Below are 56,275 nucleotides of genomic sequence, written 5' to 3' on the forward strand. Positions count from 1 at the left end.
GGCCGGCAGGTGCGCGGGCCCGTGGCCCGCTCGACACGACGTTGGAAGCCGCCGGCCTGCAACGACACCTCGGCGCCGTCGTCCCGTTCTTCGCCGCGGCCGCCGGCTCGTGGCGTCGAGCGACCACGTCGGGCCGGCCCAGCGGTGGCTGCGCGAGACGATCCAGGCCTGCGTCTAGGAGAAGTAGCGGTTCAGCACCCAGGCCGCGCCGTCCTCCAGCACGGTCGGCCCCACCTCGTCCGCCGCCGCGCGCACGTTCGCCGGCGCCTGCCCCATCGCCACTCCGCGACCGGCCCACCGCAGCATCTCGACGTCGTTGGTCCCGTCGCCGATCGCGAGCGCGTCCTCCGCGCGAATGCCGTGCGAAGCACTGATCTCCGCCAGCGCCGAACCCTTGGTCACGTCGAGCGGTACGGCGGTCAGCCACGCCTCGGTGTGGTCGACGGACCACTCGATGCCCGGCAGTTCCAGCTCCCGGACGGCGAACGACAGCTCGGCCGGCGTGTGGTCGAGCCAGCGCATGCCCAGCCGTGAGGTCGGCACGGACATCTCCTCGAACGTCGCCTGCGTCGTCACGCCCCACAGGTCACCCGGCAGGAACTCGCCCAGCGACAGGTTGCCGACGCCGGTCTGCTCCACCGCGAACACCGACCCCGGCAGCAGCACCTGGAGCGTCTTGATGGTGGGGCCGGGGTCGAACGTCACGCGCTTGGTGACCTCGCCGAGAGACGGGTCCCACCACACAGCGCCGTTGGAGCACACGCAGAACGTCACGGGCAGCTGTGCGGCGACCGCGGAGATGCCGATCAGGCTGCGACCAGTGCACAGCACGACCAACGCGCCGTGATCGGTAGCGCGTGTGATGGCTGCCTTCACGGCGGGCGAGATGTCGTTCGAGCCGACAGAGGTCAGGGTTCCGTCGATGTCCAGCGCGATCAGACGCGGTCTCCATGTCACGTGACACCATCCTAATGCGAAGGTTAGTGAACTGTGGTTCACTAACCGTGTGGCACGACCTCGCACGATCACCGACGAACGGATCCTGAACGCCGTCGCGGCCGTCATCGACCGGCGCGGACCGGAGTTCACCGTCGCGGACGTGGCGGCGGAGGCCGGGGTGTCGGTCGGGGCGGTGGCGAAGCGGTTCGGTTCGAAGAGCGGGCTGCTGCAGGCACTGACCAGGGCGGGCACCGAGGAGGTCGTGCGCAGGATGCGCGAGGCCGGCACGGTCCGCGACGCGCTGCTGACCTGGTTCGACCGGCTCAACGATCCGGTTGTCGCGACGAACAACCTGGCGCAGCTCGGGGTCGACCTGATCGACCCGGAACTGCGCGCGCTGCTGGCGCAGCACTACGCGGTGATGGAGGAAGAACTGGAGATCATGTGCGCGGCCGAGGAGCTGCCGCCGAACGCGGCCCGTGTCCTCGCCGCGCTCGTGTACGGGATCTCGATGGACTGGTCGGTGCGCCCGCGCGGCGACCTGCTGGCACGCATGACAGAGGACATCGATCTGGTGCTGAAAGGGATGCGCTGATGGCTACCTGGGCGGAGTTCGCGGCCGAACAGCCCGACATGGCCGCGTTCGTGCAGAGCAGGTTCGCCGCGGACCGGCACGCGTTGATCGCGACGCTGCGCAAGGACGGCTCACCGCGCATCAGCGGTGTGGAACCGGACTTCAGCCGCGGCGAGCTGTGGGCGGGCATGATGCTCGACTCGTTGAAGTCGAAGGACCTCCGCCGCGATCCGAGGTTCGCACTGCACTGCATGAGCACGACGGCGTCGATGACGGAGGCGGGCGACGCGAAGATCAGCGGCACCGCCGAGTTCTGGGCCGACAAGACGGACTACCTGAAGGACTTGTACGACCGCACCGGGTGGATGCCGGACGGCGGCGAGCTGGACCTGTTCCGGTTCGACGTCACCGAGGTCGTGCAGCTCACCGTCGAGGGCGACGGGATGGTCGTCCTCTCCTGGCACGAGGGAAGGGGAACTCGCCGTGTCGTCAAGAAGTGATCCCGATCTGAGCGGGAAGGTCGCGGCCGTCACCGGCGCCACGCGCGGTGCGGGACGGGCGATCGCCGTGGAGCTCGGGGCGGCAGGGGCGACGGTGTTCGTCGGCGGCCGGACCACGCGGACGCGGCAGTCGGAGGTCGGGCGATCGGAGACGATCGAGGACACCGCCGACCTCGTCACCAAGGCGGGTGGCAAGGGAATCGCCGTCCGGTGCGACTTCACCGATCCGTCCGATGTGGACGCTTTCGCGGTGCGCATCGACAAGCTCGACATCTTCGTGAACAACGCCTGGGGCGGCGAGAACCTCGTCGAGTGGGGCAAGTTCTGGGAGCACGACCTCGGCAAGCAGCTGCACATGTGGCGCAACGGCATCGAGACGCACCTCGTGGCGCTGCACCGGCTGATGCCGCTCGTGATCAGGTCCGACGCCGGCCTGGTGGTCGAGGTGACCGACGGCGAGGACGGCGAGCCGTACTTCGTGAACCTCACCTACGACGCGGTGAAGAACTCGGTGCGCCGGTTCGGCGAGGTGCTGGCCAAGGACCTCAAGGACTTCCCGAACGTGACCGCGGTGGCGGCCACGCCGGGGTTCCTGCGTTCCGAGCAGATGCTGGAGACGTTCGGCGTCACCGAGGCGAACTGGCGCGACGCGATCGAGAAGGTGCCGGACTACGCGTTGTCCGAGACGCCGCACTACCTCGGCCGCGGCATCGCCCACCTCGCGGCGGACCAGGACCGCAAGAGGTTCGCCGGGCAGTGCCTCTCGTCGTGGAGGCTCAAGCGCGAGTACGGGTTCACCGACCTCGACGGCTCGCAGCCCGACTGGGGCCGCTGGTGGGACGACGTCGTGAAGCCGCGGATGGCGGGTCAGACGGTGGACGCCGACCCCGAGAACTACCGCTAGGCATCGCCGGGGCGGACGAGACCGGTCTCGTAGGCCAGCACCACGGCCTGCACCCGGTCTCGCAGCTCCAGCTTCGCGAGGATCCGGCCGACGTGCGTCTTCACCGTCGCCTCGGACAGGAACAGCTTGCGGGCGAGCTCGGTGTTCGACAGCCCCTTCGCGATCAGCACGAGCACCTCGCGCTCGCGTTCGGTCAGCACGTCGAGCACCGAGGCGTCCCGGAGCTCACCGCCGCCGTCGCCGAGGAACCGGCCCAGCAGCCGCTTGGTCACCGAAGGCGAGACCACCGCGTCGCCGGAGGCCACCGCGCGCAGGGCCGACACCAGGTCGGACGGCGGGGTGTCCTTCAGCAGGAACCCGCTGGCGCCGTTGCGCAACGCCGACAGGGCGTACTCGTCCATGTCGAAGGTGGTCATGACCAGCACCTTCGCGGAGTCGGCCTCGGTGATGCGCTTGGTCGCCTCCACACCGTCCATCACGGGCATGCGGACGTCCATCAGGACGACGTCGGGCCGGAGCTTGTCGGCCATCTGCACGGCGTCGAGGCCGTCGGCCGCCTCGCCGATCACGTCGATGTCCTCCTGCGCGCCCAGCACCATGCGAAAGCCCATCCGCATGAGTTCCTGGTCGTCTACGAGCAGTACCCGAATCACTCGATCACCCTATGCGGCTAGCGGGAATGTTGCGCGGATGCGCCAGCCTCCGCCGGGGTTGGGGCCCGCCTCGAACTCGCCACCGAGCACCGCGGCCCTTTCCCTCATGCCGATCAGGCCGTTGCCGCCGGAGACCTTGACCACGTCGTGGGGGGTGCCGAAGCCGTTGTCGGTCACTTCCAGCCGCAGTTCCTCCGGCATCCGGGCCAGTCGCACCAAAGCGGTGGTCCCGGCGCCGGCGTGCTTGATGGTGTTCGTCAGAGCCTCCTGCACGATCCGGTAGACGCTCAGACCCACGCCCACGGGCAGGTCGTCCACGTCACCGGTGATCTCCAGGCGCACCGGCACCCCGGCGGCGCGGGTGTTCTCGGCCAGTTCGACCACGCCGCGCGCGTCCGGCTGGGGAGCCCACTGCGTCTCGGCGTCGTCGCTGCGGAGAACGCCCAGCAGGCGGCGCATCTCGGTCAACGCCTGGCGGCCGGTGTCGGCGATCGTGCGGACCGCGTTCTCGGCCACCTCCGGCTGGGACCTGATCGTGTAGGCGGCGCCGTCGGCGTGGACGATCATCACGCTCACCGAGTGGGCGACGACGTCGTGCAGTTCGCGGGCGATCCGGGAACGTTCCTCGCCCACCGCGATCTTGGCCTGCTGGTCGCGTTCGGTCTCGAGAAGTGCCAATCGTTGCTCCATCTCACGCTGGTAGGCGCGGCGGGCGCCGATGAACTCGCCCATCGCCCAGCTGAAGCCGAAGATCACGAAGACCAGGAACACGAGGAACACGGCCTGGATCTCGCCGACCTGGAAGATGCCCCAGAGCAGCGTGCCCGCGAGCAGCCAGCCCAGGTAGATCAACGCCGTCTTGCGGTTCGTGTTCGCGACGAGCGTGTACAGCGCGATGGCGAGCGCGAAGTCGGACATGCGGACCGGCAGGCCGTTGATGCCGCCGTGCGAGAAGAGCTGCAGGAACGCGCCCGCGAGGATCAGGTAGCTCGTGCCCAGTGGGTGGTAGCGCCGGAACGGAAGCGGCCCGAGCATCAGCAACGTCACCGCGAGGTAGGCCGAGAACGACACCCCGTTGTCGACCGCTGTGACCGCGAAGCCCATGTCGAAGAGCAGCAGAATTCCGGCGATCAGGGAGTCCCCGAACGCCGGATGAGCCTTCATCCACAGACTGAACCGCCGCACTGGACAAGGTTAGGTGCGGGCCGAACTTCCGCGCGTCGCGCCACGGGTTGACGCTGCGTACGACTTCAGTGTGAGTTATTGTGTCAAGGAGTTGGTACAAAGTTCGGGGGTCTGCCATGTTGTACGACGCTTTGTGGTCCGCCGGAGTGGGTTTGGCTCTGCTCGTCGCGCTGTGGCCGACGAAGTCGACCGGCAGGCGGCTGCTGAAGAGCTGGAAGGTGCAGGACCCGACGCCGACGCAGATCGACGACGCGATCCGGTACCTGAAGCGGCGGCGGTTGCTCTACCCGTGGCTCATCGTCGGGCTGACGCTCCTGCCGATCGACACCGGCCGCGGTGTCGGCTCGCTCGCGGCGATCGTGCTGGGTGGCACCCTGCTCGCCGAGTTGATCGCGACGCAACTGCATCGCCAAGGGTCGCAACGGGTGGCCTCGCTCGCGCCGCGTGGCCTGTTCGACATCGCCTCGCAGTACGTGTTGATCGCTTACGCGCTCATCGTGCTGATCGCGGTCGTCCTGCTCCTCGCCGACCTCCGGATTCCCCAACTGCCTCCGCTCGTGGTGTCCGTCGCCGCGGTGACGGCGGTCATCTGGGCGGCGGTCGTCCGGCCGGCGGACGGTGACGAGGTGGTCGACCGGGCACTGCGCACCCGCAGCGTGCACGTGTCGGCGGGGCTCGGCGCGGCACTGGCCGGTGCACTGGTCGGCCATGCGCTCGCCTTCATCGGCCTGCTCGCGTGGATAGCGATGGCCAACACGAACTACGTGTCGAAGAAAATCTTCTGGTGACAGGTCCCAGAATCGTCGTCGACGTCGAGAACGGTGTCTCGCCCTGGCGTCAGGTGCGCGACCAGTTGGTGAGGTTGATCAGCGGCGGGGTGCTGCCGGTCGGGTCGCGGTTGCCGACGATCCGCCAGCTCGCCGCCGACCTCGGGCTCGCCGCCGGCACCGTCGCGCGGGCGTACCGGGAGCTGGAGACCGAAGGCGTGCTCACGACAGGACGAAGGCAGGGCACCGTGGTGGCTGCCCTGCCTTCGCATGGACCGGACCCGCTCTCCGCCGCCGCGGCGGAGTTCGTCGCCATCGCTCGGTCACTCGGCGCCAGTGAGGGGGAGGCACTGAACGCCGTGCGAGCCCACTACGTGGGTGAGTAAGGCGACTCGATCTTGGGTGCGGGTCGCGGTTCGCCTACGTGTGCCTGACGTTCCTCATGCCGCTCTTCGTAGATGCGGTGTTCCTCGGCCATCTGGTCCGCGAGTTGCTGCTGCATCTGGCGATCCCGAATCCTGGACAGGATCGCCATCGTCGCGCCGTGAGCCAGTGCCAGCAGCAACAGCACCACGCCCAGCTTCACGACCACGTCCTTCACCGGATCGCCCGTGTTGACCTCGATGATCGACACCAGCGCCAGTAGCCCGAGCACGACGAGGTGGAACAGGACGGCCGTCAGCTTCATCATGCCGCCGACACGTTCTTCGTCGTACTCAGCGCGCTTCAGATATCCCTTGCCGCTGTGGTAGATCAGCTGGCCGTCGACCACGACCAGGACGATCCCCAGCACTAGGAACGTCACGTAGCTGTCACCCATGCGCTGTGGCTACCCGCGCACGCACGCGCACAAACCGTGGCACGATCAGTGCCTGTGACGGCGTTGCAGGGACAACAACTGGCCGGACCGCTGTGTGCGGCGGTGGCCAATTTGTGCGTTGCCCTGCAACCGCAGGTCTCCCCGCAGACCGCCGCCGGATTCCAGGAAGTGCTGCGCCGTCTGCACGCGCCGTTGCAGGTCGCGGTCGCCGGCCGGATCAAGTCGGGCAAGTCGACTCTGGTGAACGCTCTGATCGGGCGCCGGGTCGCACCTACTGACATCGGCGAGTGCACCAGGCTCGTCACGCGCTATCAGTACGGCACGGTCGACCGCATCGAAGTTGTGCTGAGAGACGGCAGACGGCAGGTGCTGCCGTTCGACGCGAACGGCATGATCCCCGCTTCTCTTGGTGTGGAAGGCATCTCGCACATCGAGGCGTACCTGACGAACGCCGTGCTGCGCGACTTCACCGTCATCGACACGCCAGGGCTCGGTTCGCTGGACGCGGCCTCGGTCGCGCGCACCGAGGAACTGCTGGATTCCGTGTCGCGCAACGCGGTCGCAGGCGCCGAGGCCGTTCTCTACGTCGTGACCCAGGGCGTGCGCGCGGATGACCATTCGACGTTGGCCGCCTTCACCGCCGCGACCGCGTCCCGCGAAGCCGGGCCGGTCAACGCCATTGCCGCGTTGAACAAGGTCGACGCCGTGGCACCGGAAACCGTCGAGGGCGCGGAGGGTGACGTCTGGCGGGCCGCGCAGATCCTCGCGTCCAAGCAGGCCGACCTGCTCAAGCCGCGGGTCGCGGACGTGCTGCCGGTGATCAGCCTGCTCGCCGAGTCCGCGGAGACCGGGGAGTTCACGTCGGCGGACGCGGAGGCGTTGCGGGCGCTGGCGGCCCTGGACGCGGACACCCGCACGATGATGCTGATGTCCGGCGACCTCTTCACGTCGTGGGAGTGCGACGTCGCGGCCGGTGTGCGGTCCCGGTTGCTGGAGAAGCTCGACCTCTACGGCATCGGCCGTGCGCTGGAGGCTCTTGACGCTGAACCCGCGCTGCCTGCCGGAGCACTCAGGCGCGTGCTGTTCGACGCGTCCGGGTTCGCCGCCGTCCGAGGCCGGTTGGACGCGGTCTTCCGGGCACGGGCCGACGGCATCAAGGCCGCCGCCGCACTGGCCTCGGTCACGTCGCTGGCCGCGGGCGATGCCGGCGAACGGCAGCGCGTGCACGACGCCATCGAGGTCCTGCTGGCCCGCCCCGAGGCGCATCAGCTGCGGCTGCTGGAGGCGTTGACGCTGGTCTCGTCCGGCGCGGTCACGCTGGCCCCGGACCTGACGGAGGAGGTGCTGCGCGTCGGCAGCACCCCGGACATCGCGGCCCAGCTGGGCCTGGCCGGTCGACCCGGCTCGGAGCTGGTCGCGTTCGCGCTGGAAAGGGCCGGGTGGTGGCGTTCGTTCGCGTCGTTCGGCGCGACTCCGGCGCAGGCTCGAGTGGCGCACGTCGTCCACAGGGCGTATTTCCTCATCTGGCAGCAACTACGTGCTGGGGGGCACCGATGAGCGTGAACGGAACCGAACCCGCCGATCTGGCGTCGGATCACGGTGTGGAGACCATTGCCGACGAGCTGCTCGACCAGGCGCTGGCCGAGCGCCGCGCGCTGGTCCAGCTGTGCATGTACGCGCTGGACCGCGCCAGTGCTGGCGTGGTCCAACGCATCGAGGAAGGCCTCTCGTCCATAGGGGTCGTGGCGGTGCGGGCGGACGGTGAGCGTTTCGACCCGTCGCAGCACGAGGCCGGCGGCACCATGCCGACGGACGACCTGTCGTTGCAGGGCCTGGTCGCCGAGACCGAGGTGCCCGGCTTCTGCGACCGCGGCCGTGTCCTGCGGGCACCCGTCGTGACGGTCTACACGGCCCGATGAGCAACCTCTCGCAGACCGTCCGGCAGACCCGCGAACGTCTCGTCTCCGTCGTGCGCGAGCTCGACCCGTCCATGGCCGACTGGGTGGCTCGTCGCGCGGTACCCGAGGTGTCGTCGGTCGTGATCGTCGGCGAGACGAACCGCGGCAAGTCGTCGCTGGTCAACGCCCTGCTGTCGGCCCCTGGCCTCTCGCCGGTCGACGCCGACGTGGCCACCTCGACCTACCTCGTCTTCCAGCACGGCCCGACCTGGGCGGCCCGCGCCTGCTACCCCGGCCTGCTCGCGCCGGTCAGCTTCCCGCTGCCCGCGCTGATCAACTGGGTCTCCGCCGCCCACGACCTGCCCGAGGGCGAGCTGCCCCCGCGCTACGTCGAGGTCGACGCCCCGATCCCGCTGCTCGAGCGGATGTCCGTTGTGGACACTCCCGGCGTCGGCGGCCTGGAGTCGGTGCACGGCGAACTGGCCCTGGAGGCCGTCACCTCGGCCACCGCCCTGGTCTTCGTCGTGGACGCCTCGTCGCCGTTCACCCGCGGCGAGCTCGACTTCCTGAAGCGCGTAGGCGACCGAGTCGAAACCGTCGTCTTCGCCCTGACCAAGACCGACCAGTACCGCGGCTGGCGCCAGGTCCTCGACGCCAATCAGTCCCTGCTGGCCGAGCACGCCCCCAGGTTCGCCGACGCCACCTTCTACCCGGTGTCGTCGCGCATGTTCGGCATGGCCGCCCAGGCCCCGAACCCCGACGCGGCGGCCATGCTCCGCGAACGCTCCGGCATCTCCGTCCTGCAAACCGCCCTCCAGGAACTGGTCACGGGCCGCGCCGGAATGCTGGCCGAGGCCAACGCCCTGCGCGCGCTGTCGACCGTGCTGGCCGAGCTGGAAATCCGCCTCGAACACGAGAAACGCGCCCTGTCCGTGGGCGAGGACGAGGCCGTCGTCCTGCGCGCCCGCCGCGAGGAACTCCAGACCGAACGCCGTTCCTCCACCCGAGGCTGGCAGGTCCGGCTGCGCGGCGAGGTCCAGCGCGCCCGCATCGAGAACTCCCACGAGATCTCGCGCCAGATGCGCGACCTCCAGACCTGGTACCGCCAGTCCATCGACGCGGCCGACCGCACCGCCCTGGCGTCCCTGCCGCAACAGGTCGACACGGCGTTGCAGGTCGTGTCCGGCCGCATCTCCACAGCGCTCTCGGTACGCCTCGCCCAGGTGACCGACGCAGTCCTGGCCACACTCTTCTCGCCAGAGGAACTGACCCTGATCCGGGGCCAGTTCGCTCGCGGCGAGCAGCCACCGGTCGTGTTGCGCCCCAAGGAGAAGCGCCCGCCGACAGCCGAGGACAAACTGCTGGTCTTCATGGGCGTCTCCGGCGGCCTGGGCGCCGGCAAACTGGCCGTCATGCCACTGGCGGGCCTAGGCATCGCCGTCCTGAACCCGATCGTCCTGCCGGTCACCATCGCCCTGGGCCTGGGCGCGGGCTGGTGGATGGCCAGAACCCGCACCCACACAGCGGAAAAGCAGCACGTCAAGCAGTGGCTCTCCGACGCCATCGCCGACGCCCGCTCCACAGTGGACCAACTGGCCGCCGAACAGCTGATCGAGGCCGAGCAGGCTCTGTCGCTGGCCCTGGACGAGGCACTCGCCAAGCGCATCGAGGCCATCGAGACGGAACTGCGCGAGGTCGACCGGGCGTTGCGGATGGAGGCCGGCGAACGCGGCCGCGAACTGCAGTCCGTGACCCGGCAGCTGGCCGAGGTGGAGCAGGGCCGGTCCAAGGCCGAGGAGCTACTGGGCCGGATCCGCTCGGTCCGCGACCGCGCCTAGACCACCAGGTGCACGAGCACCGCGACCACGACCGGCGCCGCGAGGCTCCCCAGCGAGAACAGGAACGCCTTGCCGCGCGACATGTACGGCAGCCCCGCCGTGTGGTCCGCCAGCACCCGTTTGACCTCCCGCGGCGCAGACTCGTCGTTGACGAAGAGCCGAACCCCGTCGGCGTCGACCAGCTCGACCCAGTGGAGGTCGACGCTGCGCGCCGGCACGCGGATGCGCCTGACCCGCACCAGTCGGTCCAGGTCGACCGTCCGCCGCCCGCTGATGGTCCGGCCGGTCAGGTACCGCTCGTCGTCGTCGAGTTCGAGGCCCGTTCCCTTGGGCAGGAACACCAGCAGGTGGAGGAGCATCGCGGCGAAGCCGACGAAGACGATCCCCACGCCACCCCCGTCCACCGACAGGCCCCCGTACACCGCCGCCCCCGCGCTCGCCACCAGCACGAACGCCGTCGCCACCCGCGCTCTCCCCATGACCGTTCCCCCGATCGCTCATCCCCCAGACGCACGCCACGCTGCCAGTGTTGAGCTTGGCGAGGGAACCGAACCGGCATAACGTGGGTCATACCGGTACATGAGCAAGTAGGAGGTGTGTCCCGGTGTACATCGACGAGAACGGTGCGGCCGACGCCGAGCTGAAGGTCACCGTCGAGGATGAGGAGTACACCGCCGACGTCACCTTCGACCTCGACCAGGACGGCGTGAACGACTCCGCCGTCGTCGAGACGGATGACGGTGGTCATCTCGCGTTCACCGACACGAACGGCGACGGCGACGCCGATCTGATGAGCACGTTCGACAAGGACGGCAATCTCCTGAGCCAGGCCCGGTTCGAGGAGAATTCCGGCGAGTGGGTTGCGGTAGGCCCGAACGACTCTCCTCAGGAAAAGACGAATTCATCGCCCAAACAGGCGATTGTCGTGGAGACGGACGACGGCGAACGAAACGTCGGGCAGGCCACCGAGGACACCGACGGAGACGGCAAGGCCGACACCGCGATCGTGCGGGACGACGACGGTGACACGTGGCTGTTCACCGACGCGAACGGCGACGGCAAGGCCGACGTGGCGACCGAGATCACACGATCCGGCGAGGTCACGATGTCCGAGCAGCGCGGTGACGACTGGGTCGAGGTCGAGCACGGGCACATCGAGGCCGACGGCCGGTACGTGACCGACTCGAAGAGCGGCATTTTGGACGACTCGGACGACTGGCTCGAGGAAGAACGGTTCGACGGCGTCGTCCGAATCGATTCCACAACGGGGCAGTGGATCAGCCCGAACTGACCCAGAACTGAAGCGCAGGTCACAGGCCCCGGTGTGGTGAGAACCGCACCGGGGCCTCTTGTGTTTTTCCCACCTCAAGCCGGCCTTAACGCCGTCCGAGTGCTGAATCGATTACAGAATCGGTTTTGTGAGGGAAGCGACAGGCTGGGGGTGCTTTACCTGCCATTCACCGGGCTAACCTCGGTCCATCCCCTTCCACGTACGCCCGGCCCCACCGGGCGTCGTGAGCTATTCCCGAGGACGACGAAGTCCTGCACCGGACCACCACGTGCTCGGGTTGCCGAGGCGTTCAGTCAGGAGACGAGACGAGATGACGGCAGTGACCATTCCCGGTCTCGAACACGCACCTACCAACCACGCGCGTCTGCTCGCATGGGTTCAGGAAGTCGCTGAGCTGACCTGCCCTGACGAGGTTGTTTGGGCTGACGGGTCTCAGGGCGAATGGGACCGTCTCACGACGAAGCTCGTCGACGCCGGCACGTTCGTGCCGCTCAAGAAGAAGACCAACTCGTTCTGGGCGGCCTCGGACCCGACGGACGTCGCGCGCGTGGAGGAGCGGACCTACATCTGCTCCGTGCGCGAGGAGGACTCGGGCCCGACGAACAACTGGATGGACCCTTCAGAGATGAAGGCCATCATGACCGAGCTCTACCGTGGCTGCATGCGTGGCCGCACGATGTACGTCATCCCGTTCTGCATGGGCCCGCTGGACGCGGAGAAGCCGATGCTCGGTGTCGAGATCACCGACTCGGAGTACGTCGTCGTCTCCATGCACATCATGACCCGCATGGGCACCAAGGCCCTCGCGCTGTTCGGTGAGGACGCTCCGTTCGTCCCCGCGCTGCACTCGCTCGGCGCTCCCCTGGAGCCCGGCCAGGAAGACGTGCAGTGGCCGTGCAACACGACCAAGTACATCTCGCACTTCCCGGAGACCCGCGAGATCTGGAGCTTCGGCTCGGGCTACGGCGGCAACGCCCTGCTCGGCAAGAAGTGCTACTCGCTGCGCATCGCCTCGGCCATGGCGCGCGACGAGGGCTGGCTCGCCGAGCACATGCTGATCCTCAAGCTCACCTCGCCGGAGAACAAGGCGTACTACATCGCCGCCGCGTTCCCGTCGGCCTGCGGCAAGACGAACCTCGCGATGCTCCAGCCGACCATCCCCGGCTGGAAGGTCGAGACGCTGGGCGACGACATCGCCTGGATGCGTTTCGGTGAGGATGGCCGCCTGTACGCGGTGAACCCGGAGAACGGCTTCTTCGGCGTCGCGCCCGGCACGGACTACCACACCAACCCGAACGCGATGCGCACCATCGCCAAGGGCAACTCGCTGTTCACGAACGTCGCGCTGACCGACGACGGCGACATCTGGTGGGAGGGCATCGGCGAGGCGCCGGCCCACCTGACCTCGTGGAAGCACCAGGACTGGACGCCGGACGGCGACGAGCTGGCCGCGCACCCGAACTCGCGCTACTGCACGCCGATCGAGCAGTGCGACATCAAGGCGCCGGAGTGGCAGGACCCGAACGGCGTCCCGATCTCGGCGATCTTCTTCGGTGGCCGCCGCGCCACGACGATCCCGCTGGTCACCGAGTCCCGCGACTGGCAGCACGGCACCTACATGGGCGCCACGCTGTCGTCGGAGACCACGGCCGCCGCGGTCGGCAAGACCGGCGTCGTCCGTCGTGACCCGATGGCGATGCTGCCGTTCATCGGCTACAACGCCGGCGACTACTTCCAGCACTGGGTCGACCTCGGCAAGCGCGCCGACGCCGACAAGCTCCCGAAGATCTTCTACGTCAACTGGTTCCGCCGGGGCGAGGACAAGCGCTTCCTGTGGCCCGGATTCGGCGAGAACTCGCGCGTGCTGAAGTGGGCCATCGAGCGCCTCGAAGGCAAGGCCGCCGCGCAGGAGACCCCCATCGGCTACGTGCCGACCGCGGAGGACCTCGACCTCGAGGGCCTGGACGCGTCGCGTGAGGACATCGAGGCCTCGCTCGCGTTCGACGCCGACGAGTGGCGTGCCGAGATCCCGCTGGTCGAGGAGTGGTTCGCGAAGATCGGCGAGAAGGTCCCGACCACGCTCCGCGACGAGCTGGCGGCCCTGAAGCAGCGCCTGGGCTAGTAAGCCCGAGGTGTTTTGATGACCCAGCGGTCAACGGCGACCGCTGGGTCATCTTTTTGAGGTACTACTGATCGTGTGACGCAAGACGACTTCCTCGGCGGCCTGAACTTCGACGGCTCCCAGCGCGATGTGGAGGTCGGTCCGACGACGGGCATCGTGCGCTACTACCCGGTGCCGCCCGCCCCGCCGGCCCGCACGCCGTGGTGGCGCTACACAGTCGTGTTCGTCGTCGGTTTAGCCATCGGCGTGGTCGCCGGTGTGGTCCTGTGCAGCAATTTTCTCTGAGTCAGCGCAGCTCATCGTCCACATGAGACGAAGTTGTCCACAGGTGTGGACGGGCTTGTGCACATGTTGTGGATAGCTGTGGGCAAGCCTGGGGACTTCTCCGCGCGCCTGAAAAAGTCTTGCTCCAGGAATGAACCTGGCCCCTACCGGGAACGTCCTAGGTATGTGATGGCGGTCACAAAGATCGTCACTGGACGGTAGGGAGGTGTGCCGTGGGGATCGCTGGAATCGCGATGCTGGTGCTGTCCCTGGCCGCCGTGCTGATGGTCCTGGTCGCCGGGTCAGCTCGGGAGCGGGTTGTCGCGGATGCCGAGGAGGGTGCCGCTGAAGACCTTGGTGGCCTCCGCGTAGCAGACGGCGTTGGTCCAGCCCTCTGACCAGGCCTGGGAACCGGGGTTCCGCCACGCCGGGAACACGTCGGTGCGCTTGGTCGAGCCCAGGTAGTCGTGCACGGCCTTGGTGCACTTGTCGTTCGCGAGCGTGTTCATCTGCTCCTTGGACGGAGCGGGGTCGGTCGACTTGCCGAGCGACACGACACCTGCGGGCACTGCCTCTGCCAGGTGCGCGGTGTTGCAGGCGACGACCTTGACCTCCTGGTCCTTCGACGGCGAACCCTGGGTGCAGGTCTGGAAGGTGCTGAAGCCGTTGCTCTTCAGCGTGTCCTTCACGGAACCCTTGCGCGCCAGCGGCTTCTCGTCGGGGCTGATCTCCACGACGGTGCACAGCCGCCAGCGCTGGCCGTCCTTCCAGCCCTGCTCGTTCGGCCAGAACGCCCAGACCCGCAGGCGCGTCGAGTCCGAGTCACCGCCGCCCAGGTACTCGCTGAGCGTCTGGCGGCACGGCGGGAGCGCGGCCTTGCGCAGCGCCTGCGTGTCCGGGTAGGTCGAGGGCAGACCGGTGAGCTCACCGACGCTCATGACCTCGGCCTCGTGCGAATCGGTGCACTGCAGCACCTTCAGCTCGTAGGCGTTCATGCACTGCCCCGCTTTGGGCAGGGTGGGCGCGGAGGCGGAGGCCGTGGAGGGCAACGGTCCCGGGACCGCCTGTCCTCCCACCTGAATCGCGCACGCGGACAGCGTCAACGCGCTCAGGACAATTGCCACCGCCAGCCGCACACGAGTCACACCACAGAGACTAGGGCCTTCACCTGATCGGCGATGTCCCGACGCTGCTTTTCGAAGGCCGGATCGGTCAACGCGGCCGGGTCGGCCGGCTGCCCGAGCACCGGCGTGTGCAGGTGTCCGCCGAGAACATTCGTTGCGCCGTAACCGATTCGCAGCCGGTTGGCCCGGTACATGCTCTCGTTGGAGAGGTAGTCGCCGCCGCCACCGGACGCCGCGACCCTGCCCGGCGTCGGCTCGTCCGTGCGGCACGACTGCTGCGAACCGACGACGACCCACTCGCAGAAGGCCCGGTTGAAGTTCACGGTGAACGGGCCGGTGCCCGCGTCGATCATCTTCTGGAACGGCAGCGACGTCTCGATGAACTCGTTGCCCGGCTGCGGCCAGCCCGCCGCGTTCGGGACGCTGCCGAACGAACCGACGTTGTTGTTGTCCGCGAAGCCACCGCGCCAGCGCGCCGCCCACCGCTCGACGTCGAAGCGGCCCGGCCTGCCCTGGCTGATCGTCACGAACGCGTCGGGCTTCTGCTGGAGAGCCGATCCGTAGAACTGCTCGACGACGCCCTCGTCGAAACCGCCCCACAGCACCGGAAGCACCGCGGCCTGGAGCACGACCTTGCCGCTGGGAGTGGAGATCTCACGGCCGTCGAGCTGCAACGCCGCCGCACCGGCGGGGTTGGCGCGCCGCACGTTCACGCCGCTGAGCTGGAACGGGTCGAAGCCGGTGACCGCGATCCTGCGCACGCCGGGCCTGGCGGGGAACGCCGAGTCGCTCAAACCCCGTGACGCCCAGTCGAACTGCTGGATGAGCTTCGCGCGGTCGTTGGGCGCCATGGTGAATCGTGGTGTCCACTGGCGCAGCGCGGAGCTGAGCTGAAGCCGTGCCCAGTAGAGCGGACGGTCGTCATAAGCGTCGTGTGTCACGGGTTTTGTGCTCTGCGCGCGGGCGACCGCGGCCTTCCACAGCGCGTTGCCCTCGCGTTGCACGAACTGCTGCGCCTGCTTCGGCGCGATCTGGCGGCAGAGCTTGGCGGTGAAGTCCGTGACGCGGCCGTCGAACCCGGCCAGCTTCACGAGCGAGGGTCCGACGGCAGGGCCGCCGGTGACGAGCGTGTCGTCGAGTCGTTGCTCCTCGACCGTCAGCGGAGCGGTGGTGTCGTAGCAGTTCGCGTCCTGCGCGTGGGCGACGGCAGGACTCAGGGTGAGGGCGAGTGCGGTCAGTCCGACCAGTCCGGCGATGGTTTTCACGGGGTCAATCTCAACGCAAAGGGCCACCCGCCGTAACCGACGGGTGGCCCATGGTGTTGACGTTGCGTCTCAGTGGGCAGCGATGGGCTTGACCCGAGGACTGTCCTCGTCGACGTGGTAGTCGGACGGGTCGGTCTGGTCGGTGCCGTTGAACCACTTGGCCCTCTTGGCGATCAGCGTGACGATCACCGCGACCAGGAGGTTGACCGCCAGCGCCACGATGCCGACGTAGATCGTCATCGCCGACTCGCCGAACGGGTGCCAGCCGAAGATCGACAGCTTGCCGAGCGGCAGCGCCGAACCGGCGAAGTGCGCCTTGCCGATCGCCGGGTTGCCGATGCCGTACAGCAGCCACATGCCGTAGCCCATGCCCGCGATCCAGCCCGCGACCAGGCCGTAGACGTGGAACCAGCGCGTGTACAACGCGATCGCGACCGCCGGCAGCGTCTGAAGGATCATGACGCCACCGATGAGCTGCAGGTCGATGGAGAACTGCGGGTCGACGAACACGATGAACGCGACGGCGCCGAACTTCACGACGAGGCTGGCGAGCTTGGCCTGCTTGGCCTCCTCCGCCGGGGTGGCGTTCTTCTTCAGGTACTCCTTGTAGACGTTGCGCGTCCACAGGTTCGCCGCCGCGATCGACATGATCGCCGCCGGCACCAGCGCGCCGATGCCGATGGCGGCGAACGCGATGCCCGCGAACCACGACGGGAAGTTCGCGCCGAAGAGCTCGGGCACGATCGTGTTGGTGTCGGGACGGCCGGTCGCCTGGTTGACGATCGGCTTGGTCCCGGCGCTGATCGCGACGTAGCCGAGCAGCGCCAGCAGGCCCAGCACCAGTGAGTACGCCGGCAGCGCGACCATGTTGCGCTTGATGACGTTGCGGCCGCGGCTGGCCAGGATGCCCGTCAGCGAGTGCGGGTAGATGAACAGCGCCAGCGCCGACCCGAGAGCCAGCGTCGCGTACTGCAGCTGGTTGTTCGAGTTCAGCAGGATGCCGTCGGTCTTGGCCGGCGTCGCGTCGAACTTGGCCTGCGCGTCGTTGAAGATCTCGCCCCAGCCGCCGAACTTCGACGGGAGGTAGACGATCGCCACGAGGATGACGATGTAGATCAGGATGTCCTTGACGAACGCGATCAGCGCCGGCGCCCGCAGACCCGACTGGTAGGTGTAGAGCGCGAGGATCACGAACGCGATGAACAGCGGCAGGTGACCGAGGATGCCGCTGCCGTTGAGGCCCATCGACCGCAGCACGGCCTCGAGACCGACGAGCTGGAGCGCGATGTACGGCATGGTCGCGACGATGCCGGTGATCGCGATCAGCAGCGCCAGCCAGTGCGAGCCGTAGCGGCCCTTCACGAAGTCGGCGGGCGTGACGTAGCCGTGCACGCGGCTGACCGACCACATCCGCACCAGCGGCAGGAAGACGAGCGGGTAGAGGATCACCGTGTACGGCAGCGCGAAGAACCCGGTCGCGCCCGCGCCGAACATCAGCGCCGGCACCGCGACGAACGTGTAGGCGGTGTAGAGGTCACCACCGACCAGGAACCACGTGATCCAGCTGCCGAACTTCCTGCCGCCGAGACCCCACTCGTCGAGGTGTTCGAGAGTGTCGCCCTTCTGCCACTTGGCCGCCACGAAGCCCATGACCGTGACGAGCAGGAAGAGAGCGCTGAAAACGATCAGCTCGGTCCACTGCATCAGTTCGCTCCCTCGTCCAGGTCGTCAACGCCGAGCTTGTCGGGCTTGCCGGTGACCACGGGCTCGTCCTTGGTCTTGACGTAGACGAGGCCGACGCACAGGACGCCGAGCGGGACGAACACGAACTGGTACCAGTAGAAGAACGGCAGCCCGAACAGGCGAGGCTCGTCCTGGTTGAACCACGGCGTGACGAGCATGAACAGCGGAAGTATCAGCAGCAGGTTCCAGTTGCTCCAGCGCAAGCCGGTCTTGTGATCCGACGGCATGGTGGCCCTCCGTGTACGCGGTGTTGCGCGGATGTTAGGCCTGATGAAGTGTGCCGTCAGCCTCGTGATCGGAATCGTTGCCTTCGCCTTAACGTTCTCTTTGGACTAATCCGCCGTCAGACGGCTGACGAGGTCCTGTTCGGCGGCATCGAAGTACTCGTCGAGTTGCTGGACCGCCTGCTCGACCGTGCCGTCGTTCAGCAGTTCCACGATCTTGCGGTTCCACGGCAGGTAGGTCTGGTGGAAGGCCTCCACCTCGTGCGCGACGCGGAAGGCGAGCATGAGCTCGGCGAAGAGCCGGTCGGACTCGTCGCTCAGCCGGACGCTGCCCGCGAGGCCGACGATGCCGCGGTGGAACTGGATGTTGGCGGCGCCGGTCCTGCTGAAGTCGTTCTTCTCCGCCCGCGCCACGGCCTGGCGGACCGGCGTCCGCACCGCTTCCCGCTGCTTCTCGCTCACGTCGTTCCACCGGCGGAGGGCGCCGCCCTCGATCACCCGGCGGGCGGCGTAGAGGTCACGCACGTCGTCGCCGTTCGGGCGGCGGACGAAGACACCGCGGCTGTGCTCGTGCACCAGGATCCGGTCGCGCGTGAGCAGCCGGAACGCCTCGCGGAGCGTGTTGCGGCTGACGCCCAGCGCCCCGCCGATCGCTTCCTCGCTCAGCCGCAGCCCTGGTTCCAGCTCACCGTCGAGCACCCGTTCGCGCAGCATGTCGGCGACCTTTTGCGCTGTGCTCGCGCGCTCCAGGTCGGCCTTGCCCTGAGCCAGCGTCGACACCCACGTCTCGGTCACCTCAGCAGTCTATTTGCAGGATCGTTCTATTGCACTATCGTAGAATCGTTCAACAATCCAACGATCCAACAAACGAGCGCGCCTGGGAGGACGTCCATGGACCTGAACGCGGATCTGGGCGAGGGCTTCGGCCAGTGGACCCTCGGCGACGACAAGGCCCTGCTGAACATCGTGACCAGCGCGAACATCGCCTGCGGCTACCACGCGGGCGACGCCGACACGATGCGCGAAACCTGCGCCCTCGCCGCCTCCGCAGGCGTCGCGGTAGGCGCCCACGTCGGCTACCGCGACCTGGCGGGCTTCGGCCGCCGGTTCATCGACGTAGCTCCGGACACGCTCACCAACGAGGTCCTGGCCCAGCTGGGCGCTCTGGCGACGTTCGCCCGCGCCGCCGGAACCCGCGTCTCGTACGTGAAGCCACACGGCGCGCTCTACAACACCCTGGTCCGGCACGAGGCCCAGGCCGACGCCGTGGTCGACGCCGTCCGGCTCTTCGACCCGACGCTCGCCGTGCTCGGCCCGCCGGGCGCAGTGTGGCTGAAGCGAGCATCAGTGGCCGGACTGCGCGTGTGGCACGAGGCGTTCGCCGACCGCGCCTACACGGCGGCCGGAACCCTGGTGCCGCGCGGCGAACCGGGGGCAGTCCTGCGCGATCCGGCCGAGATCGCGGCCCGATGCGTGCAGCTGGCAACCGAGGGATGGGTCCGCAGCGTCTCCGGCCGGCCGGTCCGGATCCAGGCCGATTCCCTCTGCGTGCACGGGGACACGCCAGGTGCGGTGGAGATCGCTCGGGTGGTTCGTGCGGCTCTGGAGGCTGCCGGTGTCGCGGTGGGCCGCGTGGAGTCGCCGCTGCGGCACACCCGTCAGGCGGTCTGACGGATCTGTGCGGCTGCCTGCTCTGCCGCGCAGCTCGCAGCCCTTCCAGCCTGGCCGGGTCGCCACACCTGCCGGTGGCCCGAGACCAGTCCCACCTCGCTGCGGAGCTCTGCCTGGCGCATCTCAACGCTGCACCGGTGAGGCGATCTCCGGGCCAAGATCGCGGCCCTGACCAGGCCTGGCGCGCCACAACCCGGCCAGGGCAACGCGCCTGTCGGGTGGTCTGACGAGCCGGCAACTCGTCCAGGCCTTGCCGTCCCGCCCGGCTCGGTGCCTTCAGGCCTGGCCGGGACGGCACACCCGTCAGGCGGTCTGACGGACCAGCGCGGCCGCACCCACCAGACCGGCCTCTCCGCCCAGCTCCGCCTGCCGCACCTCAAGCCCGGCCAGGTACGACAACCCGGCATGCGTCTTCAACGTCCGCCGCACCGGTTCGAACAGCAGCTCCCCGGCCTGCGCCACCCCGCCCCCGATGACCGCGAGCTCCAGATCGCAGACCGCGGCCGCACCGGCGATGGCCATCCCGACGGCCCGACCGGCGCGTTCGAACGCCTCCAGCGGGATCTCCTCGCCGGACAACGCGGCAGCGGCCAGCAGAGCGGCGTCGGCGTGGTCCGGTGCCCGCCAGCCGATTCGGCGTGCCCACTCCACCATGCGCGGGCCACCCGCGATGGTCTCCACGCAGCCACGGCCGCCGCAGGTACAGGGGTCGCCGTCGGGCTCCACGACGATGTGGCCGATGTGTCCCGCGTTGCCGGTGCGGCCGCCGAACGGCCGTCCGCCCAGCACCAGCCCGCCGCCGACGCCGGTGGACACGACCAGGCCGACCATGAACGTGCTGCCCTGGCCGGCGCCGCGCCAGTGTTCGCCCAGCGCCATGCACACGCCGTCGCCCGCGAGTTCTACCGGGACGCCGGGGAACAGCGACGCCACCGACGCGCGCAGCGGGAACTCCTGCCACGACGGCACGTTGATCGGCGAGACGGTGCCGGCGACGGCGTCCAAGGGGCCCGCCGAGGCGATGCCCACCCCGGCGACGGCCGAGTCCCGAACGACCGACGAGATCACCGAAACGACGGCGTCCCAAGGGTTCGCGGCCGGCGTCGGCACGCGCGAGGAGCGCACCACCGCGCCGTTGGGGTCCACCAGGGCGGCGGCGATCTTGGTGCCGCCGAAGTCCAGTGCCAGCACCAGATCAGTCACGGTGAGGCAGCTTAACCAGCCACTTCGAGACGGATGGGCGCAGTGGTCCGGACCAGCTCGCCGGCGGTCACGCGGACCACGGCCGACCAGGTGCCCGGCGTGGCCCACGGCGGCGCCTCGAGAGTGAAGTCGAGCGGCAGACGGCCCTGAGCGGGTAGCAGACCGCCCACGCAGAACGGACCGGCGAACTCCCACGAGTCACGCGGCGACAGCAGACGGGCCTGCACCGGCAGGTCGCCGTGCGCGCTGGAGGCCATGACCACCCGAAGCAACGACGTTTCCCCTGGTCCGACCGACACGACAGCCGGCGACGAGGCCACCCACAGGACCTCGACGGGGTCGTCGGCGTCCCACTCGGGAACGGTCAGCAGTGCGACGTCGTAGACCTCGAACGGCAGCCCCTCCAGCGTGGCGCGCACCGGGTAGCAACCGGGAGAGCGCGGCGGCACCAACGCCACCTCGGCCGACACGTAGCCGCCCGCCGGAAGGGACACCGGCAGCGAGTCCCACGACGCCGACCAGCCGTCGGGCAGCGAGAGCCGGACGACGCCCGAGAACGCCGGTCCGTCCGACACGGCCACCACCCGCAGCCGCGTCGGACTGAGCACTTCGAGCTGGACGTTCGCGGGCAGGCCGCCCAACGGCGCGGGCTCGTGCAGCCAGTAGCGCGCGAACACCGGGGTCACGGCAGGTGAGACGGGTCCCAGCGGCGGTCCGGCCAACGACAGCCGGGGCGCCACGGACGGCAAGGTGCCCTGGGCAGGAGACCGCGTGCCGAGCACCGCGAACAACGACGATGGGCCCAGGTGGCCGACCTCGTGCCACAGCGTGAAGGTCGTGGAACCGACCATCTTCTCGCCGACCTCGCTGTGCCAGACGCTGATCGGCCCGACCAGACGAGGAGACTCCAGCGCAGGACCGTCGACGGCGACGAGAGAAGCGATCGGGTCGTACGACAGGACGTAGTGAGTGGACGCGATCTCGGTGCCGTAGCCAGGCTGCCAGCCGTGATCGATGTCGTCCTCGACCAACGAGTAGGTGCGCCAGCCGCGTCCGGGCACACCGCGCGCCAAGAACGTCACGGTCACACCATCGACCAACGTCGGCAGCACCACACCGTCGAACTCCACGTGCACGTTGCGCGCCTCAGCCAAATGCACGGACACGATGTCGGTGCACGGCGAGGACAGCGGGTTCCACACGACCACCGACGAGTCCACAGTGGACGTCAGGGCCGCGAGTGAGCGCGCGACGACGTCGGACTGCAGGTCAAAGGCCTCGCGAGGATGTGCGAGAGCAGCACGACGAAGTGCGGCGGTGGGGAAGGCGGCGCCGGTCAGCCGTGCCGCGTGCGAAGCGAACACAGCGGCAGGCGAGTCGTCCACCGAACCAGGCGGTACGGGCACAGACCCGCGCACGTAGTAGTCATGCGGCAACGAGCAGACGATCCGTGGCCACGTGTAGCGCGCGCTCCAGTCGTGATGAACAGCGGTAACCCACGGGTTCGGCGCATCACGAGCGCCTCCCACCGGCAGCATCACGTGCGGAGCGGAAGCGCCGGACCGCGACTCCAAGAAGGACGAGTAGACCGACCGCTCGGCCTCGCCCAGTGAAGAGGCCACGAGCGCCGAACCGGAAGGCAGCGACGAGAGCAACGGCGCCACACCGACCACATTGGACTCGGACCCGACGACCTCGACCCGCCCCTCGGAGATCAGCCGCAGCAGCAGCGAGCGGTGCTGCGGAAACGTGTCCCAGTACGGCTGCAACAACTCGACCGACGTCACGGCGAACCGGTAGGCGGGATCGGTCAGCGCCAGGTCCAGATGGGCGCGCAGAGCAGCGAACGGCGCATCGGCCGCAACGTGCCCGACGAGGTGCACGGTCCACCCCGGCGAGCCCACGACCAGCGAGAACGTGCACGACTCCTCGCCTGCGGCGGACCGCACCACGGCCTGAGCGGGCACCACGGCACCCGGTGGATGCGAGGAGACGTCCACACCGAGCTCGTAGCCGAACGGCCCCAGCACCAGCGATCCGCCGTGCCGCGGCGAGTGCAGGCCGGGACCGGACACGTGGGCGTGCACCGGCCCCGCCAACGTGGGCGAGGTCAGCCGCACCACCTGAAGCAGCGCGGTCCGAGGCCCGACGAAGAGCTCGGTGGACTCGGCGGCGATCACCAAAAGATCGCACCACCCTTCACCACGAGGCGAAATACCCCGATGGTGGCTTAGTACAGCACTACCGCTTGAGCATCCGAGTCAGACCGGCCGCCACGGTCGTCGCCAGCACCCAGCCCGTCACGATCAGCCCCGACGCGATCCACTGCGACGCTCCCGGCGTCTGCCAGCGGTTCTTGTTGCCGAAGTCGACGATCGGCACCACCAGGTCGATCGTGTAGAGCCACGCGTTCCACGGCAGGTGGTCGTCGGCGTTGATCTCGACCAGCGGTCCCTTGAACTGGAACCACATGCTGCCGAGGGCCCACGCCGCGATCAGCCAGCCCAGGGCACGCGCCGGGCGGTAGCCGTAGCCGACCATCGACCGTTGCAGGAAGCTCCACACCAGCACCAACGGGCCGAAGAACCGCATGCCCTCGGCGACCGCCCGGTACCGCAGGCGTTGCTTCTCGATCAGCACGGTCGAGGCGTGCTCCTCGTTGCCGGCCGCGGTCAGCATCTCGGCGAACTGGTCGTACGGGCGCGGGTGGTAGCTGCGCCGCATCGCCTGCCGCAGCCAGCGCAACCGCTGCTGCACCTGGTCGTCGTCGCGCAGGTCGATCGGGTACGCGAGAGAGTCGTAGCGGAAGTCGTCGAGGTCGATGAAACCGGTGGCGTTCCAGAAGTTCTCGTTGTCGTCCAACGAGGTGCAACGCGCCTGCCGCAGCGTCACCAGGCCCTTGGGCGGCGACACGACGTTGAGCATCAGCTCCTGCACCTGCATGCCCATGGCGTTCAACGCGTGGCTGTCGAGCTTGTAGCCGAGCACCCCGCCGTTGAAGTTCGCCATGCGGCCGATCACCGCGCGACGGCAGCGCACGCCGCCATGCGCGACGAACTCCTTGTCGCCGCGCGCGCAGATGAGGTCGCGGCCGATCGTGGCGCCGCCGATGTCGAGCGACGGCTTCTCGCGCGGCTGGTGCCGGTACTTGCCCGGCTTGATCAACCGGCTGCCGCGCAGGTCGAGGTTCGCGCCGACGGTGATACCGCGTAACTCCAGGCCGCCGGAGATCTCCGACTCGCGCATCACGAAGTTGCTGCCGATCTGGGAACGGTTGGCCAGCACGGCGTCCGCGGCCGGATTGTCCACAACGGCCCGTTCGATCGTGATGCTGCCGCGCACGTGCGTGTCGACCATGCGCAGCTGGCCCTTGATCCGGACGCCGCGCCCGACGACGTCGCCGCCGATCTCCGCGCCGTCGATGTGCAACGCGCGGCCGGAGCCGGTCGGGTCGGTGCCGACGGCGGGAGGCGACACAGCGTCCAGAACAGCGTCTGCCAGCGACAACGTGCCGCCGATCTTCGCGTTCACCGCGCGGATGGTGCCCTGGCTGGTGAAGCCGCGGTCGAGCTCCAGGTCGCCGGAGACGTCGACGCGGTCGAGGACCAGCGTCGCCGACGGGTCGTCGTGCGGGTCGCTGCTGTCGGCGAAGTCGGAACCGCGCGAGAGCATCGCGCCACTCAACGACAGCGTGGAGCTGATCCGGGAGTTGGACAGGAACACCACGCCGTGCGAGGTGAACGCGCCGAGGAAGTTGCCGCCGACCTGCATGCCGTTGCCGTTCAACGTGAAGCCGTCGGCGTTCTCCAGCACCGCGCTGCCGAGGTTGACGTTGCCGCCGATGCGCGAGCCCGCCAGCCGGACCTCGCCCTCGGTGATGATGCCGAACCCGAGCAACGCGCCGGCGATCGTCAGCCGGTCACCGTGCAGGCACAGGCCGCCGGGAACGCTGAAGCTGGTGTCCCGCAGCAGAACCGAGCCCGCGATCTCGGCATCGGTGAGGTCGGTGAGCCCGGCCACGCGGCAGCCGAGCAACGAGACGTCGTTGCCGCTGTGGAGGTTGCGCGCCTCAAGACCGGGCAGGTCGCAGTCGGTGAACGAGATGCCGGCCAGGTTCGCCTGCCGCAGGTCCGGCGGCGCCTCGAACTGGCAGCGCTCGAACTCCAGCACGTAGGGCACCTCGACCGCGCGCAGGTCGAGCACGTCGGTGACCACCCGGTCCACCACGCGGATGACGGGTGGGGTGCTCGGCCTGCGCCGCGGCAACCTCCACCCGCCACCACCTGGATTGTCGTTCTCCCCCAACAGCCCCCGCAGCACGTCCGCCGCGGCGACCTTCCCCCTCGCCACGCGACTAGACCGGGTCGCTCGGGCCGTGGTGCGTCGGGTCGAGCACGCGGGCCAGGAACTCCTGGGTGCGCGTCTCCTGCGGGTTGCCGATCACCTCGGCCGCGGGGCCTTCCTCGACGATGTAGCCGCCGTCCATGAAGATCACCTTGTCGGCGACCTCGCGGGCGAACTGCATCTCGTGCGTCACGACCAGCATCGTCATGCCCTCGTCGGCGAGCTGGCGCATCACGCCGAGCACGTCACCGACGAGCTCGGGGTCGAGCGCGGAGGTCGGCTCGTCGAACAGCATCACGTCTGGGTCCATCGACAACGCGCGGGCGATCGCCACGCGTTGCTGCTGGCCGCCGGAGAGCTGCGCGGGCATCGAGTTGGCCTTTTCCTTCAGCCCCACCCGATCCAGGTTGCGCAGGGCGATCTCCTGCGCCTCCTTCTCACCGCGCTTGAGCACCTTGCGCTGCGCGACGGTGAGGTTCGCGAGGACGTTCAGGTGCGCGAACAGGTTGAACGACTGGAAGACCATGCCGATCTTCGTGCGCGCCAGGTCGATGTCGACGTCCTGGTCGGTCAGCTCGACGCCGTTGACGACGATCTTGCCGTCGTTCGGTTCCTCCAGCAGGTTCACGCAGCGCAGCAGCGTCGACTTGCCCGAACCGGACGGGCCGATGATGCAGACCACGTCACCGCGGTTGACCGTGACATCGATGCCCTTGAGGACGTCCAACGAGCCGAACGACTTCTTCAGCCCGGTGATCTCAACGGAAATCTCGCTCACAGGACGGACACCTTCTTTCCGCCGGAGCGGCGCTCCAGGTACCTCGACAGGTACCCGAGAGGCAACGTGATGATCAGGTAGCACAGACCGACGACGAGGATCGGGGTGAGCGACGGGCTGCGGCTCAGCGTCTCCCGCCCGAACTTCGTCAGCTCGTACTGGTCACGGGCGAGGCCGATGATGTAGATCAGCGAGGAGTCCTTGGTCAGCAGGATCAGCTCGTTGGTCAGCGGCGGCAGGATGATCCGGAACGCCTGCGGGATCACGATGGTGATCATCGCGCGGCCCTGGGACATGCCCAGCGAGCGCGCGGCCTCGACCTGCCCCTTCGGCACGGCCTGGATGCCGGCGCGGATGGTCTCGGCCATGTAGGCGGCACCGACGATGCCGAGCGCCAGCATGACCGTGGAGTAGATGTCGAACTGGATCTGGAACGCCAGCGGCACACCGAACGCGAGGCCGATGAACACCAGCAGAGCCGGGATGCCGCGGAAGAACTCGATGTAGACGGTCGCGATCCAGCGGTACGGCGCGATCGACGACAGCTTCATCAGCGCGAGCACGAGGCCCAGCGCGAGGCCGAACGCGAATCCGAGCGCGGTGTAGATGAGGGTGTTCTTCAACGCGATGGTGATGACGTTGGGGAACATGTCCCCCATCGTCTTGAAGTTGAAGAACGCCGTCCGGATCTGTTCCCAGTCGGCGAGGAACGCGATCACCAGGGCGATGACGACGAGCAGCGTGTATTGCGAGTACCGGAAGTATTCGGCCCGCTTGCGCTTGGACAGCGCCATGGTCTGACTCCTAGCGGATGTGGTTCGGACACGAACGGGGCGGCGTCACCGCCGCCCCGTCGTTGGTGGAGCTACTTCTTCTCCGGCTTCTTGCCGAACCACTTCTCGTAGATCTCGTCGTACTTGCCGCTTTCCTTGGCCTTCTTCAAGACCTCGTTGACCTTGGCGGTCAGCGCGGTGTTGCCCTTCTTGATGCCGATGCCGTACTGCTCGTTCGTGTTGAACTCGGCGGAGACCGTGGTGTCCGGGAACTCCTTGGCGTAGTCGAAGAGCACACCGTTGTCGTTGATCGCGGCGTCGACGGCGCCGGTGCGCACGGCGGTCTCCATCAGCGGGAGGTCCTCGAACTGGATGACCTCGTAGCCGTTGGCGGCCTTGTTCTCGTTGGCGTAGATCTCACCGGTGGTGTCCTGCTGGACACCGATCTTCTTGCCCTTGAGGTCCGCCAGCGCCTTGATCGGCGAGTCCTTCTTGACCAGCAGCGCCTGCGTGGCGTCGAAGTACGGGTCGGAGAAGTCGATCGCCTGCTTGCGCTCTTCCTTGATCGTCATGCCGGCCGCGGCGACGTCGCACTGGTTCGCGTTGAAGCTCGCGCCAGACGTGATCGTCTCGAACTGGGTGTCGAAGATCTCCTGCTTGACCTTCAGTTCGTCGGCGATCAGGTCGACCAGGTCGACGTCGAAACCGACCGTCTTGTCGCCGTCGGTGTACTGGAACGGCTTGTAGGACAGATGGGTGCAGGTGACGAGCTTGCCTTCCTTGACAAGCTTGATGCCACCGTCGGTGGTGCCACCACCGCTGTTGGTGCTCGTCGCGCAACCGGCGAGCGCGGTCAGCGCTAGGGCCGCTGCGGGCAGCAGGGCGAGCACGTGCCTGGATCGACGAGCCACTGCGTCACTCCTCGTAACTGTCGCGGACGAGTGAACGGGATCCTGCCACTCGGGTGACGCGGTGGACAGCACGTGGGTGTTACAGGCCACTCCAACGCAAGAATTCTGCGTGAATTTGCGCTTCCTGGCGCAAATCATTGTGCGAATTAGCCTAGATCACACAACGTATGCACGCTTTGCGCTCGAATAGTGACGACTTGCTACATTGCTTGATCAGGATTTGATCACGGAAGACCCCGTTCACCGCGAACGGTCGGTCAACAAGCCCGCGACCAGCGCCGTCCACCCCGTCTGGTGGGTCGCGCCGAGACCTTCGCCCGTGTCCCCGTCGAAGTACTCGCTGAAGGTCACGTGCCTGCGCCAAAGGGGTGACTCGGAGGCCTCGATGCGCTTGCCGTCCGACGGTCTGCGTCCGTCGTGGTCGGGCAGGAACAGCCCGACGAGCCGGTCGCTCAGCTCGTCCGCCACCTGGCCCGCGGTCACCCAACGTCCGGAGTGCGTCGGCATCTCGACCTGGAACATGCCGTCGTGGAACGCGCAGACCGTGCGGAGCGCCTCCACCAGCAGCGCGTTGGTGGGCAGCCAGACCGGGCCGCGCCAGTTCGAGTTGCCGCCGAACATCGGCGTGTGCGACTCGCCGGGCTCGTAGCCCATGCGGTGGTCCTGGCCCGCGACGTTGACCTCGAGCCCCTCGCGGTGCGCTGCCGACAGGCTCCGGATGCCGTGTGGCGACAGGAACTCCTGCTCGTCGAGCATCCGGTGCAGGACGCGCTTGAGCTTGCTCTCGTCCAGCAGCGACACGAACGCGCCGCGGTCGTAGTGGAACGTGATGAACTGCCGCAGCTCCGGCCGGCGCTTGAGCAGGTGCTCCAGCCGTCTGGTGAACCCGTGCAGGTCACTGAGCACCCACGGTTCGAGCACGGCACTTGCCAGCAACGGGATCAGACCGACCATCGACCGCACGCGCACCGGCTCGGACTCGACGTGACCGTCCGGGTGGCGCCGCGAGACGCGGTCGTAGCAGAAGCCGTCCTCGTCGTGCCAGATTCCGCGGCCGTTCGACCCGAAGTGCGTGAACGCCTCCGCGATCGACAGGAAGTGCTCGACGAACTTCGTCGCGACGTCCTCATAGGACTCGTCGTCGCGCGCCAGCTCCAGCGCGATCTGCATGAGGTGCAGGCTGTACGCGGCCATCCACGACGTGGCGTCGGACTGCTCCAGCCGCCACTCGCCCAGCATCGGCTCGGACCGGTTGACCGGCCCGATGTTGTCCATGCCGAGGAACCCGCCCTCGAACAGGTAGCTGCCGTCGGCGTCCTTGCGGTTGACCCACCAGGAGAAGTTGAGCAGCAGCTTGTGGAAGATCTTGGCGAGGAACCCGCGGTCCCTGCTGCCGTCCGCGCGGTAGACCTGCAACGCCGCCCACGCGTGCACCGGCGGGTTGACGTCGCCGAACTCCCACTCGTAGGCGGGAATCTGGCCGTTCGGGTGCATCATCCACTCACGGCAGAACAGCAGCAGCTGCTCCTTCGCGAACGCGGGGTCGACCAGCGTGAACGGGATCGTGTGGAACGCGAGGTCCCACGCCGCGAACCACGGGTACTCCCACTCGTCCGGCATCGAGATCACGTCGGCGACGTCGAGATGCCGCCAGTGCACGTTGCGCGCCTCGGGCGTACGTCTGCTCGACGGTGCTTCAGGCTTCGTCGGGTCGCCGTCCAGCCAGTCGCGCGTGCGGAACCGGTAGTGCTGCTTCGTCCACATGAGCCCGGCGAGCGCGCGCCGCAGCACGTGCTTCTCCTCGGGGCTGGTGTCCGGCGCGATGTCGTCGTGGAACTCGTCGGCCTCGAGCTTGCGGGCGCTCATGGTCTCGTCGAAGCTCGGCCCGAACGGGTCCAGGTGCCCGTCGCCGCCGACCAGCCTGACCCGGATCGTCACCGTCTCGCCCGGCTCCACCGGGTCGAACGAGTACCAGGCCGCGAACTTCGTGCCCGCCGCACCGGCGTCGTCCGGCCCCACGACCTGACATGTGGACGTGCTGCCGTGCACCACGTAGTTGCAGATGCCGTCCTTGGCCCACGGTGATGGGTTGCGCTCGGCCCCGAAGAGCGACATCTCGTTGCTCTCGTTGTCCGTCATGAGCATCGACGGCGAGTCGTCCAGGTGCAGCGTGTACCGGCCGAGGTTGCCGTGGTCAGCCGTGACCTTGCGTCCGGTCGTCGTGCTGGCAACGAGCTGGCACGGCCGTTGGTCCCGCCCCCACGCCCACGTGTTGCGGAACCACAACTGCGGCAGCAGGTGCAGCGGCGCGTCCTCCGGCCCGTGGTTCGTCGCGCTGATCTCGATGCAGATGTCGTCCGTCTCGGCCTTCGCGTAGGTGACCTGGACGTCGAAGAACCGGTTCTCGTCGAGCACCCCGGTGTCGCTCAGTTCAGGCTCGCGGTTCTCCCGGCCGGCGTTGCGCGCCATCTCCCGCAGCTGGCCGTACGGGAACTCGCGCTGCGGATACCGGTAGACCACCTGCATCCACGAGTGCGTGGGCGTCCCGTCGGTCACCCACCAGTGCTCCTTGACGTCCTCACCGTGGTTGCCCTCGTCGTTGGTGAGGCCGAAGTACCGCTCCTTGAGGATCGGGTCCTTGCCGTTCCACAGGGCGATCGCGAAGTTCATGAACCCGTGCACGTCGCAAATGCCGGCGATGCCGTCCTCGCCCCACCGGTAGGCGCGCGCACGGGCGTGGTCGAACGGGAACGACGCCCACGCGTCACCCTCGGGCGAGTAGTCCTCGCGGACCGTGCCCCACTGGCGACCCGAGAGGTACGGCCCCCACAGCCGCCACGGCGAAGTCGGTGTGTCCGACTCCGCGAGACGCGCCCGTTCCGCTTTTTCGCCCATCGCCCCAGTGTGGGACACCAGGTAGGACGGCTGGTGGGGCCCAGGTGTTGTCTGAGTCTTTCCTCACTAATTGCCGGGTCAGGACTGCCTGGAATGCGAGTCGAGAACCAGCGCGATCGCCTCGGTGACCCGAGCCGCGTGCGCCAGGTGCAGCCACTCGTCCGGCACGTGGCAGTTCGAGTCCGGACCGATCACGCCCGTCACCACGAACTGGGCCTCGGGGTACGCCTCGTGCAGCAGCCCCATGAACGGGATCGAGCCGCCCAGCGACACGGTCCGCCACGGTGCGCCGAAGATCTCCTTGCCCGCCTCGTCCAGGACGGCGGACAGCCAGGGCGCCAGCTCCGGCGCGTTCCAGCCGTCGGCCGACTCGACCCGGGAGAGCTCCACGGTCGCGTTGTAGGGCACGTCGGTGGTGAGCTTCTCGCGCACCGCCTCCAGCGCCGCGGCGGCCGAAGCCGTCGGGGGCAGGCGGAACGACAGCACCAGCGAGGTGAACGGCCGCAGCACGTTGCCGGCGTCATCAGGCAAAGGCAGACCCTCGGCACCGGTGACGGACAGGGTCGGCCGCCAGCCGGAGTTCAGCGCCAGCTCCACCTCGTCCTCGGAAACCGGCTGCAGGTCGCCGACGCGCGGCACCGCACCCCACAGCGCGCCCGGCGCGGCCTCGACGGCCTCGCGGACCTCGGCCAGTCGCCCGGCGGGGATCTCGACGTGCATCTCCGGCACGAGGATCTCGCCGGTCTCCGCGTTCTCGATCCGATCCAGCAACACGCGGGCGATCCGGAACGACGACGGCACGATGCCCGACGCCATGCCGGAGTGCAGTCCGCCGTCCAGCACCCGGACGGTGGCCGTGACCTGCACCAACCCGCGCAGCGACGTGGTCAGCCACATGCGGTCGTAGTCGGAGCCGCCGGAGTCCAGGCACACGACCAGGGAAACCCGGCCCAGGCGATCGGACAGGTGCTCCAGGTAAGCGGGCAGATCGGGCGAACCCGACTCCTCGCCGGTCTCCAGCAGCACGACGCAACGGGCGTGCGAACCGCCTGCCGCGCGCACGGCCTCGATCGCGGCGATCGCGGCATATCCGGAATAGCCGTCATCGGCCGCGCCACGGCCGTAGAGACGTCCGTCACGCAGAACCGGGGTCCACGGACCGAGTCCTTCACCCCAGCCGCCCACCGGCGGCTGCTTGTCGAGATGTCCGTAGAGCAACACCGTGTCGTCGCCCGAGTTACCGGACGCGGGCACGTCGACCACGAGAAGCGGCGTGCGTCCCGCCAGTTGGACGACTTCCAGCACCGCTCCAGGCAGTGCGCGAGACTCGATCCAGAGGCGCACGTGCTCGATCGCGGCGGCCAGTTCGCCGTGTTCTTCCCAGGCGGGATCGAACGCGGGCGAGATCGCCGGCACGGCGACGAGCTGAGACAGGCTCGGGATGATGTCGTCGTCCCAAAGCGTCCTGACGGTGCTGGTCACAACAGAGCGGTCCACCTCTCGATCCTGTCACGACTCCGCCTCTGCTCGCGTGCCTAGGCTCTTCCCTGGAGGCCCGCAGCTAAGTTAACGATCGGTAACCGGGACGGCAGCGTCCGGTAATCGGACGGCCTAGTCGGAGGACAAAAGGTCGAACCTCCGACTGTTGTCGCTGATCAGAACGTTGACTCGTGTGTTACGAAGTGGGACGGGTCTCACCAACTCGGGTGAGGCCGTGTCAGGATGTGGTCGTAAGCCACCGTCACCGTCGACGGCTGCCTCCGGCCCCACAGGGTTGGCGGCGACCGCCGACGTCGCCGCACGAGGTCGTCACGAGCGATCAGGCGGTCGGAGTAGACAGAGGAGAAGGCGCATGTCGTCCCCTGAGCAATGGACGCACCCTGAGCCGGATGCAGCGCCGGCCGCCACTGCCGCAAAACCGACAGCGGAACAGGTGATCGCAGGCTTGCGAGCGACAGACGAGGGCGGTGCCGACCTGGTGCAGCTCCTCACCCCGGAGGGTGAGCGGGTCCAGCACCCCGACTTCGACATCGACATCACGCCGGAGGAACTGCGCGGTCTGTACCGCGACATGGTTCTGATCCGCCGGGTCGACCGCGAGGCGAACGCCCTGCAGCGCAAGGGCCAGCTCGGCATCTGGGTGCCGCTGCTCGGCCAGGAGGCCGCGCAGATCGGCGCCGGCCGCGCGATGCGTCAGACGGACATGGCGTTCCCGAGCTACCGCGAGCACGGCATCGCGTGGACGCGCGGGATCAACCCGACGGAGCTGCTCGGCATCTTCCGCGGCACGGACCAGGGCACCTGGGACCCCGTCGAGAAGCGCTTCCACCCGTACACGATCGTCATCGGCAACCAGGTCCTCAACGCGGCCGGGTACGCGATGGGCCAGAAGTTCGACGGCAAGGTCGGCGACGACGAGGGAGAAGCCACCATGTGCTTCTTCGGCGACGGCGCGACCAGCCAGGGTGACGTGCACGAGGGCTTCGTGTGGGCCGCGGTCTACGACGCGCCGCTCGTCTTCTTCTGCCAGAACAACCAGTGGGCCATCTCCGAGCCCACCGAGCGCCAGTCGCGCCTGCCGCTGTACCAGCGCGCCCGCGGCTACGGCTTCCCCGGCATCCGCGTCGACGGCAACGACGTCCTCGCGACGCTCGCCGTGACGAAGTGGGCGCTGGACGAGTGCCGCCACGGCAACGGCCCGATCCTGATCGAGGCGTTCACCTACCGGATGGACGCGCACACCACCTCCGACGACCCGACGCGCTACCGGCTGTCGGACGAGCTGGAGATGTGGAAGCTCAAGGACCCGATCGAGCGCGTGAAGGTCTACCTGGTCCGCCAGCAGTGGGCCGACCACGAGTTCTTCGAGGGCGTCGAGGCCGACGCCGACAAGCTGGGCGAGGAACTGCGGGAGTTCTGCACGAACATGCCCGATCCGCCCGCTGAACGGATCTTCAGCAACGTGTACGCGGAGGGCAGCCCCGCCCTCGACGCGCAGCGCGACGAATTCCTCGACTACGTCTCGGGTTTTGCTGGAGGTGAGCACTGATGGCTGCTCCGACCATGGACCGTTCCACGGCCGCTGCCCCGGCTTCCCCGGTGCAGACGCTCACCATCTCCAAGGCTCTGAACATGGGCTTGCGGGCGGCCATGGAGGCCGACCCCAAGGTCATCATGATGGGCGAGGACATCGGCAAGCTCGGCGGCGTCTTCCGAATTACCGACGGCCTGCAGAAGGACTTCGGTGAGCAGCGCGTGCTCGACACGCCGCTCGCGGAGTCCGGCATCATCGGCACCGCCGTGGGTCTCGCGATCCGCGGCTACCGCCCGGTGTGCGAGATCCAGTTCGACGGCTTCATCTTCCCGGGCTTCGACCAGATCGTGTCGCAGGTCGCGAAGCTGCACTACCGCACCCAGGGCAAGATCAAGCTGCCCATCGTGATCCGCGTGCCGTTCGGCGGCGGCATCGGTGCGGTCGAGCACCACTCGGAGTCGCCGGAGTCGTACTTCGCGCACACCGCCGGCCTCAAGGTCGTCTCGTGCTCGAACCCGGCCGACGCGTACTGGATGATCCAGCAGGCGATCGACAGCGACGACCCGGTGCTGTTCTTCGAGCCCAAGCGTCGTTACTACGAGAAGGGCGAGGTCGACACCACGGCCCAGCCCGGCAAGCTGTTCGAGTCGCGGGTGCTGCGCCAGGGCACGGACGCGACGCTGGTCGCGTACGGCCCGATGGTCAGGACGTCGTTGGACGCGGCCAACGCGGCCGCCGAGGACGGCACCTCGCTGGAGGTCATCGACCTGCGCACGCTGTCGCCGCTGGACCTCGCGCCGGTCTACGACTCGGTGCGCCGCACCGGCCGTCTGATCGTCGTGTCCGAGGCACCGTCCGAGTCCTCGATCAGCAGCGAGATTGCAGCCAAGGTCCAGCAGGAGTGCTTCTACTCCTTGCAGGCACCGGTGCTGCGGGTGACCGGTTTCGACACCCCGTACCCGCCCTCGAAGCTCGAGGAGGAGTTCCTCCCCGACCTCGACCGGGTGCTGCACGCCGTCGACCGCTCTCTCGCCTGGTAAGGGGACAACCGGAAATGCCGCAGTTCAAGCAGTTCCCCTTGCCCGACACGGCAGAGGGGCTGACCGAGGCCGACATCCTCACCTGGCACGTGAAGCCGGGTGACACCGTCACGGTCAACCAGATCATCGTCGAGATCGAGACGGCCAAGGCGGCCGTCGAGCTGCCCTGCCCGTGGGCGGGCGTCGTGACCGAGCTCCTCGCGGAGCCCGGTCAGACCGTCGAGGTCGGCGTCCCGATCATCACGATCGACACCGACCCCGGTGGCGCGGCCGCACCTGCCCCCGCACCCGTTGCGGCGGAGGCGAACGGCACCTCGTCCGGCAAGATCGGCGAGGAGATGCCGGGCGGGCGCATCGCGACGCTCGTCGGCTACGGCCCGAAGTCCGGTACCGCGAAGCGCCGTGCCCGCAAGGATGCGCCCGCCGCAGCTCCGGCCGCGGCAGTCGTGGCCCCGCCTGCTCCCGCTCCGGCTCCGGTCGTGGCGCCCCCGGCTCCGGTCGTGGTCGCTGCTCCGGCGCAGACGCCGGGTGGGTACGTGCCGCTGGCCAAGCCGCCGGTGCGCAAGCTGGCCAAGGACCTCGGCGTCGACCTGCACGCGCTCACGGGCTCCGGCCCGAACGGCGTGATCACGCGGGAGGACGTCGAAACCGCGGTGGCAGCCCCGGTCGCCGCTCCGGCAGCGTCCTTTGTGGACAACGGCTCGCGCGAGCGCAGGGTGCCGATCAAGGGCGTCCGCAAGGCGACCGCGCAGGCGATGGTGGACAGCGCGTTCACCGCGCCGCACGTCACCGAGTTCCTGACGGTCGACGTGACGCCGATGATGGAACTGCGCGCGCGCCTGAAGAACGCGCCGGAGTTCCGCGGCGTGAAGCTGACGCCGCTCGCGTTCTGCGCCAAGGCGATCATCCTCGCGGCCCGTCGCACGCCGGACGTCAACGCGACGTGGGACGCGGCGGCGAACGAGATCGTCTACAAGGACTACGTCCACCTGGGCATCGCGGCCGCCACGCCGCGCGGCCTGGTGGTGCCGAAGGTCCGCGACGCCGACCGCATGTCCCTCAAGGAACTCGCGGTGGCGCTCGACGAGCTCGCCACGGTCGCCCGTGACGGCAAGACGTCGCCGGCCGACATGATGAACGGCACGATCACGATCACCAACGTCGGCGTCTTCGGCGTCGACACCGGCACGCCGATCCTCAACCCCGGAGAGTCCGCGATCCTCGCCCTCGGCGCGATCCGCGACATGCCGTGGGTGGTCGACGGCGAGATCAAGATCCGCAAGATCTGCCAGCTCGCGCTCTCCTTCGACCACCGCGTGGTCGACGGTCAGCAGGGCTCGCAGTTCCTGGCCGACGTCGGCGCGCTGCTGGCCGAGCCGGGCATCGCGATCACTTACTGAAATCCGGTCGTGGGTGCTTTCCGTCATTCTGAGGACGGAAAGCACCCACGACCTTTTTGATTTCTACAGGATGCTGGCGATCAAGGCTTCCATTTGCAGGCCCTGGCCGGTGGTGCCGACGTAGGCGTAGACATTGGCTGGCTCGCAGACCGGATCCTGCCAGCCTTGGTTCTGCACGTGTGCCCGTGCGCACGTGGTCCTGCCGGTGTTGCCCAACCCGATCGCCTCGATGCGCCGGCCCTGACCCGTCGTGCCGATCTGTCCGACCTGGCCGTCGTTCCGGCAGTCCCGGCCCTGCCAGCCGACGTCCTGGACGTGTGCCAGCGCGCAGGTCACGCCGCCCGAGTCGTAGGTGACGAACTGGATTGCCTCGAGCCGGCGGCCCTGACCTGCCGTACCTGCGGCGGCCCCGTTGCCGGCGTCGCAGGTCCAGCCCTGCCAGCCGACGTCCTGGACGTGGCCGCGGAGGCAGAGCATCGGTGCCGCGTTCCGGCTCACGTCAGGCATGACGTCCACCGTGATCTCGGTCGACGACACGACACCGTTGACGGTGGTCTCCGGTCCCGACACCTCGGCGTTCGCCGGCGCGGCCACCGCACCGAGCATCGCGGCGACCAGCCCGACGCCGCCGATGGTGATTTTCAACGCACGCGAAAAACTAGCCATCAATTCCCCCAGAAAAATGTTGGGAGGCGCGCCGAAACAGACCTTCTGTGAAGGTCGCGAATCGGTGTATGCCCCCCAGGCAATCCCAACGCCTCCCAAACTTCCACAGGTCGAGGCTCGTCGTCACTAGTTCATTCGGGGCAACTCGTGCGGCCTCTCCGAGCCACCTGAAATCAATCGGATCATCCGATGGGTGATTCGAGTTGACTCTCCACCTACTGGAGACTGCACAGTTGCTCCCGTGACGCGCTACCAGATCGGTGAGCTGGCCAGGATGACCGGACTCACCGTCCGCACCATCAGGTTCTACTCCGACTCGGGCCTCATCCCGCCCACGGACAGAACCACCGGCGGCTACCGCACCTACGACACGGACGCGCTGGCGAGGTTGAAGCTCGTCCGCACGCTCAGGGATCTGGGCGTGGACCTGCCGACCGCCGGCCGCGTGCTGGCGCGTGAGGTGTCGGTGACCGACGTGGCGCGTGCACACGCGGATGCGATCGACGCGCAGATGAGGACGTTGCGGCTGCGCCGTGCCGTCTTGCGCGCCGTCGCCAAGGGAGGGGAGATGGAACTGATGAACGAGTTGGCACGCATGTCGGACGAGGAGCGCCAGCGGATCCTCGACGACTTCTTCGAGGAGGTGTTCGGGCCCTACGAGCTGGACCCGCAGTTCGAGCAGCACATGCGTTCCGTGCGGATCGAGCTGCCGGACGACCCGTCGACCGAGCAGTTGGAGGCCTGGGTCGAGCTCGCGAAGCTGGTGCAGGACCCGGACTTCCGCGCGTCGGTCAAGCGGATGTCCCAGCAGCACGAGGAACAGCGCCGGGCAGGGGCGGACATGGGCCCGCCGGCCGAAGGTCAGATGGAGGCGTTCACCTTCGCGATCGCCCAGGCCCGCGAGGCTCTCGACGCGGGCATCGCGCCGGAGTCCGCCGAGGCGCGCGCGGTCGTCGATCGCGTGAACGCCAACTGGGCGGAGGCGCTGAACCTGCCGAACGACGGAAGTCTCGTCGAGCGGCTGCGCGAGCTCTCCGACTTCGCGGACCCGCGTGCCGAGCGGTACTGGGTCCTGATCGCGAGGATCAACGGCTGGCCCGCCATGCCGGACCACTCGCGTGAGCGTGCCTGGCTGCGCGAAGCCGGCCAGCCGTTCGGCTAGACCTCTTGAATCCCGCGGGAACCAGCTGGGCGCCCAGCTCGTTTCCGTGGCAACGAAGGGGGATCGTGATGTCTGTTCTGTTCGAGATCCTGGGGAGCGTGCTCGGCGAGGCCTTCGGTCCGAGCGACGAGGTCCACCAGCGCGGCGACGGTGACGTCTTCCTGGACGGCGAGTGGCACGAGGGCGAGCTGTTCTTCGGCCCCACCAAGATCATCTGGGCCGAGCGCATCATCTTCAGCGACGCCGAGGGCCGCGTGGAGCAGATCGTCGACCAGGACCCGCCACACCCGAACTTCGTGGTGCTGCGCTTCCGCCGCCCGTCCGACGTGGTGCTGCTGGCCGTGCACCGCCGCGAACTCAAGCGCGTGGGCGCGATCCTGACGCTCCCGCTCTAGCTGTTCTCCTTGATACGACGGGCGATCCCGGCGAACCCGAGCGTGCCACCGGCGAACGCGAGGCTGAACCCGGCCCACGCACGCTGGTTCGCCGTCAAAGCCGCCTCGTACTGCTCCCTGGTGAGCTCACGGACGACCTTGCGCTCCGACGTCGTGTACTTCCCGTTCTCGTACTTGAGGTTCCCGGCGACACTGTCGGAGGAGAGGCTCACGAACGCGACGAGCCACCCGCCGTAGAACGCGACGGCGGCCAGCGCGATCGCCCACTTCGGCAAGGTCTCGCGCAACAACCGGAACAGCGTCGCGAGCCCGTCGAGCCGAAGCCCGCCACCGGTCTGCACGATCAACACCACCAGCAGCGCCACACCCGTCAGCACCAGCACCAGGTTCGCCCCCGCCGGCAACAACGCCGCGCCGGTCAACGCCCCCGACACGAGGACGATCGCGTCGATCGCGATGACTACAACGGCGGCCCACTGCAGCGGCAAGAGCTTCATGACTCGGGAGGATAAGTCCAACCAGGACCTTTACCGGGCCATAACCGCAAACCGAGATGCTGTCGCAAGTGGCCCGCCGGCTCAGGGGAACGGCGGGCCATCACTTCAGCCCCTTGACGACGTTCCGCAACTCGGCCTCCTTGCGGTACAACGTGGGCACCACCTTGGTGACCTTCGCCAGCAACACCGTCTGGTCCACCGGCGCCACCGCGTCCCACGTCAGCCCACCGGGCTTGGCCAACTGGTCCACCAGCCCGATAGCGGTCTTCGCCGTGTCCGCGGCCACCGTCAGCTCAGTCCTGCTGCCCTTGAGCGGCTGCGCCTCGACCACGGCCGCGGCCTCCGTGATCGCCCTGACCTGCCCGGGCAACGTGCACGGCACGTCCGGCGAATGCAGCCCCTTCTGCTTCTCCACAGCCGAGTTGTTCGCTTCCTTGGCCTTGTCGAGGAAGCGGATGCCGTTCACCGTCGGCACCGCGAGCCCCTCACCGATCAACGCGGCGTTGACCAGCATCCCGTCCTGTGTGGACAGAGCGGCGAACTGGCCTTCTCGCGTCACGGTCACCTGCGTGCCCTCCGGCAGCAGTTGGGTGAGCAGGTTCCGCGCCTCTGCGTGCAGGCACTCGTCCGCTGCGGGGGCGGCGACGTTCACGAGTTTCACGGCCGTTGTGCGATCGCCTTCGCGCACCTCGACCGTTTCCGCGTCCAGTACGCGCACCACGTGACTGACGACTACCGGTTGTGGACGGTCCACGACCGTCACGACGTAGGCACTGCTCGCGGCCCCGGCGAGGACCGCGGCGGCCATCAGGAACACATTCGGGAGCACCACGATCCCCCTAACGCCGACCTACTGGGCTGATCGGCGCAGCGGAACGTGGTGTTACAGGGCGCTCACGCAGCGTTCGCGGCAACAATTCGGACCCCGCACGCGATGAGTCAGAGAGGTGAGACGCGATGGTGACGACAGTGGACACCCCTGAGCCTGACGACTCGCGGCCCAAACTGGGCGAGCGGTCTGCGAGGCGTCGACATGAGGCCGATGCCGCCGGAAGTATGGGCGTGGTTTTCGGAGGCTCGAACGTTTTCGTGAACAGCGGCTCGATGGAATCCGTGTCGATCGGGTCGACGTACTCGCCGAAGGCCGATGAAGGTGATGACCGCTCGGCCGAGTACGTCGCCGACTTGCAGGCCGAGGTCAGCGGCCTGGAACGAGCCTCCAAGCGCCGCCTTCTCGCTTACCGGACGCTGAGGTTCCTGGTGCTCACCACGTCCGCGATCACTCCGGCTCTCGCACTGTTGTCCGCGCCGAGTTGGATCACCGCAGCCGTCGCGTCACTCGCGTTTCTGTCCGAGGGCACGATCCAGCTCACTCGCATGCACGACCGAGCGGTGCTGGACATCCGCCGGGTGTCCTTGCTGGGGCGCGAGTTGAGGATGTTCCGAACTCAGGTGGGCAACTACACCAACACCGACAGAAGGCTTCTGCTGCTCGTGCAACGAATCGAGGCGATCCGCGAAGAGAACGACCGCGACGTCCTCAACGTGCTGCAGCAGAGCTTCGGTGCCTATGGCCAGGAAAGACCGAGCGCCAACGAGAGCGGGCGGCCCGAAGGTCGCCCGCCACCCGTTACCTGATCTGCATGCCCGAGATCGCGCGCGACACGACCAGTCGCTGAATCTCCGAGGTCCCCTCGAAGATGGTGAAGATCTTCGAGTCCCGGTGCATCCGCTCCACCGGGTGCTCCCGCGTGTACCCGGCCCCACCCAGGATGTGGATCGCCCGCTCGGTAGCCCACACCGACACCTCGGACGCCTTGAGCTTCGACATCGACCCCTCACCGGCGGTGAACGGCACGTTGTTGCGCCCCATCCACGCCGCACGCCACACCAGCAGCCGCGCCGCGTCGATCTCCATCCGCATGTTCGCGAGGTCGAACGCGATCGACTGGTTCTCGATGATCTTCCGCCCGAACGCCTCGCGGTCCTTCGCGTAGTCCAGCGAGTACTCGTAGGCGGCCCGTGCGACACCAACGGCCATGGCGCCCACGGTCGGACGCGTGGTCTCGAACGTCGCCATGGCGGCCTGACCGCCGGCCTTCTGGCCCTCGCGCGCACGGGCGAGACGCGCCTCGACGCGTTCGCGGCCGCCGAGCACGCAACGGCCGGGCACTCGCACGTCGTCGAGGAACACGTCGGCCGTGTGGGAGGCGCGCATGCCGTGCTTCTTGATCTTGCCGGGCGACGACAACCCGGGCGTGCCGGGCGGGATGATGAAGCCGGCCTGGCCGCGTGAGCCCAGCGAAGGGTCGAGCACAGCCGTCACGACGTGCACGTTCGCGATGCCGCCGTTGGTGGCCCAGGCCTTCTGGCCGTTGATCACCCACTCGTCGGTCGCCTCGTCGTAGCGCGCGCGAGTGCGGTAGCCGGCGACGTCGGAGCCTGCCTGGGGTTCGGAGGCGCAGAAGGCGGCCAGCTTCGGCTCGCTCTCGTCGCCGAAGCACTCCGGCACCCACTCGGCCAGCTGTTCGGGCTCACCGGAGGCGAAGATGCCCGCTACGGCGAGGCCGGTGCCCATCAGGGCCAGGGCGATGCCGGCGTCGCCCCAGAAGAGTTCCTCGGTCGCGATCGGCAGTGACAGGCCGATCGGGTCGGCGAACCAGGTCGCGAGGGACTCGAAGCCGTAGAGGCCGATCTTCGCCGCCTCCTGGATCACCGGCCACGGCGTCTCCTCGCGCTCGTCCCACTCGGAGGCCGCCGGCCTGATCACGTCCCGGGCGAAGCCGTGCACCCAGTCGCGCAGGTCCGTCTGGTCTTCGTTCAGCTCGAGCGAGAAGCCACCCACAAGAAGTCTCCTAAGCCTTCGGGATGTTGAACAGGCTCATGAACCCGGCCGCGAAACCCAGGTCGCCCTTCACCTTCAGCTTGCCCGTCATGAACAGCACGGGCGCGGACGCGTTGCCGGTCGCGAGCTTCAGGAAGTCGGCGGGCGTCAGCGTCACGATGGCACGGGCCTCGCGCGTCACGCCCTTGTTGATGGTGCACTGAGCATCTTCGATGATGGCCTCGTAGACGTCTTCGAGCACGTGGAAGTGCACGACGGCACGAGTGGCGCCCGCCCGGTCCGAACGGAAGTGGACCTCCATGCGGCGGAACACCTCGTCCAGCACGCGCACCCGCAGAGCGGGGTCGGCGACGACGGCCTCGATCTGGTCCTTCGAGGCGCGCGAGATGATGCGGGCGAAGTTGGACGGGTCCATCTTCGACAGGTCGAGGTCCGCGCCGCCGTCGGCGAGCGCGCCCAGGGCGTTCAGCAGTGCGGCGAAGTCGTCCCTGCCCAGCTTCTTCGGGTCGATGCCGCGGGCGATGACGTCGATGTTCACATCGGCCAGCGCCGGGTCGTCCGGCGTGATCTGCTGCAACGTGCTGATCAGCTCGGCCGGGCTGAGCTTCGCGATCGCCTCGGTGGTGAGGTCGAGCGTCATTGACACACCTCCTGGTACCTACTCGCGAGTAAGACTACTCACCAGTAGATAGAGCGGCAAGCCGATCGGATAATCTTGCTGCTCCGAACCGAGGGGTAATGATGCGCACAGAAGGTCGAGCCAAGCGCTTGCCACGCGCCGTGCGTGAGCGGCAGATCATGGATGCCGCGGTCGACGTGTTCTCGCGGCTCGGCTTCCACTCGGCGTCGATGGACGAGATCTCCGAGGTCGCGGGCATCTCCAAGCCGATGCTCTACGCCTACCTCGGCTCGAAGGAGGAGCTGTTCGCGACCTGCATCCGGCGTGAGGCCACCCGCATGATGGAGGCCATCGCGACGGGCGTCGAGCCCGACCAGGAACCCGACGTGCAGCTGTGGAGCGGCCTGCGGGCGTTCTTCGGGTTCGTCGGCGAGAACCGGGCGAGCTGGCAGGTGCTGCACCGGCAGGCGTCCACCCAGGGCGGACCGTTCGCCGTCGAGCTCACGGACATGCGCGGCCGCGCGGTCTCACTGGTCGCGGCGCTGCTCACCCAGTCGACGAAGGCGCCGGCGACCAAGCTGGAGGCCGAGTCGCTGGCCGCCGCGCTGGTCGGGGCCGGCGAGTCGCTCGCGGACTGGTGGCTCGACCACCCGGAGGAACCCGCCGGCGTCGTCGCGGCCCGCCTCATGAACCTCGTCTGGATGGGCTTCGGCGACCTCGTCGACGGCAACGTCTGGCATCCACCGTCACGCCGCTGAACCGACCAGGTGGGGTCCCTTGCCCCACACGGCGAACTCCCAGCCGTCCGCGCCCTCGGCCGCCGAGAACTCGACACGACCGGGGATGAACAGCGGCTTCTTGAACCGGACGTCCACCGTCACGGCCTCAGGAAGCCGCCCCTCCAGCGCGGCCAGGCAACGCGCCTTCGTCCACATGCCGTGCGCGATCGCCTGCTTGAAGCCGAACAGCCTGGCGCTCAACGGATAGAGGTGGATCGGGTTGCGGTCGCCGGACGCCGCCCCGTAACGCCGTCCGATGTCCGCGGGCACCCGCCACACCGCCGATCCGACCGGACGCTCCAGCTCCTCACCGGAGCCGGACGAGCCGCCGGTCCGCCGCAGGTAGGTCGAAACCCCTTCCCAGACACCGGAAACCGACGTCACGACGTCGACCTGGGTGCCCTGCGGGTGCGGCCGCAGATCGCGCGCGGACACCGTGATCTCCAACGGCTCGCACGACATCAGTGGCCGGGACTGCGTGATCCGGTTCGCGATGTGCACGAGGCCCGGCAACGGAAACGGGAACCCGGCGCCGGACATCAGCTTCATCTGCGACGGAAAGCCCAGCACGTGCGGGTACGTCAGCGGCAACGCGTCGCGCAACCCGAACCCGCACACCTCGTTGTAGGCCGTCAGATGCTTGAGCGACACGTCCAAAGAAGCCGAAACCGGTTGCGCGGCAAGCGTTTCCCCGCGCCGGAACGACGTCAGAGCGGCACGCAGCAACATCAGGCCCCCAGCAGCATCTGGCCGCACACCCGCACGACGTTCCCGTTCACGCCACCGGAACCCGGCGACGCGAACCACGCCACGGTCTCCGCGACGTCGGCCGGCAACCCGCCCTGCGACAGGCTGTTCATCCGCCGCCCGACCTCGCGCGTCGCGAACGGAACGGCCGCGGTCATCTTCGTCTCGATGAAACCGGGCGCCACCGCGTTGATCGTGGCGCCGCGAGCAGCCAGAACGGGTGCCAGCGTCTGGACCATCCCGATCACGCCCGCCTTCGACGTGGCGTAGTTGGTCTGGCCGACGTTGCCCGCGATTCCGGCGATCGACGACACCCCGACGATCCGCCCGCCGTCGCGCAGCACGTCGCCTTCGAGCAGCGCGTCGTTGATCCGTTCCTGGCAGGCGAGGTTGACCTCCAGCACCGAGTCCCACAGCGAGGAGTCCATGCGCGCCAACGTCTTGTCGCGGGTGATGCCCGCGTTGTGCACGACGACGTCGACGCCACCGTGCCGTTCCATCAGGTACGAGGTGAGCCGTGCGGGATCGCCGGTGATGTCGAGCTGCAACGCCGACCCGCCGACGGCGTTCGCGACCTTCGACAGCTCGTCCCCGGCAGCGGGCACGTCGAGGCAGACCACGTGCGCGCCATCGCGTCCCAGAGTCGTGGCGATCGCCTCGCCGATGCCTCGCGAAGCGCCCGTGACCAGCGCGACCTTGCCGTCCAGCGTGCCTGTCGGCGAGTTCGCGGACACGTGGACGACCTGCCCGGAGACGTACGCGGAACGCCCGGACAGCAGGAACCGCAGTGTCGACTCGACCCCGTCCTCGGCGCCGTCCGCCACGTAGACGAGGTTGGCCGTGCCACCGCGGCGCAGCTCCTTGCCGACCGACCGCACAAAGCCTTCGAGCGCCCGTTGCGCCACGGAGTCCGGCGAGCGCCCGATCACGATCACCCGTCCGCACGGCCCGAGCTGCGTGATCGCCGGGTGGAAGAAGTCGTGCAGCTGCCGCAGGTCCGCGACGGCCGAGATCTCGGACGCGTCGAACACCAACGCGCCATAGGGAGCCGCACCTGTTTCCAGCTGCTTCAGAAAGGGCAGCCGAGTGGTGCCACCCACCAGCGCCGGTGTGGCCAGGGCGGCGTCACGGCGGAGTGGATGCGGGTTCGGCAGGCCGAGCCTGCGCACGAGCTGGCGACCCAGCCCCGACGTCGCGAACTTCTGGTACCTGTCCACGTCACACAACCTACTCGCTAGTAAGTCTACCCGCTAGTAGGTAGCATGGCGGCATGCGAGTAGCGATCATCGGTGGCAACCGCATCCCGTTCGCCCGCTCGAACGGCCCGTACGCCACCGCGTCGAACCAGGACATGTTCACGACGGTGCTGGACGGCCTGGTCAGCCGCTTCGGCCTGCAGGGCGAACGCCTCGGCGAGGTGGTCGCGGGCGCCGTGCTGAAGCACTCACGCGACTTCAACCTCGTCCGCGAGTCGGTCCTGGGCAGCAAGCTCAGCCCCGAAACACCCGCGTACGACCTCCAGCAGGCGTGCGGCACCGGACTTCAGGCGATCATCGCGGTCGCCAACAAGATCGCGCTCGGCCAGATCGAGGCGGGGATCGCGGGCGGCGTCGACACCACCAGCGACGCGCCGATCGGCGTGAACGAGAACTTCCGCAAGCTCCTGCTGGAGTTCAACCGCACCCGCAAGGTCAGCCTGCTGGCGAGGCTGCGTCCCAGCCACGTCGTCCCGCACCTGCCCCGCAACGGCGAACCGCGCACCGGCATGTCCATGGGCGAGCACGCGGCCATCACCGCCGCCGAGTACGGCATCACGCGCGAGGACCAGGACGAGCTCACCGCGCGCAGCCACCAGAACCTTGCCCGCGCCTACGACGAGGGCTTCTTCGACGACCTCGTCACCCCGTACCTGGGCCTGACCCGCGACCAGAACCTCCGCCCGGACAGCAGCGCCGAGAAGCTCGCCAAGCTCAAGCCGGTCTTCGGCGACACGATGACCGCCGGCAACTCGACCCCGCTCTCCGACGGCGCCTCCGCGGTCCTGCTCGCCACCGAGGAATGGGCCGCCGAACGCAAGCTTCCGGTCCTCGCCTACCTGACGTTCGCCGAAACAGCCGCCGTCGACTACGTGCACGGCGACGAGGGCCTGCTCATGGCTCCCGTGCACGCCGCACCGCGCATGCTCGACAAGGCAGGCCTCACGCTTCAGGACTTCGACTTCTACGAGGTGCACGAGGCGTTCGCGTCGCAGGTGCTCGCCACGCTGAAGGCCTGGGAGAAGGAACTCGGCGAGATCGACAGGTCCAGGCTGAACGTCAACGGCTCGTCGCTCGCGGCAGGCCATCCGTTTGCCGCCACCGGCGCCCGAATTGTCGCGACCTTGGCGAAGTTGTTGCACCAGAGGGGAAGTGGACGCGGGTTCGTGTCCATTTGCGCCGCCGGAGGTCAAGGGATCACGGCGATTCTGGAACGGTGACGCACTTAGGCTTGCCGAACTCGACAGTCCCTCATGCACACTCGGAGTGTCGCGTCGCTGCGACACTGGGGGTGGGGGAATGCGGGACCTGCAGGTCGATCCCGAAAAAGATCCGGTGCTGGCGCGCGCACTCGCCGGCACCCTCCGCGACGAGTGGCGACCGGCCGCCGACGCGATGCGGTCGGCGCGCGAGTGGGAGCGCCGCGCCTACATCATGTTGACGCTGGCAGCGGCGGCCAGCCGCCGCGTCGAGTGGCTCAGGAACTGGCTCAAGGCCCGTCCGGACGACCGCGATGCCGTCGCGGTGCGGCACACGATGGAATCACTCAACGGGCACTAGCCATCGTGCTGTCGATCACCCGCCACCGGCGGCCGGCCAGGAGCAGTCCTGTCGGCATCGTCAGTCCAGCAGCGACCACGCGGCGGTGCAGGAGGCCGACACGGTGATCTGCTGCGCCTTCAGGTTCAGCTGGTCGACCATCCCGGCGGGCCCCGCCATCTCGAACGACGCGGCGCCGCTCATCATCCGCGGCTGGTAGTGCGCGCCGCCCTCGGTGTCGCCGATCCGCAGCAACGGCCCGAGCCGCCGCCCCAGCGCCGACGCGTAGCCCTCGGCACGACGCAGCGCGTCCGCCACTGCTTCTCGCTGCGCCTCACGGATGGCCTCTGTGTCGTCGACGAGCGTCCACGACGGGCCGTTGATCCAGGACGGCTCCGCCTGCACGAGCTCGGCCAGCAGCCCGTCGAGGCGGTCCAGGTCCTTCACCCAGATCACGTACTGCTGCGAGGCGCGGCTGCCGACGCGCTGGTTGTTGTCCCAGTTGTCGTGCGCGGACAGCTGCCGCGACCGCACCTCGAACTCCGCGAGCAGCGGCTCGATGGCGGAAATGCGCTGGTTGAGCGTGCTCACCGCCTCGGAGCGCTCGGCGCCGAGCGCCTCGAACGTCACGTCCACCTGGGCGCGGTCGGCGGTGCGCTCGACCTCGCCGGTCCCCTTGGTCACGACTTCAGCCACATGACGCAGCCAACCGGCACCGGGGTTCATCCGCAACTATTAACCTCTATTGCTCAATCACTAGATAAAGGTATACAGCGGCATCCGGCCCCACTTCGAGGTTCGTCTGCGCGTCTCTAGAGCCGTCGCTAGAAACGCGGATACGGTGCGAGCCATGGACCCGGTGCGCAATCCGTTCGCCCCCGGTGCAGGCCAGCGGCCTCCTGAGCTCGCCGGCCGGGACAAAGAGGTCGGCGCGTTCGAGGTGGTGCTCGAACGCGTGGCCCGCGGCCGTCCCGAACGCAGCCTCGTGCTGACGGGGCTGCGGGGCGTCGGCAAGACGGTGCTGCTCGGCGAGCTGCGGTCGATGGCCGTCAAACGCGGCTGGGGCGCGGGCAAGGTCGAGGCCAGGCCGGACGCGGATCTCCGCAGGCCGCTGTCGGCCGCGCTGCACCGGGCGATCCGGGATCTCGCGGTCCGGCACCGCGCACCGGACCGGGTCGAGGCGATCCTCGGGATCCTCAAGGCGTTCGCGCTCAGAGCCGCACCGGACGGCGCCAAGCTGCGCGACCGCTGGCAGCCCGGCATCGACGTCCCGGCGGCGTCCGGTCGCGCGGACTCCGGCGACATCGAGATCGACCTGGTCGAGCTGTTCACCGACGTCGCCGAGCTCGCGCAGGACGTCGGTACGGGCGTCGCGCTGCTCATCGACGAGATGCAGGACCTCAAGCCGGACGACATCAGCGCGTTGTGCGCGGCGTGCCACGAGCTGTCGCAGATCGGCGCGCCGCTGGTGGTCGTCGGCGCGGGCCTGCCGCACCTGCCGGCGGTCCTCTCAGCCAGCAAGTCGTACTCGGAACGTCTCTTCCGCTACGTCCGCATCGATCGCCTGAGTCGGGAGGACGCCGACCGCGCCGTGCTCGCCCCGGTCGAGCGGGAGGACGCGGGCATCACGGACGAGGCGCTCGACGCGTTGTTCGACGCGTCCGGCGGTTACCCGTACTTCATCCAGGCCTACGGCAAGGCCGCCTGGGACGCCGCCCCGGCCGATCCGATCACCGCGATGGACGTGTCCGTGGCCGCTCCGGAGGCCGACGCGGAGCTGGCTGTGGGCTTCTTCGGCTCCCGATACGAGCGTGCGACGCCCGCTGAACGCGAGTATCTCCGGTCGATGGCCGAGTTGACCGACGGAAAGGACGCGGGCGTCAACACCGCCCAGGTGGCTGACCACCTCAAGCGCAAGCCCTCGTCGCTGTCGCCCGCGCGGGACTCGCTCATCAAGAAAGGCCTGGTCTACAGCGCGGAACGGGGTCAGATCGCCTTCACTGTGCCGCACTTCGGGAGGTTCTTGCTCGGCCGTGAGGAGTGACCCGGGGCACCCTGGCGTTGTCCGGCTGTTCACGTTGTCGGCCGATGATTCATCGGCATGTGCCCCAACTCACCGGATAATCGCGTGCTTTCATGCGCGCGTAGGTGCATACTTGGGTTACCAACCAAACAGACCTCACAGAGGGAAGTGCAGACCGAGATGAACTTCGCAGCGAAGCTCCGCGCCCGCCGTGCCGAGGCGCGCAACCGGAAGGCCGTGGCTCGCGCGATCGACATGGCGACCACCCCGTCCATGCGTCACGAGCTGATGGCCATCGCCCAGGCTCAGGTCACCACCCTGCGCTGACTCTGACCCGGCACTCGCGCGGCGCCCCGTCGCGAGTGCCTCCCCAACGGGAACCCCTGGAGCACCTCCCGCGCTCCAGGGGTTTCATTCATTCTGTTAAACGTGATCCGCGCCACAGTATGATGGCGTTGTAACAGCGCACGTCGGTCCGCCGATGTCACTGTTGACCCCGCGGTGCTGTCGGACCCCCGACCTGGCAGCACTGCGGGGTTTCTTGTTTGCTGGGGGACATGAAGATCGCCGTGCTCGGCACCGGCCTCATGGGTGCCCCCATCGCAGCCAACCTCGCCGCGGCCGGACACGAGGTCCGGGTCTGGAACCGCACGCGAGCCAAGGCCGAACCGCTCGCCGCGCAGGGCGCCATCATCGCCGACACCCCCGCTGCCGCCGTCGAGGGTGCGGAGATCGTGCTGACTGTTCTCAACGACGGCCCCACGGTCACCGCGGCCATCCAGGCCGCAGCCGAGTCCCTGCCGCACGACGCCGTGTGGATCCAGGCGTCCACGGTCGGCATCGCGTCCACCGAAGATCACATCGCGCTGGCCCGTTCGCTCGGGCTGGAGTTCGTGGACGCGCCGGTGCTCGGCAGCACGAAGCCCGCCGCCGAAGGCAAGCTCGTCGTGCTCGCGTCCGGTGCCGACGAACTGCGTGAGCGCGTGCAGCCGGTGTTCGACGTGATCGGTGCCCGCACGATGTGGGTCGGCGAAGCCGGTGCGTCGTCGAAGCTGAAGCTCGTCGCGAACAGCTGGGTGCTCGCGCTGACCGCGGCGGTCGGCGAGGCCGTGTCGCTGGCCGAGGCGTCCGGGCTCGACCCGAAGCTGTTCCTGGAGGCCATGTCCGGTGGCGCGATCGACACCCCGTACCTCCAGATGAAGGGCGGCGCGATCATCGCCCGTTCCTTCGAGCCCGCGTTCACCGTGGAGAACGCGCTGAAGGACGCGCGGCTCGTCGCAGAGGCGGCGGAACGGGCGAACGTGCGCCTCGACGTCGCGCAGGCGTCCGCCGAACGGCTGAGCCGCGCGGTCGACGGCGGTCACGGTGACAAGGACATGGCCGCGTCTTATTTCGCCAGCTACGAATAAGCCCGACGATCGGCCGGTCCGGCGGGACGTGCGGGCTCAATAGCTTGGCCTGGTGAACAGACTCGCACGCTCCCTGCTGGCGTTCGGCCTGGCATCCGCGCAGGTCGTGGCCACCGCGGCGGTCGCGTCCGCCGCCCCTGACATCAAGGACCGCATCGCCGCCATCCCCGGCGTGCGGATCATCAGCGAGGGGACGTCCGGCACCGCGCGGACGTTCGTCCTCGGCATCCAGCAGCCCGCGGACCACCGCAGGCCGCGCGGCACGAGGTTCGAGCAGCGCTTCTCGTTGCTGCACAAGGCCGAATCGAAGCCGATGGTGCTGCACACCAGCGGCTACAACCTGTCCGGCACGGTCAGCCCGTCCGAGCCCGCCCGGCTCGTCGACGGCAACCAGATCAGCGTCGAGCAGCGGTTCTTCACGCCCTCACGGCCCGCGCCGGCCGACTGGGACGACCTGAACATCTGGCAGGCTGCCAACGACCACCACCGGATCGTCGCCGCGTTCAAGAAGATCTACGGCGCGAAGTGGCTGTCGACAGGTGCCAGCAAGGGCGGCATGACGTCGATCTACCACCGCCGGTTCTTCCCGCGCGATGTCGACGCGACCATCGCGTACGTGGCGCCGAACGACGTGGTGAACGACCGTGACGTCTACGGCGAGTTCATCCGCGAGGTCGGCAACGACCCGACGTGCAACCGTCGTCTTGAAGGCGTGCAGCGGCAGATCCTGCAGCACCGCGACGAGATCGTCTCCCGCCTGGAAGCCAAGGGCTACACGTACAAGCAGTTCGGCAGCGCCCACAAGGCGCTGGAGATTCTGGTGCTGGACACGCCGTTCACGTTCTGGCAGTACGGCACCCAGGAGCAGTGCACGCTGGTTCCCGGCGCGGGTGCCTCGGTGGACGACCTCTGGACGTTCATCGACAAGACCGTCGGCTGGGACTTCTACACCGACGCCGGCGTCGCGCCCTACACGGCGTACTACTACCAGGCGGGCACGCAGCTCGGCTGGCCGGAGGCGGACGAGTCGGCGGTGCGCGACCTGCTGCGCCACCCCGGTTCCTCGGTGCCGCGCTCGATGGTGTCGCCGGACATCAGGTTCCCGCGTTTCGACCGGTCGGCGATGCGCGACGTGGACTCGTGGGTGCGCTACCAGGGCTCGCGGCTGCTGTTCGTGAACGGCCAGAACGACCCGTGGAGCGCGGAACCGTTCCGCCTCGGGCCGGGCACGCGCGACTCGCTGTCGTACTCGGTGCCCGGTGGCAACCACGGCGCGAACATCGCCAAGCTGCCCGAGAAGGAACGCGCTGCCGCGACCGCCGCCGTGCTGCGCTGGGCCGGAGTCTCCGCCGCTCCCGTTGCGGCACTTGCCGTGGACGAGGGCCCGGACTCGCTGGACGCACTGCGGGCACGCCGGGGCTGAGGCACTCTGAGGGTGTGAAGCCGTTGCTCGTGGTCGATGCAGCCAACGTCGTGGGATCGGTCCCTGACGGGTGGTGGCGGGACAGAGCGGGCGCGGCCGAACGCCTCCGCGACGCCCTGCGCGGCCGCGACGAGGAGGTCGTCCTGGTCGTGGAAGGCAAGGCGCGCAACGTTTCTTCTGTCGACGACGTCCGGGTGGTCTCCGCTCCCGGCGAGGGCGACGACACGATCGTCGAGGTCGTGCGGGCCGAAGGTGCCGGACGAGTCGTGACGGTGGTGACCGCTGACCGGGCGTTGCGGCAGCGGGTGATGGCGCTGGGTGCCGGGGTGGCGGGACCCACCTCGGTGCCGCGCCGTTAGATCCGGAAGAGCTGTTCGAGGATCTGCGCGACGCCGTCCTCGGTGTTCGGCGGCGCGTGGTTCGTGCAGGCCTGCTTCACGAGCGGGTGCGCGTTGCCCATCGCGTACGCCGTGCCGGCCCAGCCGAGCACCGACAGGTCGTTGGGCATGTCGCCGAACGCGATGACCTCGTGCTTGCCGATTCCCCTTGTGTTGCAGAGGGATTCGAGCGTGGCGGCCTTCGAGACGCCCGGCGGGCTGATCTCCAGCAGGCCGAGCCCGCCCGAGTGCGTGACCGACACGTGCTGCCCGACGGCCTCCCTGGCGATCTCCATCATGTGATCGACCTCGGCGTCCGGCGCCCACGCGAGCATCTGCACGACCTGGTGCGCCTCCTCGAAGACGTGGTCGAGCAACTCCAGTGTCCTGTGTGGATTCTTCGGCCCGAAGCCCTGAAAACCGGGCTCCGACAACACTTCGAACCCGGTCTCGACCGCGATGCCGACGTTCGGGATCACCTCGGCCAACGCCTCCGACACCTTCCGCACGACGTCGAGCGGCACCGTCTGCGCGTGCGTCACCTCGCGGTTCGTCAGGTCGTAGATCATCGCGCCGTTGGAGCAGATCGCCGTGCCGGTCAGCGCCAGGTCCTGGACGAACCGCGGCGGCCGGGCCGTGACGACCACGACGTCCGCGTCGACGGCGTGGAGCGTGGCGCGGGTGCGGTCGCTCAGCACCCCGCCCGGTTGCAGCAGCGTGCCGTCGAGGTCGGTCGCGATCAACCTGATCATCGGCCGATTATCGGGCAGGAACCACCGGCTGCGGGCGAGAAGTCCGGAAGCCGTCTCCTCGACGGTGCGGCGCACGACGTCCTCGAAGTCGATCTGCACGGCGGCCAGGGACGAGGCGCCGACCGTCTGTGGACCGAGGCAGAACGCCTCACCGGCACGCCGGTGGAGGTCGTGGGCCGGTGATCGGAGGTGTTCGGGCAAACTCGATCCATGACCCATCGAGTTGACGAGATGCCGCTGCCGATCTGGACGCCGGAGTCCGGTTCCGGCCCCGGCATCGTGCTGATCCAGGAGATCTTCGGTCTGGACGGGTACCTGCGGGGCATCGCCGAGAAGCTCGCCGCTCTCGGCTACGTCGTGGCCGTGCCCGAGCTGTTCCACCGCTTCCAGCCGGGCTGGGTGGGCGAGCACGACGAGGCCGGCATCCAGAAGTCCATGGAGGTCGTCGGCAACCTCGACTTCCCGCTCGCCGTGCAGGACGTCGTCGCGTCGGTCGAGTACCTGCGCGGCCTGCCCGAGGTCACCGGCGGCGTCGGCGTGCTCGGCTTCTGCCTCGGCGGCACCCTGGCGTACTCCGCCGCCGTCGCCGCGAACCCGGACACCGCCGTGTCGTTCTACGGCTCGGGCGTGCCGGACCAGATCGGGGCGCTGGACCAGGTGTCGTGCCCGATCCAGTTCATCTTCGGCACCGAGGACGCGTTCATCACCGGCTACCAGAAGGTCGCGGACGCGGTGCCGTCACACGACGGCGCCGAGATCCACCTGGAGGCCGCGGGCCACGCGTTCCTCAACCACCTCGCCCCCTGGTACGACGAGGACGCCGCCGGCCGCGCCTGGGACCAGTCCGTGAAGTTCCTCGCGCGCACGCTTCCCGTCTAGGCGATGCACGGCACCGCGAGCTGCTGTGAGAAGAACCTCTCCAGCGGCTTGCGGTGCAACCGGCGCTCGACCGCGATCAGCTCGTTGCGCCGGTAGTGCCTCACCTGCGTGCTCGTGACGACGAACCCGTTGCGTTCGGCCGTGGGCATCTCGTCGTAGAGCAACGCGTGCTGTCCTTGCGTCACAACGACATCCGCCAGCCCGTCCGGGATCTCGCTGGCCCGCGTCGCGATGGTGGCGGCGAGTGCGTCCGGCCGGTTGCGCAACCGGCGGTGCGGCCACGGCACCCCGTGGTGCTCGGCCTCCAACGTCCGGTGCAACGCCCTGGCCGCGTGCCGGATCGCCTTGATCGAGTCGCCGGTGAGCACGTGCACGTCGGGCGCGTCGAGCGTGGTGTCCCTGCGGAACCCGGTGCACACGATGACCTCGTCGTACCGCAGGTCGCCGGTGCCGTCGATCGTCGCGACGAACTCGCTGCCCTCCTTGACGATCCGCTGCACCGTCCGCCCGACGATGTGCGTGACCCGCGTGGTGGACGAGATGTTGTCCGCCGTCTCGAACGCGCTGTGCCCGCGCCCGATGATCAGCACCCGCTTCCCCGCGTACTCGGTCGGATCGGTGCTGGCGGTCGCGTACGTCTCCGCGTGCTCGACGCCGGGAACACCTGGCAGGTAAGGCTTCTTGCCGGTCGCGACGATGACGTGCCGCGCGTGGTACTGCCCGACGTCGCTGACCTGCGTGTTGTAGCGGACGTTCAACGGCCGCGCGAAGTCCTCCAGATACCGCACCAGGTCGTCCGCGCCGGGGAAGGACCGCTTGCTGTAGCGCGTGAACGGCACGCCCTCGAACAGCGAGTTGTCGTCCGTCGAGAGCACCCGATGCCGCGGAAACGTCCGGAAGAAGCTCGCGGGTTCCGGCCCCGCCTCGACGATCAGGTAGTCGCGGCCTGCACGGTGTAGAAAGCGCCCCATCTGCAAGCCCGCCGGACCTGCACCGATCACCAGGTACTCCACCATCACGCACCTCCCGGCGTCCTCTACGCCAAGCACGGCGAAAAGGTTCAGACGGGCGGTCTGTCTCCATGATGACCGCTACCGGCGAGTTCTGGCCAACCTTCCCGCCTGCCGGACACACGCCACGCCGATACGCTGAGCCGATGAGGTTCATCGCGGTGCCGGCACTGGTGCTGCTGCTGGCCGCCTGCGCCTCCCAGGCCGCGCCTCAAACCACTCCGTCCCCCGAACCCACGAGCGAGTCCACCATGCCGCCGACGCCGCCCAGGCAGGAACCGTTCGAGATCACGACGGAGGTCAACGGCGTCCGCGAATGGCAGAACTCCCCGGAGGAGATGGGGTTCGTCTACCGCGTTCAGCCCATCGACTTCACCCTGACAGCGCGCAACACCGGCAGCACACCGCAGACGGACGCGCGGATCAGGTTCGTCGTCGAGGACATGGACGGCGAGGGCGACCTGACCGTCGGCGGCGAAGGATGGACGTGCGAGGGCGGCCGTGACATCGGGTGCACCGCGACCGGCACCACCGCACCCGGCGGCACGTGGGCCCCGCTGACGCTGACGATGCGGCACACCAAGGCCGGGCAGACCAGCGTGGTCGTCCACTGGGAGGACGTGGCGCCCAACGTGATCTTCCGTTACGACGGTGGCACCTGACCCTCGCCACTAGGCTCGCGCCGTGGCGAAGGCTGATCGCGAACTCCGGTCGATCCGGACGCACATCAGCGCGGTGGTGCTGGTCGGCCTGACGGTCTTCGCGGTGGCCGCCACCCTGCTGTGGCTGGCGCTGAGCATGCCGACCGCGGTGAACACCCGAGTCGACATCATCAAGATCGCGCTGTCGGTCGTCGCCGGCGTGGGCGGTGTGGTCGCGCTGGTCGTGGCCTACCGCAAGCAACGCATCAACGAGTCCGCCGAGAAACGCGAACACGCCAAGGTCCTCAACGAACGCTTTGCCACCGCCTGCACCCAGATCGGCCACGACAAGCCCACGGTCCGGCTGGCCGGCCTCTACGCGATGGCGTCGCTGGCCGACGAATGGACCGAGCAACGCCAGACGTGCATCGACGTGCTGTGCGCGTACCTCCGCCTCCCGTACGAGCCGTCGCTGGACTCCGAGTGGGACCACGACGAGGAGACCGAGGTCCGCCTGTCGATCACCAGCGTGCTCACCGCGCACCTCCGCGACGACGCCCCGACGAGCTGGCAGGGCCACGACTTCCACCTCACCAGGGCGGTGCTGCGTGCGGCGGACTTCGCCGGAATCCACGTGACCGGCGGCAACCTGGTGCTCAGCCTGGCGCGCTTCCCCGGCGGCTGGGTGTCGTTCGACGGCATGAAGGTGAGTGGTGGCGAGGTGTGGTTCGGCGGCGCGACCTTCTCCGGCGCACGCGTCACGTTCCACGGCGCGCAGTTCACCGGCGGGCGCGTGAAGTTCGAGGGTGCGGAGTTCAACAGCGGCGAGGTGTCGTTCCGCGGCGCGAAGTTCGCGGGCGGCGAGGTGGACCTGTCGGAAGCGGTCATCACGGTGGCGCCGGTGTTCGACGACGGCGAGAAGCCGGGGCTGAAGCTGCCGTGACCGGAATTGTCGGTGCCGGCTGCGAAGATCGCCGCCATGGGCACCTGGGACATCGGACACTTCGACAACGACACCGCAGCGGACTTCTCCGGCTCGCTCGACGAGGCACCGGAGGCCGAGCGCGAGAACATCATCCGCACCACGCTGACCCGC

The 56,275-nt window shown here is 68.4% G+C and carries 58 protein-coding genes (1 of these 58 running past the window's edge); 30 read left to right on the top strand and 28 right to left on the bottom strand.

Annotated elements, in window-relative coordinates; translation table 11 throughout:
- Positions 1-174: 174 nt before the first annotated feature.
- A complete protein-coding gene (locus tag BM417_RS18700) occupies positions 175-957 on the bottom strand; it encodes an HAD family hydrolase (RefSeq protein ID WP_245821994.1) in 783 nt (260 codons plus the stop codon).
- Between the two features lie 49 nt (positions 958-1,006).
- Here BM417_RS18700 and BM417_RS18705 point away from each other — a divergent pair, with 49 nt between their 5' ends.
- The 3 genes from BM417_RS18705 to BM417_RS18715 are packed head-to-tail and all read left to right on the top strand — an operon-like array spanning position 1,007 to position 2,917.
- Entirely contained in the window at positions 1,007-1,534 is a 528-nt protein-coding gene (locus BM417_RS18705; protein WP_093596228.1) for a TetR/AcrR family transcriptional regulator, read from the top strand.
- On the top strand, positions 1,534-2,013 hold the full coding sequence (locus BM417_RS18710; RefSeq protein ID WP_093595300.1) for a pyridoxamine 5'-phosphate oxidase family protein: 480 nt from the start codon (positions 1,534-1,536) through the stop codon (positions 2,011-2,013). The genes BM417_RS18705 and BM417_RS18710 overlap by 1 nt, the downstream gene beginning before the upstream one ends.
- Positions 1,997-2,917, top strand: coding sequence for an SDR family oxidoreductase (locus tag BM417_RS18715; protein ID WP_093595303.1), 921 nt, complete (start codon positions 1,997-1,999; stop codon positions 2,915-2,917). The genes BM417_RS18710 and BM417_RS18715 overlap by 17 nt, the downstream gene beginning before the upstream one ends.
- Here the strand turns inward: BM417_RS18715 and BM417_RS18720 are convergent.
- Entirely contained in the window at positions 2,914-3,570 is a 657-nt protein-coding gene (locus BM417_RS18720; RefSeq protein WP_093595306.1) for a response regulator, read from the bottom strand. The two genes, BM417_RS18715 and BM417_RS18720, sit on opposite strands and share 4 nt — an antisense overlap.
- 9 nt (positions 3,571-3,579) lie before the next feature.
- Complete coding sequence (locus BM417_RS18725; RefSeq protein ID WP_322788971.1) at positions 3,580-4,755, bottom strand: sensor histidine kinase; 1,176 nt, start codon at positions 4,753-4,755, stop codon at positions 3,580-3,582.
- 116 nt (positions 4,756-4,871) lie between these two features.
- On the opposite strand from BM417_RS18725, the gene BM417_RS18730 reads away from it, so the two are divergent.
- Both BM417_RS18730 and BM417_RS18735 read left to right on the top strand, forming a co-directional pair.
- The gene (locus BM417_RS18730) at positions 4,872-5,543 is read left to right on the top strand and encodes a hypothetical protein (protein WP_093595309.1); all 672 of its coding nucleotides are present in this window, start codon (positions 4,872-4,874) and stop codon (positions 5,541-5,543) included.
- Positions 5,540-5,908: a GntR family transcriptional regulator gene (locus tag BM417_RS18735; protein WP_093595312.1), complete on the top strand. Its 369-nt coding sequence runs from the start codon at positions 5,540-5,542 to the stop codon at positions 5,906-5,908. The genes BM417_RS18730 and BM417_RS18735 overlap by 4 nt, the downstream gene beginning before the upstream one ends.
- Here BM417_RS18735 and BM417_RS18740 read toward each other — a convergent pair.
- Positions 5,893-6,342, bottom strand: coding sequence for a hypothetical protein (locus BM417_RS18740; protein WP_093595315.1), 450 nt, complete (start codon positions 6,340-6,342; stop codon positions 5,893-5,895). The two genes, BM417_RS18735 and BM417_RS18740, sit on opposite strands and share 16 nt — an antisense overlap.
- 54 nt (positions 6,343-6,396) lie before the next feature.
- Between BM417_RS18740 and BM417_RS18745 the strand changes: the two genes are divergently transcribed.
- The 3 genes from BM417_RS18745 to BM417_RS18755 are packed head-to-tail and all read left to right on the top strand — an operon-like array spanning position 6,397 to position 10,078.
- Positions 6,397-7,899, top strand: coding sequence for a dynamin family protein (locus BM417_RS18745; RefSeq protein WP_093595318.1), 1,503 nt, complete (start codon positions 6,397-6,399; stop codon positions 7,897-7,899).
- A complete protein-coding gene (gene grpE, locus BM417_RS18750) occupies positions 7,896-8,261 on the top strand; it encodes a nucleotide exchange factor GrpE (RefSeq protein WP_093595321.1) in 366 nt (121 codons plus the stop codon). The genes BM417_RS18745 and grpE overlap by 4 nt, the downstream gene beginning before the upstream one ends.
- Positions 8,258-10,078 (top strand): dynamin family protein, encoded by a 1,821-nt coding sequence (locus BM417_RS18755; RefSeq protein ID WP_093595324.1) that lies wholly within the window; start codon positions 8,258-8,260, stop codon positions 10,076-10,078. The genes grpE and BM417_RS18755 overlap by 4 nt, the downstream gene beginning before the upstream one ends.
- Here BM417_RS18755 and BM417_RS18760 read toward each other — a convergent pair.
- A complete protein-coding gene (locus tag BM417_RS18760; protein WP_143138701.1) occupies positions 10,075-10,557 on the bottom strand; it encodes a hypothetical protein in 483 nt (160 codons plus the stop codon). The two genes, BM417_RS18755 and BM417_RS18760, sit on opposite strands and share 4 nt — an antisense overlap.
- Positions 10,558-10,682: 125 nt before the next feature.
- Between BM417_RS18760 and BM417_RS18765 the strand changes: the two genes are divergently transcribed.
- The 3 genes from BM417_RS18765 to BM417_RS18775 all read left to right on the top strand — a co-directional run bounded on the left by BM417_RS18765 (position 10,683) and on the right by BM417_RS18775 (position 13,776).
- Positions 10,683-11,369 (top strand): DUF6802 family protein, encoded by a 687-nt coding sequence (locus tag BM417_RS18765; protein ID WP_093595330.1) that lies wholly within the window; start codon positions 10,683-10,685, stop codon positions 11,367-11,369.
- Between the two features lie 310 nt (positions 11,370-11,679).
- Entirely contained in the window at positions 11,680-13,491 is a 1,812-nt protein-coding gene (locus BM417_RS18770; RefSeq protein WP_093595333.1) for a phosphoenolpyruvate carboxykinase (GTP), read from the top strand.
- A 75-nt stretch (positions 13,492-13,566) separates the two neighbouring features.
- The gene (locus tag BM417_RS18775; RefSeq protein WP_093595336.1) at positions 13,567-13,776 is read left to right on the top strand and encodes a hypothetical protein; all 210 of its coding nucleotides are present in this window, start codon (positions 13,567-13,569) and stop codon (positions 13,774-13,776) included.
- A gap of 281 nt (positions 13,777-14,057) precedes the next feature.
- Here the strand turns inward: BM417_RS18775 and BM417_RS18780 are convergent, their stop codons facing one another.
- The 5 genes from BM417_RS18780 to BM417_RS18800 all read right to left on the bottom strand — a co-directional run bounded on the left by BM417_RS18780 (position 14,058) and on the right by BM417_RS18800 (position 18,906).
- Positions 14,058-14,900, bottom strand: a complete 843-nt coding sequence (locus BM417_RS18780) for a septum formation family protein (protein ID WP_143138702.1) — start codon at positions 14,898-14,900, stop codon at positions 14,058-14,060.
- Positions 14,897-16,144: a hypothetical protein gene (locus tag BM417_RS18785; RefSeq protein WP_093595342.1), complete on the bottom strand. Its 1,248-nt coding sequence runs from the start codon at positions 16,142-16,144 to the stop codon at positions 14,897-14,899. Before BM417_RS18785 ends, BM417_RS18780 begins: the two co-directional genes overlap by 4 nt.
- 69 nt (positions 16,145-16,213) lie before the next feature.
- Complete coding sequence (mctP, locus tag BM417_RS18790) at positions 16,214-17,848, bottom strand: monocarboxylate uptake permease MctP (RefSeq protein WP_093595345.1); 1,635 nt, start codon at positions 17,846-17,848, stop codon at positions 16,214-16,216.
- Positions 17,848-18,114 carry a DUF3311 domain-containing protein gene (locus BM417_RS18795; RefSeq protein ID WP_093595348.1) on the bottom strand — a complete coding sequence of 89 codons (267 nt, stop codon included), beginning with the start codon at positions 18,112-18,114 and terminating at the stop codon, positions 17,848-17,850. Before BM417_RS18795 ends, mctP begins: the two co-directional genes overlap by 1 nt.
- A gap of 105 nt (positions 18,115-18,219) precedes the next feature.
- Positions 18,220-18,906, bottom strand: coding sequence for a GntR family transcriptional regulator (locus BM417_RS18800; RefSeq protein ID WP_218164503.1), 687 nt, complete (start codon positions 18,904-18,906; stop codon positions 18,220-18,222).
- 96 nt (positions 18,907-19,002) lie between these two features.
- Here BM417_RS18800 and BM417_RS18805 point away from each other — a divergent pair, with 96 nt between their 5' ends.
- The gene (locus tag BM417_RS18805) at positions 19,003-19,782 is read left to right on the top strand and encodes a LamB/YcsF family protein (protein WP_093595351.1); all 780 of its coding nucleotides are present in this window, start codon (positions 19,003-19,005) and stop codon (positions 19,780-19,782) included.
- Positions 19,783-20,085: 303 nt separating this feature from the next.
- On the opposite strand, the gene BM417_RS18810 is transcribed toward BM417_RS18805, so the two are convergent.
- From BM417_RS18810 to BM417_RS18845, 8 genes are all read right to left on the bottom strand, one after another.
- On the bottom strand, positions 20,086-20,985 hold the full coding sequence (locus BM417_RS18810; protein WP_093595354.1) for an ROK family protein: 900 nt from the start codon (positions 20,983-20,985) through the stop codon (positions 20,086-20,088).
- 11 nt (positions 20,986-20,996) lie between these two features.
- Positions 20,997-23,165, bottom strand: a complete 2,169-nt coding sequence (locus BM417_RS18815; RefSeq protein ID WP_093595357.1) for an NEW3 domain-containing protein — start codon at positions 23,163-23,165, stop codon at positions 20,997-20,999.
- A 61-nt stretch (positions 23,166-23,226) separates the two neighbouring features.
- Entirely contained in the window at positions 23,227-25,335 is a 2,109-nt protein-coding gene (locus BM417_RS18820) for a hypothetical protein (protein ID WP_093595360.1), read from the bottom strand.
- Positions 25,336-25,339: 4 nt separating this feature from the next.
- On the bottom strand, positions 25,340-26,107 hold the full coding sequence (locus BM417_RS18825) for an amino acid ABC transporter ATP-binding protein (RefSeq protein WP_093595363.1): 768 nt from the start codon (positions 26,105-26,107) through the stop codon (positions 25,340-25,342).
- Entirely contained in the window at positions 26,104-26,901 is a 798-nt protein-coding gene (locus BM417_RS18830) for an amino acid ABC transporter permease (RefSeq protein WP_093595366.1), read from the bottom strand. The genes BM417_RS18825 and BM417_RS18830 overlap by 4 nt, the downstream gene beginning before the upstream one ends.
- A gap of 71 nt (positions 26,902-26,972) precedes the next feature.
- Positions 26,973-27,791 (bottom strand): ABC transporter substrate-binding protein, encoded by an 819-nt coding sequence (locus tag BM417_RS18835; protein ID WP_093595369.1) that lies wholly within the window; start codon positions 27,789-27,791, stop codon positions 26,973-26,975.
- A gap of 240 nt (positions 27,792-28,031) precedes the next feature.
- Positions 28,032-30,686, bottom strand: coding sequence for an MGH1-like glycoside hydrolase domain-containing protein (locus BM417_RS18840; RefSeq protein ID WP_093595372.1), 2,655 nt, complete (start codon positions 30,684-30,686; stop codon positions 28,032-28,034).
- 78 nt (positions 30,687-30,764) lie between these two features.
- Positions 30,765-32,183, bottom strand: coding sequence for a M20/M25/M40 family metallo-hydrolase (locus BM417_RS18845; RefSeq protein ID WP_093595375.1), 1,419 nt, complete (start codon positions 32,181-32,183; stop codon positions 30,765-30,767).
- 355 nt (positions 32,184-32,538) lie between these two features.
- Here BM417_RS18845 and pdhA point away from each other — a divergent pair, with 355 nt between their 5' ends.
- Genes pdhA through BM417_RS18860 form a run of 3 tightly spaced genes read left to right on the top strand, consistent with a single transcriptional unit; the run spans position 32,539 to position 36,160 of the window.
- On the top strand, positions 32,539-33,735 hold the full coding sequence (gene pdhA, locus BM417_RS18850; protein WP_093595378.1) for a pyruvate dehydrogenase (acetyl-transferring) E1 component subunit alpha: 1,197 nt from the start codon (positions 32,539-32,541) through the stop codon (positions 33,733-33,735).
- Complete coding sequence (locus BM417_RS18855; RefSeq protein ID WP_093595381.1) at positions 33,735-34,760, top strand: alpha-ketoacid dehydrogenase subunit beta; 1,026 nt, start codon at positions 33,735-33,737, stop codon at positions 34,758-34,760. Before pdhA ends, BM417_RS18855 begins: the two co-directional genes overlap by 1 nt.
- A gap of 14 nt (positions 34,761-34,774) precedes the next feature.
- Entirely contained in the window at positions 34,775-36,160 is a 1,386-nt protein-coding gene (locus BM417_RS18860) for a dihydrolipoamide acetyltransferase family protein (RefSeq protein WP_093595384.1), read from the top strand.
- Between the two features lie 63 nt (positions 36,161-36,223).
- On the opposite strand, the gene BM417_RS18865 is transcribed toward BM417_RS18860, so the two are convergent.
- Positions 36,224-36,805, bottom strand: a complete 582-nt coding sequence (locus BM417_RS18865) for a hypothetical protein (RefSeq protein ID WP_177320483.1) — start codon at positions 36,803-36,805, stop codon at positions 36,224-36,226.
- Positions 36,806-37,067: 262 nt separating this feature from the next.
- Here BM417_RS18865 and BM417_RS18870 point away from each other — a divergent pair, with 262 nt between their 5' ends.
- Positions 37,068-37,988, top strand: a complete 921-nt coding sequence (locus BM417_RS18870) for a helix-turn-helix domain-containing protein (protein WP_093595390.1) — start codon at positions 37,068-37,070, stop codon at positions 37,986-37,988.
- Between the two features lie 68 nt (positions 37,989-38,056).
- On the top strand, positions 38,057-38,383 hold the full coding sequence (locus BM417_RS18875; RefSeq protein ID WP_093595393.1) for a hypothetical protein: 327 nt from the start codon (positions 38,057-38,059) through the stop codon (positions 38,381-38,383).
- On the opposite strand, the gene BM417_RS18880 is transcribed toward BM417_RS18875, so the two are convergent.
- Positions 38,380-38,880, bottom strand: a complete 501-nt coding sequence (locus BM417_RS18880; RefSeq protein ID WP_093595396.1) for a hypothetical protein — start codon at positions 38,878-38,880, stop codon at positions 38,380-38,382. The two genes, BM417_RS18875 and BM417_RS18880, sit on opposite strands and share 4 nt — an antisense overlap.
- 100 nt (positions 38,881-38,980) lie before the next feature.
- On the bottom strand, positions 38,981-39,688 hold the full coding sequence (locus BM417_RS18885; protein WP_143138703.1) for a thermonuclease family protein: 708 nt from the start codon (positions 39,686-39,688) through the stop codon (positions 38,981-38,983).
- 296 nt (positions 39,689-39,984) lie between these two features.
- Here BM417_RS18885 and BM417_RS18890 point away from each other — a divergent pair, with 296 nt between their 5' ends.
- Positions 39,985-40,518: an SLATT domain-containing protein gene (locus BM417_RS18890; protein ID WP_177320484.1), complete on the top strand. Its 534-nt coding sequence runs from the start codon at positions 39,985-39,987 to the stop codon at positions 40,516-40,518.
- On the opposite strand, the gene BM417_RS18895 is transcribed toward BM417_RS18890, so the two are convergent.
- Both BM417_RS18895 and BM417_RS18900 read right to left on the bottom strand, forming a co-directional pair.
- Complete coding sequence (locus BM417_RS18895; RefSeq protein ID WP_093595405.1) at positions 40,511-41,725, bottom strand: acyl-CoA dehydrogenase family protein; 1,215 nt, start codon at positions 41,723-41,725, stop codon at positions 40,511-40,513. The genes BM417_RS18890 and BM417_RS18895 overlap by 8 nt on opposite strands.
- A gap of 10 nt (positions 41,726-41,735) precedes the next feature.
- Positions 41,736-42,365, bottom strand: a complete 630-nt coding sequence (locus BM417_RS18900; protein WP_093595408.1) for an SCP2 sterol-binding domain-containing protein — start codon at positions 42,363-42,365, stop codon at positions 41,736-41,738.
- A gap of 98 nt (positions 42,366-42,463) precedes the next feature.
- On the opposite strand from BM417_RS18900, the gene BM417_RS18905 reads away from it, so the two are divergent.
- Positions 42,464-43,102, top strand: coding sequence for a TetR/AcrR family transcriptional regulator (locus BM417_RS18905; protein ID WP_093595411.1), 639 nt, complete (start codon positions 42,464-42,466; stop codon positions 43,100-43,102).
- Here the strand turns inward: BM417_RS18905 and BM417_RS18910 are convergent.
- Both BM417_RS18910 and BM417_RS18915 read right to left on the bottom strand, forming a co-directional pair.
- Positions 43,091-43,852, bottom strand: coding sequence for a MaoC family dehydratase (locus BM417_RS18910; protein ID WP_093595414.1), 762 nt, complete (start codon positions 43,850-43,852; stop codon positions 43,091-43,093). The two genes, BM417_RS18905 and BM417_RS18910, sit on opposite strands and share 12 nt — an antisense overlap.
- The gene (locus BM417_RS18915) at positions 43,852-45,087 is read right to left on the bottom strand and encodes a 3-oxoacyl-ACP reductase (RefSeq protein ID WP_093595417.1); all 1,236 of its coding nucleotides are present in this window, start codon (positions 45,085-45,087) and stop codon (positions 43,852-43,854) included. The genes BM417_RS18910 and BM417_RS18915 overlap by 1 nt, the downstream gene beginning before the upstream one ends.
- A 53-nt stretch (positions 45,088-45,140) precedes the next feature.
- Between BM417_RS18915 and BM417_RS18920 the strand changes: the two genes are divergently transcribed.
- Both BM417_RS18920 and BM417_RS18925 read left to right on the top strand, forming a co-directional pair.
- Positions 45,141-46,346, top strand: a complete 1,206-nt coding sequence (locus BM417_RS18920) for an acetyl-CoA C-acetyltransferase (RefSeq protein ID WP_093595420.1) — start codon at positions 45,141-45,143, stop codon at positions 46,344-46,346.
- A 79-nt stretch (positions 46,347-46,425) separates the two neighbouring features.
- Positions 46,426-46,686, top strand: a complete 261-nt coding sequence (locus tag BM417_RS18925; protein ID WP_093595423.1) for a hypothetical protein — start codon at positions 46,426-46,428, stop codon at positions 46,684-46,686.
- Positions 46,687-46,746: 60 nt separating this feature from the next.
- Here BM417_RS18925 and BM417_RS18930 read toward each other — a convergent pair whose 3' ends face one another.
- Positions 46,747-47,361 carry an SIMPL domain-containing protein gene (locus BM417_RS18930; RefSeq protein ID WP_093596237.1) on the bottom strand — a complete coding sequence of 205 codons (615 nt, stop codon included), beginning with the start codon at positions 47,359-47,361 and terminating at the stop codon, positions 46,747-46,749.
- Positions 47,362-47,515: 154 nt separating this feature from the next.
- Here BM417_RS18930 and BM417_RS18935 point away from each other — a divergent pair, with 154 nt between their 5' ends.
- From BM417_RS18935 to BM417_RS18950, 5 genes are all read left to right on the top strand, one after another.
- Entirely contained in the window at positions 47,516-48,709 is a 1,194-nt protein-coding gene (locus tag BM417_RS18935) for an ATP-binding protein (RefSeq protein WP_030480083.1), read from the top strand.
- A 159-nt stretch (positions 48,710-48,868) separates the two neighbouring features.
- Positions 48,869-49,015: a hypothetical protein gene (locus BM417_RS47825; RefSeq protein WP_169746017.1), complete on the top strand. Its 147-nt coding sequence runs from the start codon at positions 48,869-48,871 to the stop codon at positions 49,013-49,015.
- A 230-nt stretch (positions 49,016-49,245) separates the two neighbouring features.
- Entirely contained in the window at positions 49,246-50,097 is an 852-nt protein-coding gene (locus BM417_RS18940; protein ID WP_177320485.1) for an NAD(P)-dependent oxidoreductase, read from the top strand.
- Positions 50,098-50,149: 52 nt separating this feature from the next.
- Complete coding sequence (locus BM417_RS18945) at positions 50,150-51,520, top strand: S28 family serine protease (RefSeq protein ID WP_245821995.1); 1,371 nt, start codon at positions 50,150-50,152, stop codon at positions 51,518-51,520.
- A gap of 14 nt (positions 51,521-51,534) precedes the next feature.
- Entirely contained in the window at positions 51,535-51,879 is a 345-nt protein-coding gene (locus BM417_RS18950; protein ID WP_093595428.1) for an NYN domain-containing protein, read from the top strand.
- Here the strand turns inward: BM417_RS18950 and BM417_RS18955 are convergent.
- Positions 51,876-52,850: an HAD family hydrolase gene (locus BM417_RS18955; RefSeq protein ID WP_218164504.1), complete on the bottom strand. Its 975-nt coding sequence runs from the start codon at positions 52,848-52,850 to the stop codon at positions 51,876-51,878. The two genes, BM417_RS18950 and BM417_RS18955, sit on opposite strands and share 4 nt — an antisense overlap.
- A gap of 9 nt (positions 52,851-52,859) precedes the next feature.
- Between BM417_RS18955 and BM417_RS18960 the strand changes: the two genes are divergently transcribed.
- Positions 52,860-53,528, top strand: a complete 669-nt coding sequence (locus BM417_RS18960; RefSeq protein WP_093595431.1) for a dienelactone hydrolase family protein — start codon at positions 52,860-52,862, stop codon at positions 53,526-53,528.
- Here the strand turns inward: BM417_RS18960 and BM417_RS18965 are convergent.
- The gene (locus BM417_RS18965; RefSeq protein ID WP_093595434.1) at positions 53,525-54,544 is read right to left on the bottom strand and encodes an NAD(P)-binding domain-containing protein; all 1,020 of its coding nucleotides are present in this window, start codon (positions 54,542-54,544) and stop codon (positions 53,525-53,527) included. The genes BM417_RS18960 and BM417_RS18965 overlap by 4 nt on opposite strands.
- Positions 54,545-54,684: 140 nt before the next feature.
- Between BM417_RS18965 and BM417_RS18970 the strand changes: the two genes are divergently transcribed.
- The 3 genes in view from BM417_RS18970 to BM417_RS18980 are tightly spaced (at most 22 nt apart) and all read left to right on the top strand, a layout consistent with a single transcriptional unit that may run on beyond the window.
- A complete protein-coding gene (locus tag BM417_RS18970; RefSeq protein WP_093595436.1) occupies positions 54,685-55,200 on the top strand; it encodes a hypothetical protein in 516 nt (171 codons plus the stop codon).
- Between the two features lie 22 nt (positions 55,201-55,222).
- Entirely contained in the window at positions 55,223-56,122 is a 900-nt protein-coding gene (locus BM417_RS18975) for a pentapeptide repeat-containing protein (RefSeq protein WP_093595439.1), read from the top strand.
- 12 nt (positions 56,123-56,134) lie between these two features.
- Positions 56,135-56,275, top strand: the 5' end (the start) of a protein-coding gene (locus tag BM417_RS18980; protein WP_245821996.1) for a DUF4259 domain-containing protein. It continues 285 nt past the right edge of the window; 141 of the gene's 426 nt are visible here — the first part of the coding sequence; its start codon is at positions 56,135-56,137; the stop codon falls past the right edge of the window.

The sequence above is a fragment of the Lentzea waywayandensis genome, from assembly GCF_900115955.1.
GTDB classification, from domain to species: Bacteria; Actinomycetota; Actinomycetes; order Mycobacteriales; family Pseudonocardiaceae; genus Lentzea; species Lentzea waywayandensis.

What these genes read in the sequence shown, in the direction of transcription:
- BM417_RS18960 (WP_093595431.1), top strand. Translation starts at nt 52,860, where the DNA reads ATGACCCATCGAGTTGACGAGATGCCGCTGCCGATCTGGACGCCGGAG.
- grpE (WP_093595321.1), top strand. Translation starts at nt 7,896, where the DNA reads ATGAGCGTGAACGGAACCGAACCCGCCGATCTGGCGTCGGATCACGGT.
- BM417_RS18905 (WP_093595411.1), top strand. Translation starts at nt 42,464, where the DNA reads ATGATGCGCACAGAAGGTCGAGCCAAGCGCTTGCCACGCGCCGTGCGT.
- BM417_RS18925 (WP_093595423.1), top strand. Translation starts at nt 46,426, where the DNA reads ATGCGGGACCTGCAGGTCGATCCCGAAAAAGATCCGGTGCTGGCGCGC.
- BM417_RS18855 (WP_093595381.1), top strand. Translation starts at nt 33,735, where the DNA reads ATGGCTGCTCCGACCATGGACCGTTCCACGGCCGCTGCCCCGGCTTCC.
- BM417_RS18910 (WP_093595414.1), bottom strand. Translation starts at nt 43,852, where the DNA reads ATGTTGCTGCGTGCCGCTCTGACGTCGTTCCGGCGCGGGGAAACGCTT.
- BM417_RS18970 (WP_093595436.1), top strand. Translation starts at nt 54,685, where the DNA reads ATGAGGTTCATCGCGGTGCCGGCACTGGTGCTGCTGCTGGCCGCCTGC.
- BM417_RS18890 (WP_177320484.1), top strand. Translation starts at nt 39,985, where the DNA reads ATGGAATCCGTGTCGATCGGGTCGACGTACTCGCCGAAGGCCGATGAA.
- BM417_RS18900 (WP_093595408.1), bottom strand. Translation starts at nt 42,365, where the DNA reads ATGACGCTCGACCTCACCACCGAGGCGATCGCGAAGCTCAGCCCGGCC.
- BM417_RS18965 (WP_093595434.1), bottom strand. Translation starts at nt 54,544, where the DNA reads ATGGTGGAGTACCTGGTGATCGGTGCAGGTCCGGCGGGCTTGCAGATG.
- BM417_RS18880 (WP_093595396.1), bottom strand. Translation starts at nt 38,880, where the DNA reads ATGAAGCTCTTGCCGCTGCAGTGGGCCGCCGTTGTAGTCATCGCGATC.
- BM417_RS18755 (WP_093595324.1), top strand. Translation starts at nt 8,258, where the DNA reads ATGAGCAACCTCTCGCAGACCGTCCGGCAGACCCGCGAACGTCTCGTC.
- BM417_RS18760 (WP_143138701.1), bottom strand. Translation starts at nt 10,557, where the DNA reads ATGGGGAGAGCGCGGGTGGCGACGGCGTTCGTGCTGGTGGCGAGCGCG.
- BM417_RS18920 (WP_093595420.1), top strand. Translation starts at nt 45,141, where the DNA reads ATGCGAGTAGCGATCATCGGTGGCAACCGCATCCCGTTCGCCCGCTCG.
- BM417_RS47825 (WP_169746017.1), top strand. Translation starts at nt 48,869, where the DNA reads ATGAACTTCGCAGCGAAGCTCCGCGCCCGCCGTGCCGAGGCGCGCAAC.
- BM417_RS18860 (WP_093595384.1), top strand. Translation starts at nt 34,775, where the DNA reads ATGCCGCAGTTCAAGCAGTTCCCCTTGCCCGACACGGCAGAGGGGCTG.
- BM417_RS18840 (WP_093595372.1), bottom strand. Translation starts at nt 30,686, where the DNA reads ATGGGCGAAAAAGCGGAACGGGCGCGTCTCGCGGAGTCGGACACACCG.
- pdhA (WP_093595378.1), top strand. Translation starts at nt 32,539, where the DNA reads ATGTCGTCCCCTGAGCAATGGACGCACCCTGAGCCGGATGCAGCGCCG.
- BM417_RS18740 (WP_093595315.1), bottom strand. Translation starts at nt 6,342, where the DNA reads ATGGGTGACAGCTACGTGACGTTCCTAGTGCTGGGGATCGTCCTGGTC.
- BM417_RS18940 (WP_177320485.1), top strand. Translation starts at nt 49,246, where the DNA reads ATGAAGATCGCCGTGCTCGGCACCGGCCTCATGGGTGCCCCCATCGCA.
- BM417_RS18770 (WP_093595333.1), top strand. Translation starts at nt 11,680, where the DNA reads ATGACGGCAGTGACCATTCCCGGTCTCGAACACGCACCTACCAACCAC.
- BM417_RS18805 (WP_093595351.1), top strand. Translation starts at nt 19,003, where the DNA reads ATGGACCTGAACGCGGATCTGGGCGAGGGCTTCGGCCAGTGGACCCTC.
- mctP (WP_093595345.1), bottom strand. Translation starts at nt 17,848, where the DNA reads ATGCAGTGGACCGAGCTGATCGTTTTCAGCGCTCTCTTCCTGCTCGTC.
- BM417_RS18875 (WP_093595393.1), top strand. Translation starts at nt 38,057, where the DNA reads ATGTCTGTTCTGTTCGAGATCCTGGGGAGCGTGCTCGGCGAGGCCTTC.
- BM417_RS18935 (WP_030480083.1), top strand. Translation starts at nt 47,516, where the DNA reads ATGGACCCGGTGCGCAATCCGTTCGCCCCCGGTGCAGGCCAGCGGCCT.
- BM417_RS18795 (WP_093595348.1), bottom strand. Translation starts at nt 18,114, where the DNA reads ATGCCGTCGGATCACAAGACCGGCTTGCGCTGGAGCAACTGGAACCTG.
- BM417_RS18885 (WP_143138703.1), bottom strand. Translation starts at nt 39,688, where the DNA reads ATGGCCGCCGCGGTCCTCGCCGGGGCCGCGAGCAGTGCCTACGTCGTG.
- BM417_RS18710 (WP_093595300.1), top strand. Translation starts at nt 1,534, where the DNA reads ATGGCTACCTGGGCGGAGTTCGCGGCCGAACAGCCCGACATGGCCGCG.
- BM417_RS18730 (WP_093595309.1), top strand. Translation starts at nt 4,872, where the DNA reads ATGTTGTACGACGCTTTGTGGTCCGCCGGAGTGGGTTTGGCTCTGCTC.
- BM417_RS18830 (WP_093595366.1), bottom strand. Translation starts at nt 26,901, where the DNA reads ATGGCGCTGTCCAAGCGCAAGCGGGCCGAATACTTCCGGTACTCGCAA.